A 53,406-nucleotide genomic window follows, 5' to 3' on the forward strand; every position below is an offset into this window, starting at 1 on the left:
TCTCCCTCCGGGAGAGGGGTTGGGGAGAGGGTCGCTTTGAGGCACTAGCGGGAAACTCCCTGTCGAGCATGGCTCGGCGCTACCGCTCCAGCCTCTCTCCCTCCGGGAGAGGGGTTGGGGAGAGGGTCGCTTTGAGGCACTGGCGGGAAAGCCCCTGCCGAGCATGGCTCGGCGCTACATGTGTCGCTCAGGCCAGCCTTGGGTTCAGCGTATAGGTGCCGTGGATCGCCGCTTCGCCCAGCACATGGCCGTGCATGGCACGGTGCACATCGGCCGCAGTGAACGCACCCTCCACCGGCAGACGCTCCACATCCAGCGCGAACAGCCGGAAGAAGTAACGATGCAGGCGCTCGTCGTTGAACGGCGGGTACGGGCCGTCATAGCCGTAGTAGGTTCCCGCCATCTGCGCATTGCCGGCAAACCAACCGGTGTAATCGTTGATGCCCTGGCGCGCGCCGGCCGGACCAGCCGGCTGCGCCTTGCCGTGCGCGGTGAAACCATCGCTGCAGCTGCCTGCAGCGATCTCCCGCAGTTCGGCGGGGATGTCCACCATCACCCAATGCACGAAGTCGCCGCGCGGCTGCTCCAGCGGGATGCTGACGTCGTCGCGACCGACCAGCTCCGGCACGGTCGGCACGTCCGGGTCCACGCACAACAGCGCGAACGAGCGCGTGCCGGCGGGCACATCGCGCCAGGCCAGCTGCGGGTTGCGGTTGTCGGCGAAGCCATCGGCCTTGCCGGCGGCAAACTCGGCAGGAATCGGCTGGGCGTTGCTGAAACTCTGGCTGTCCAGTTTCATCGTGTCTCCTGGGATCAGACTTCGGGATAGCCCAGTCGGACCGCGACCGGGGTGAGATACAGAAACTCGGCCGACAGCGCCTTGCTGTACTTGCGCCAATGACCGGCGTCGATGGTGCGTGGGCCCAGGCTGCGCACCGGCGGGAAACGCAAGCCGAATGCCTGCTCCAGCAACGCACCCATCGCCGCCGGGTCGTTGACCGCGTCATCGGTACGCAGGATCAGGTGCGGGTAAAGGTCGCCTTCGTGCAGCTCGGCCACCTGCTCCACCGCGCGCGCCAACCATTGGGCCGCGTCCATCGATGACGGCACTGCCAGCGGCGCCGGTGAACCCAACGCCAGCCATTCGATCAACATGTCGCGTGGATCGCGCAGCGCCACCACCAGGCGGCCTTCGGGCAGCTGCGGCCGCAGTGCCCACAGCAGCGCGTTGTCCCACCACAACAGCCAGTCGATGATGTTGCCATCCTCGATACCACGGGCCGGCAGCTGCTCGCGCCACTGTTCCACCAGCTGCTGCGGGGTCAGCACGTCGGTAGCCAGGCGCTGTAAGGTCAGGAAGTTCTGGAAGGCGTCAGCGGGCGGTGTCGGCCCGAACCGGTCGCCACGCAGTACGCGGCTACCCGCAGCCATCACCGTGGCCACACGTTCCACGCCCGAGCCCGGCGCGCCCCACAGGAATATCGGACGCACCCGCGTTTCGTCCGCAATCTCACCCATCGCCGGCCACTCCGCCGGTGCCTTGGCCTGTTGCGGCAGCGGCAGGCGGCTGGGGGCGAGTTCGTTGTGCACCTGCAGCCAGGTGCTTACCGCGGACACTGGATCGTTGGCGCGATCCTGGGTGGCTCCCAGCCAGCTGCGCAACTGCGCGCGCGCCGGCTCGGGTGCCTTGTCCAGCAAGGCCTGGATGTGGGCTACGGCGGCCGCCGGCTCGCGCACCAGCAAGGCCTCGACGATGCGCTGCTCACCGCTGAGCCTGCCCGGCTCCAGCGCCACGATGCGACGGGCCATGGCCTCGGCCTCGTCGTGCTGCTGGTTCATGTCATGCAGGCTCATGCGCGTTTCCAGCGCCGGAACGTGATCGGGCATCGCCTCGATCCAACGCTCAACCACCTGCACCGCCTCCTCGCTGCCCACCTGGGCAACGGCCAGGCGCGCCAGCCACAGATCGTGCAGCTGGGTGTGGATCTGCAGCGCGGCCTCCAGGTCATTGCGCGCCTCTTCATCACGTCCGAGCCGCTGCCAGGCCACCAGCAGCATCTGCAGCACGCCCCGGTCGCCGGGCACCTCGGCCAACAGCGGACGCAGGTACTCCAGCGCCTGCTGCGGTTGGCCCGAGGCCAATTCCAGTTCGGCCGCCAGGCGGTGCATGCCGGGGGACTCCCCCTGCGGCGAGGCGAGCACGTCGCGCATGACTTCGGCCGCACGATCCAGATGCCCCTGGCGCAGCGCCAGCTGCACCAGCAGCCCGCGCAGGCTGAAATTGTCAGGGCTCAGCTCCAGCACCCGCCGGAACGCCTGCTCGGCAAACGCCAGCATGTCCTTGCCCATGTAGGCAAAGCCCAGCGCATATAGCACCCGCGGATCGTTGGGCTGCTGGGCGGCTGCCGCTGACAGTACCGCCAAGGCGCGATCCAGGTCACCACGGCGCAGAGCGACCATGCCCTGCAACGTGCCCAGTTCAGGGCTGTCAGGTTCGACGCGTTCGGCCAGGCGAACCAGGCGCTCTGCCTCGTCGGTATCGTTGCGGCCCAAAGCCAGATGCGCCTGCATCACATAGGCCGAGAACTCGTTGGGGTTGAGCGTCGTGCTGCGCTCCAGCGCCTGTCCGGCTTCGCCCAGTTGGCGCTGGGCCAGCAGCAGGCCTGCGTGCTGCAGGTGCAGCGCGGCATCCTCGGGCGCCAGCGACAGCGCCTGCGCCAAACTGGCCTGGGCGTCGTCCAGCTGGCCCTGCTGCTGCAGGGCCAACGCCAACCAACGGTGGGCCTGGGCCTGTTTCGGCTCGGCGGCGACCCAATCACGGGCCAGGGTCACAGCCTCGTCGGCCGCGTTGCGGCGCAGGGCTTCGATGATGGTGTCTTGCATGGCGGTCCAGCGTCGGTGCAAAAAACGCATTGTAGCGGGCATGGCCGCCCGGCCACGGTTCAGCGGGCGACGGCCTGGGCCAGTTGCTGCGCTACCCAGCGTTCGGAGAAGCCATCGCCGCGCAGGTTTTCGATGAATCCGCAGTGCCCACCCCAGCGCGCGATCTGCAGGCTGGCCTGCGCGGGCAACTGCCAGTCGTCGAAGGTAGTGAACGGGATCACCGGATCGTCGGCGGCCATCAGAATGTCCGCCGGCACCTGCAGGGTGGCCAGTTTTGTTCCAGCGATGGAATAGCCGTCGAAGTAGTCCTGCAAGGTGGGGAAGTCGGTATGCCGTTGCACCAGCCAATCGGTCAGCGCCCGGATATCCAGCTTCAGCACCCGGTCGTCGCAGTCCGCAAGCTCGGGAAACAAGGCGCGCTTGCGTCGCAGCGAGCCGGTCCATTTGCGACGGAAATACCAGTCGTACATCGCCGGACCACGCTCGATGCTGTCCATGGTGATGGCCGGGTCCAGCACCGGACAGACCGATGCCACATGCTGCAGCGGCACCCCTGCCGCCGGCGCGTGCAGCGCCAGGCGCAGCACGAAATTGCCGCCGAGCGAGTAGCCAGCAGCGACCATCGGCAGATCCGGGAAACGCCGCGCCACGTCGGCAGCGGCATGGACCACTTCGTCGATGCGGCAGGAATGGAAGATGCCAGGGTTGAGATGATGCGTGTTGCCGTGGTCACGGAAGTTCAGGCGGACCACCGCAAACCCCCGCTCCAGCATGCGTGCCGCGGTCATGCGCATGTAGCTGGACTCGGCGCTGCCCTCCCAGCCATGCAGCAGCAAGGCCAGTCCGACCGGGGCGATGCCCGGGATCTGGCTATGCCAGGCCTGCAGACGAACCCCATCGCCACCGTCGAGGATCAGCTCACGGGTGAGCGCGCCGCTGCTGGCCAGCAACTGCTCGCCGCGGCGCAGACGCACCCGGCTGGAGGCCAACATGGATTGCAGGTGGGGGCTACGCAGCCAGCGTGGCGGCTGGTAGTTGGCCGCGATCAACATGGCACGACTGCCAGGACTGCCAGACCAGCGGTGGCGGGCAGCATGGGCATCGGCTCACGGGCCTTCCATCACCGCCACGATGCGCGCGCGCGAGGTCTCGGCGATGCGCCGGCGGCCTTCCAGGTCGTGGCTGCCGATCGGCTCCAGGAAGTGCACTTCGGCACGACGCGCTGGCTCGCCCAGCAAGCGCAGGAAGTTACCAAAGAAACTTTCGTGGGGGCCAAACGCCACCATGGTCTGCGCGTCGCCGCGCACGCCATAGCGCAGCGCCACCGGCTGCACCGGCACGTTGGCTTCGACCGCCGCCTGGAAGATGCGGGCATGGAACGGACCCACTTCGTGGCCGCCACGGGTGCGGCCTTCCGGGAACACAGCCACCGGCCGCTGCTCCTGCAGGCGCTTGACCATTTCGTCCATCACCCCGCCCAGCGATTCGGTATTGCCGCGCTGGTGATAAATGGTGTGGCCCCGGGTCGCCAGCCAGCCCACCACCGGCCAGCCGGCAATCTCGCGCTTGGCGACAAAACCGACCATCTTCTGGCTGTGGATCATGCAGATATCCACCCACCCGACGTGGTTCGCGACAAACAACACCGGGCCAGGCAAAGGCTGGCCATAGCGCTGCAGGCGGAAACCGAAAATCCACATCAGCCACCCCGACCACCAGCGCACCACACGGTGCTCCAATGGGTCGGCGGCACTGCCCAGCCGTCCCAACGGCGGCGTCATCAGCAGCAGGATCAGCGGCAGAAACAGGACGATGTGAACCAGCAGCAGCGGGGCGCGGTACAGGTAGCGGAACACGCGAGCCACACCGCCCTGGTGGGCGGGTCGGGGGGAAGTCATCCGCGCACGATACCGGATGCGGCAAGGCTTCCGCCAGCGCGCCCTACTGGCTCACCATTACGCGCATACTCGGCAAAAGAGTGAGCTGGGCCACAATATCGTGTGGGAGCGGGGGTTTCCTACATGTATGTCTGGTTTCTTACGCATTTGGTGTCCACTAAATGTGTAAAACAGGTGTCCAACGTTCAGGGGAGCGGAGAAATGGATCGGCAGCTGCTGTTGCCAGCCGAGGAGGTCCTGCAGTTTTTCCCGGCTGCGCTTGAGCAGGTAAGCAGCGGGGTAATCCTGTTCGACGAGCAGAACACCATCCTGTACGTGAACCGTGCCATGGAACGCATTTCCGGCTGGCCGCGGGACCAGATCGTGGGCCGTAACCTGGGCATCCTGGCACCGGAGGCGATGCGCGAGCGCTATGACACCCGCCGCTACCCGGGCGCCAGCAACCGCGTGCAGGAGCTGGCCGCTGCACCGCATGACGTCCAGCTGATACGCCGCGATGGCAGCTGCTGCTGGATAAGCACCACCTTGTCGCAGGTCACCAGCGACGTCCGCGACCTGCGCATGGCGCTGATCACCGACGTCACCACCCGGCGCGAGGCGCAGGCCCGCGAGCGGCTGTTGTCATTGGGCTTCGACGAGACCCAGAGTGCGGTACTGATCACCGATGGCGACGGCAACATCGTCCACGTCAACAAGGGTTTCCGCCGCCTGTTCGGCTTCCTGGACAGCGAGGCCATGGGCCAGTTCGTGCCCGAGCTGCTGGCCCCGGGGCGCTTCTCGCACGAGCAGATCGAGGCCTACCGCGCACGCCTGCTTGCAGGCCAACCGGTCCGCGCCGATGAGCGCCTGTTCCGCAAGAACGCCCAGCCGCTATGGTGCTCGGTAAGCACCAACCCGATCTTCGACGACTACGGCGCGCTGGTGAACCTGGTCATCGTGCTGATGGACATCACCCGCACCAAGGTGCATGAGGTGCTGCAGCACAAGATGCTGGACGCGATGGTGCGCGAGGTGCCCACCGTCGAGGTGATGCAGATGATGTGCCTGGAGGTGGAGAAGATCGCGCCACAGGTGCTGTGCTCGGTGTTGCGTGTGGATGACGGCAAGCTGCGCACGCTGGCCGCGCCCAGCGTGCCCGATGCGTACAACCGCCTGGTCGACGGCGTACCGGTGGGGCCGCGTACCGGCAGTTGCGGCACCGCCGCCTATTCCGGAGAGATGGTGGTCGCACGCGATATCGCCACCGACCCCAACTGGGAAGGCATCAGCGAGCTTGCCCTGCAACATGGCCTGGCCGCCTGCTGGTCGACCCCGATCAAGGCCAATGATGGCCGGGTGCTCGGCACGTTCGCCTTCTATTACCGGGAGCCGCACGAGCCGGACAGCTTCCAGCGGCGACTGGTCGAAGTCATCGTCCACCTGTGTTCGCTGGCGCTGGAACGCGAGGAAGCGCGCAACCGCATCCGTCGCCTGGCGTTCTACGACGACCTGACCGGGCTGCCCAACCGAAGCCTGCTGCATGCACAGGCCGACCAGGCAATCAGTGCCGCCGGCCACAACGGGCAGCTGCTGGCCGTGCTGTTCATCGATCTTGATCGCTTCAAGCAGGTCAACGACTCGTTTGGCCACCCTGGTGGCGATGAACTGCTGCGCACGGTGGCACGCCGCCTGCAGGAGGAAACCGGGCCGATGGACATCGTCGGCAGGCTGTCCGGTGACGAGTTCGTGGTGCTGCTCAACCCCTGCGACGTGGCTGCCGCCGCCGAACGCAGCGAGCGGATCCTGCGCCTGCTGGGCCAATCCCTGCAGCTGGGCGAGGTGGAGATCCGGCCGTCGGCCAGCATCGGCATCAGCGTCTTCCCGCACGATGGCACGACCATGGACGCGCTGCTGCACCACGCCGACGTGGCGATGTACCAGGCCAAGCACAACGGCCGTAACCGGGTGCGCTTCTACAGCAGCGAGATGGACGAAAGCGCACAGGAGCGCATGGCGCTGGAAGCAGCCCTGCGCGAGGCCCTCGAACAGGGCCAGCTGCAGCTGCACTACCAGCCGCAGATCGATATCCAGAACGGTCGCCTGCACAGTGTCGAAGCGCTCGCGCGCTGGCACCACCCCCGCCTGGGCAGCGTGCCGCCGATCCGTTTCATTCCCTTGGCCGAGGAAGCCGGCCTGATTGGCGAACTGGGCCGCTGGGCGCTGAAGGAAGCCTGCCAGCAGCTACGTCGCTGGCGTGATGACGGGCTGGAAGTGCCTTCCGTGTCGGTGAACCTGTCGCCGACCAATTTCCACAATCCCAGCCTGCCGGGAACCATCGGGCAGATCCTGCGCCAGGAGACCCTGCAGGCCTCGGACCTGACCCTGGAGATCACCGAGGACGTGCTGCTGGACGGTGACCCCACCACCTTGCAGGTGCTGCGTCAGGTACATGCGCTGGGCGTGCGTCTGTCGATGGACGACTTCGGCACCGGCTATTCCAGCCTCAGCTACCTGCGCCAGCTACCGGTGAGCGAACTGAAGCTCGATCGCAGCTTCGTGCATGGCATCGAAGCGGACAAGGTTGCCAGCGCCCTGACCCAGGCCATTGCCCACATCGGCCAAAGCCTGCAACTGAAAGTAGTGGCCGAAGGCGTGGAGAGCGCCGAGCAGCTGCGCCTGTTGGGCGCACAGGGCTACCAGATCGCACAGGGCTTTCATTTCACCCCGGCCTTGCCGGCGCCGGCATTGGCGCAGTGGGTGCGCGAACATCTGCCGGCAGCAGTGCCGGTCTAGTTTGCTGCCGGAGGGCAAGTGCGGAAGCAAGCGCCAACCCCTCCCCAACCCTCCCCTTGCCTACGGCAAAGGGAGGGAGAGCAGGAGCAACGGCAAGGAGCGAAGCACACGCAAAGGCGGCGAGCCGCACCGTCGCCCCCTCCCTTTGCCGAAGCCAAGGCGAAGGCTGGGGAGGGATGCTTTCAGCTCCCAGCTCCACCCCCTGGTTGCTGGTTCCTGACCCCTGGTTCCTAGCCTTTGGCCACAACCGCCAAGGTCAGCCGCGAGATACACACCGGCTTGGCAGCCTCGTCCTCGATGCGGATTTCCCAGACCTGGGTGGTACGGCCCACGTGCAGCGCGCGTGCGGTGCCCGTCACCACGCCACTGCGTGCGGCACGCAGATGGTTGGCATTGATCTCCAGCCCGACGCAGACCTGTTGCGACGGATCCACGCACAGGTTGCCGGCACTGCTACCCAGGGTCTCGGCCAACACCACCGAGGCGCCGCCATGCAGCAAGCCATAGGGCTGCTTGGTGCGCTGGTCCACCGGCATGGTTGCCTGCAGCCAGTCCTCACCGGCCGCGGTGAACACGATGCCCAGATGATCGATCAGGGTGTCGCGGCTGAGTGCGTTGACCTGTTGCAGGTCGACCGGTTGGCGGAATACTCGGGACATGACATGTACCTGGAAGTGACAAGGGTTACAGGATCGGGACCAGCCCGGCGCCGAAAGCGGTAAGCATGCGCACCAGCAGCCACTTCGGGCCGACGTCCACTTCCGGGAAATCTCCGACCGAGCCGTAGCAGGCGTGGAAACGCGGGTCCTGGCGGCGCAGCGGCTGCGGACACTCGGGGCCGGGCTTGAATTCGTAGTTGGTGGCATAGCGCCAGGGCCAGAAGTCCAGCACCGGCAGCGCCTCGGAGGCCTTGCCGATGCTGTAGTTCAGCCCGGACAGTACCGGTGCCTTCTCGCGCGGCGCCACCACCCAGGAATTGTCGGGGTCGACGTCGCGCAGGATGCTCTGCGCAAGCGCCTCGGCAAACCGGGGGTCCTCGATGATCACCGCGCCTTCGGTGTTGTAGTTTTCGCTGCGCGGGTCGAAGTTGTGGGTACCGATCACGGCGATGCGGCGGTCCACCACCATCGACTTGGCATGCAGGCCCATGCGCGCGCCGGTACGCGTCACCGGCAAGGGCCGGTTGACCGCACGCGTACCGAGGAACGATGGCCGCGTCTCGGTACGCAGTACATCGCGCTCGACTTCACTGCCGTTGACCGATGCCCTGCGCCCGGAACCACTGCCGCGCACATTGCTGCCGGCCGCGCTGCCACCGATCACGCGATTGCGCTCGGAGCGCGCCGGAAGCCCCTCCAATGCCGGCGGCAGCAACTGGCGGTAGTCCACCGGTGCATCCAACGGGAACGGCTTGTACTCGTAGATGTTGAAGCCCAACTCGCGCAGGTTGCGGCGCTTGTACTTGTAGGACAGCGCATACACGATCGGGTTGTCGGTGGCGGCCAGGCTGTTGGTCGACACCACCACGCGCGGCGGCAGCTCGCGCTTGCGCAGGTCCTTGAACAATTTCTGCGCTGGCTTGGACAGCACCAGGTAGGGCGTCTGCAGCAGCACCTCGCTCTGCGCCGAGGCAATCAACGCATCCAGCCGGGGTTCGGTCAGGTGCTGCCCGTCCAGCGGGTCGTCGTCGCGCTCACGACGATGCTTGCGCGGCAGGTCGGCAACATAACTGACCGACTGCACCGGCAACGCCGGGGTGACGAAGGCCTGGGTGATGAATTCCGGATCGGACGCTTCCTCGTCCACCCGCTCGATCCGCTCGGGATGCAGGAAGGCCGCCTGCGGCATGGCCGGCACGCCGCCACGCAGCAGCGCCTTGCCCACGTCGTTCAGGCGCTCGGCCGGCACGCTGCGCCGCGCATCCCAGAACGACTGGAAGTTGCTGGCCATCTCACGCACTTCGGGACCGGCGACGATCACGTCACGATCGCGGAAGTTGTACTCGCGGTCCCAGTCGTAGTAGTCGTCCTGGTAGTTGCGGCCACCCACCACGCCCAGCACGTCGTCGATCACCAGCAGCTTGTTGTGCATGCGCTGGTTGAAGCGCCGGAAGCAGCACAACACGCTGCCGGCATAGTCCAGGTAATTGAGCTTGGCCTTGCCGAAGGCCGGGTTGTAGACACGCAGCTCGAAGTTGGCGTGCGCCCCGGACAGCGCGCTGAGCATGTGCACGTCGGAGATCGCCGAGAGCTGGTCGATCAGTACCCGCACCTTCACCCCACGCCCGGCAGCGGCCAGCAGTTCATCGATGACCATGCGCGCACTGTCGTCGGTATCGAAGATGTAGGTCTGCAGATCGATGCTGCGGGTGGCGCTGCGGATCAGGTTCAGCCGTGCCACCAACGACAGCTCACCCTCATCCAGGATGGTGGCGTAGTGCCGCGGAGCCTGCGCGGTGGACTCGGCCATGGCCTGGCCACCCAACGCGCGCAGCGGTGAGTCCAGCGCGCAGCGATCGGCGCGGTCACAGTCGACCACGGTCGAACGTGCCGCCACGGCAATGCCCTGGGCCTGGTCGCGCTGCTGCTGCGACAGGGAGGCACAACCACTGGCCAGCAATACCGCCAGCATCAGCAGGAAACGGACGAAGGAAGTCACGGTTTGGGGGCGCTTTTCAGGCGCGTACGCAGTACGAATATCACACGATCACTCAGGGCCATCTGCCAGGCGTCCATGCCGTACAGGCTCCGGGAAACGGTGCCGCGGCTGACGAGGTCGCAATCATAGCCGGGTCGCTCGCATTCAGGCTTGCCCAGGAACATGGTCTCGCGGCGGCTGATGCCGCGGATGGAAAGCCGGCCGGGTACCGGCCCGCCGGTCTCGGTGACGCCCGGCAGATAGGGGTCGGAGTCGAACTCCACCACCGGATAGCGCGCGGCATCGAAAAATTCATCGCCGCGCATCCAACTGGTGTAACGCGGCTTGCCAGGGATTTCGACGTACTGGGTGAACATGCGCAGGCGCACCTGGTGGCGACCGTCCGGCAGCTCGGTGATCCAGCCCTCGAACCGCGGAAACACCCCTTCCACCCGCTGCCCAAGCCGGGTGCGTATCTCAAAACCAAAGCGCGACTGCGCCGTGTCAAAAGGCAAGGGCTCGGCCGCAACGGCCGAGCCCGCACAGATGCCTAGCGCCAGCAGCAGGGCATACCGCACCAACTGCATCGGCTTACGGCCACCAGAACGCCGCAAGGCGGGCAATGCCCGGTTCTATGCTGGCCTCCATCGGCAGCGACAGCACCGCCACCGATGCCGGCGGCATGCCGCGGTAGTCGCCGGACTGGCCGCTGTGCATCAAGGCCACCAACTGCTCCAGGCCCGGGTTGTGCCCTACCACCAGCAGCCGCTCGACCTCGCGGTGCTCGTCCAGCAATGCCGCCAGGGTGCCGGGGGCGGCCTCGTAGATGCGTTCTTCCAGACGCTGCTCGACGTAGCCGGTGCGCTCCAGCACCGCCTCGAGCGTCTCGCGGGTGCGCCGCGCGGGTGAACACAGCACCCGGTCCGGCACCAGTTTCTGTTCCTGTAACCAACGGCCGGCAGCCTCGGCCTCGGCCAGGCCATGCGGTGAGAGGGGCCGGTCGATATCGGCTTGGCCATTGGCCGCCGGTTCGGCATGGGCATGTCGCAGCAGGATCAATTCACGCATGGTCGGGTAGTACTCCTGTCAGACCTTGTTCAACCACTTGAGCAGCGGCTCCCAGTCCTGCTGGTGCTCGCGTACCTGTGCAGAGTGATAGTCGAACAGGCTGCGCCCGAGCCCGACCATCACCACATAACTCTGGCTGTCGCGCAGCTGCGCGACAACGTCATACGGCCATTGCGCCAGCATCTGCCGGGCCTGTTGCGAGGTCTGCGTCCACGGCTTGGTGCGGTTGAGCACCAGCCCTACCGGCACCGCCCGCGAGTGGATGCGCTTGATCTTGGCCAGGCTGTTGAGGAAGCCGACGATGGCTTCGATATCCAGCGCCGAAGGCAGCACCGGCACCACCACGGCATCGGCGATATCGATGAAGCGTTCCAGATCCTCGCCATAGGCGCCGGCCGGGGCATCGACGATGACCTGCTCGGCCCCGTCGGGGATGAGCTTTTCCCAGTTCTTCTTGCGGTGCACGTCCACTGGTAATACCGCGCTCTCCAGGCCGGAGCGGCGCTCGGCCCAGCGCGTGCTGGACCCCTGCGGGTCGGCATCGGCAATCACCGTTGCCTTGCCGGACAAGGCCGAATGCGCGGCCAGATGGGTGGCGATGGTGGTTTTGCCGACACCACCTTTGGAGCCGGCTACCAGGATCGTCTTCATGCACGCCTCGTTTACGCGGGTCTTGCCCGCAGCGTACACCGCGCCGTGTTGCCAAAGGTAGTCATCAGGTGATGGGCGTGACCGGCAGCCCAGCTTTGCTATCGTGTGCGGCCAGGCGATGGAACCACCATGAGCGAACTGCAGGACCTCACCGCACTGATCCGCGCCAATACCCCGCTGATCGTCATCGAAACGCAGGACGAGGGCCGCATCGTCGAGTTGTTCCGGCAGGCGCTGATGAACGTCTGGCGGGCCTTGTACCGCTGGACGATCACCGAAGGCCTGCGCCGGATCGACATGGACCGCGAGGACGAGGCCTCTGGCCCGCCCGATGCCAGCTCGGCCCTGCGCATGATCCAGGAGGCCGAGCAGCGCGGCATCTACCTGCTGTTGGACTTCCACCCCTACCTGGGCTACGCCAGCCACCAGCGGCTGCTGCGCGACATCATCCAGCGCCGCCACAGCCAGCCGCACGTACTGGTGCTGGTTGGCACCAAGGTCGAGCTGCCGGCCGAGCTGGAAGCCCTGGCCACCCGCTTCAACCCGCGCCTGCCCGACGCCAACGCCCTGCTGAAGATGCTGCGCGAGGAAGCCAGCGCCTATGCCAACGAGAACGGCGGCCGCCGGGTGGAGGTAGACCAGCAGGCCGTGCAGCAGATCCTGCGCAACCTGCGCGGCCTCAGCCTGACCGACGCGCGCCGCATTGCCCGCCAGCTGATCTATGCAGACGGCGCCCTGCAGGCCGATGACCTGCCGCAGCTGGCCAAGCTCAAGTTCGAGCTGCTCAACCGCAGCGGCAACCTGCATTACGAATACGACTCGGCGCGCTTTGACGATGTCGCCGGCGCGCGCCGGCTCAAGCGCTGGATCGAGCAGCGCCGGGCGGTGTTCGTCTCCGGCAATGCCCCACCGGGCCTGGACCCGCCCAAGGGCATGTTGCTGCTGGGCGTGCAGGGCTGCGGCAAGTCGATGCTGGCCAAGGCCACTGCCGCCGGCTTTGGCGTGCCACTGCTGCGCTTGGACTTCGGCACCTTGTACAACAAGTACCACGGCGAGACCGAGAAGAACCTGCGCGACGCGCTGACCTCGGCCGAGCAGTTGGCACCCTGCGTGCTGTGGATCGACGAAATCGAGAAGGGCCTGGCCAGCAGCGGCGAGGACGGCGGCGTATCGCGGCGAGTGCTGGGCTACCTGCTGACCTGGATGGCCGAGCGCAAGTCGCCGGTATTCATCGTCGCTACCGCCAACCAGGTGCATGAATTGCCAGCCGAACTGCTGCGCAAGGGCCGCTTCGATGAAATTTTCTTCGTCGACCTGCCCTCGCCCGACGCCCGCGTCGAGCTGCTGCAGCTGCACCTGACGCGCCGGCATCTGCAGCCGGAGCTGTTTGCCTTGCCAGCGTTGGCCGCTGCCAGCGACGGTTTCTCCGGCGCCGAAATCGAACAGGCGGTGGTGGCAGGCTTGTACTCGGCGCATGCCGAGAACAAGCCGCTGGACACCGAACTGCTGATGGCCGAGATCCGCAACACCCGGCCCTTGTCGGTATTGATGGCCGAGCAGGTGCAGTCGCTGCGCGAATGGGCGCGCGAGCGCACCGTACCGGCGGATTGAGCACCCGCCAAAGATCGATAACCCACGTACCTTCGTAGCCCGGGTAAGCGCAGCGCACCCGGGAGCCTGATACGTGTGCAGATGCCCAACCGCTCAAAGCCGCCGGTATTCCCACGCTTGCAGCGCTGCTTGCTGACCGAGTTCCCGGGTGCGCTGCGCTTACCCGGGCTACGGGGACTTCGCTTTTTTCATCAGGCTGCGGCAAGCAAGTCTCTTCATCCGCTACGCAGAAGAGCGCGAACAACACGGTAGTGCCGAGCCATGCTCGGCAGGGGCCTCACCAATAATCGGTAAGCCGCCGAGAGATTGGAAATCCCGGCACCTTCGTAGCCCGGGTAAGCGCAGCGCACCCGGGAGCCTTATACGCGTGCAGATGGCCAACAGCTCAAAGCCGCCGGTATTCCCACGCTTGCAGCGCTGCTTGCTCCCCAATCTCCCGGGTGCGCCGCGCTTACCCGGGCTACGGGGACTTCGTTTTCTCATCAAGCCGCAGCAAGCAAGTCTCTTCACCCGCTACGCAGAAGAGCGCGAACAACGCGGTAGTGCCGAGCCATGCTCGGCAGGGGCCTCACCAATAATCTGTAAGCCGCCGAGAGATTGGAAATCCCGGCACCTTCGTAGCCCGGGCAAGCGCAGCGCACCCGGGAGCCTTATACGCGTGCAGATGGCCAACCGCTCAAAGCCGCCGGTATCCCCACACTCGCAGCGCTGCTTGCTGACCGATTTCCCGGGTGCGCTGCGCTTACCCGGGCTACACCGTAAACACTTCGCAGAACCTCTCCGTGCGTACGGCCGGTCGGCAGGACGCGTGATTCCTTGTCCCTATTTTGGTGCCAACAAGGACGGCTGCCAGTCCGTCGGCGGTTGGGTCGCCACACCATGCACGGCCAACAGCTGACGCATCGCAGGCAGCTCGCCGTTTTCGCTGATCCAGCGCAGATAGTGCTGCGCCTCCGTGGGCGTTGCGTTCGATCCCGTCCCTTGCAGTGCTGCGGCACTGTGGATAAGCCAATCCAGTTGGCGTTTACGCTCCTGCCAGCGCTTCTGTTCTGTCTCGTCCAGCGCGTAGCCTTTCATCTTGCTGATGCCGAAGCTGCTGACCAGTGCAGAAGTACTGTCCGCCATCAGTGCTGCCAGCCGCAGGCATCCCTGCTTGGGAACAACGCCCTTCGTTGCCGGGCACTCGCGATGCACAGGTGCCAACCAGGTCACCGTCAGTGCCGCGGCCAGGGCATACAGCATCGTCTGGCGGGGTTCGTCAGGATCCATGCCCGGATCCGCGCCTTCTATCGGCAATCGCATGCCAATGGTCATGCGGTCCAGTAACCCCAGATACTGCGCGTATTCGTCCTCAACACGACTTGCCTGCGCGACACGCGCCCAGGCACTGGCGGCAGCACTTGCGTCCCCTTCCCTCACAGCCATCTGCCAAAGCAATAGCTGGGCGACCGCATCGTCGGCCTCCTGAGTACGAAGGGTATTGATTGCGACAGGGATGTCGCACTGCCCGCTGCTGATGCATCGGCTAACCGCGGCACGCGCGATCACCGGCTGATCACTACCCAGAGCGATTGCCTGGGCCAGCCAAGCATCGCTTTGGCTGGGCGTGGAAGAGGGGCTGGCCATTGCCGACGCCTCTGCCGGCTTGGCCAACAGCGAGGCAATCAACAACTCCAGTGGCTTTCGCGTCGCTGCCAGTTCATTGGCCCGCTGCACCAGCGGCGCAGTGAAGTCGAGCGCACCCGGTTCGACCATTGGCGGAGTGATGGCCGATGCCTTGAGAATGCCGGGGGCCCACAACAATGCGCCAAGCAAAAGAACAGCTGCCTTGTTGCCCTTCATCAACCAACTCCTTCCTGGAAATGGATGGGGCTAATGCCCCGCGCGATCTTAAATCCGGCGCATCTATATCAGGCCAACCGATCCAGCACCCACACCCATGCCGGCAAGGTCAGCAGCGACAGCACAATGCCATAACCCACCATCGCTGCCGCAAGCCGCGGTGCCAGCCGGTGCGAGATGGCCAGCGCGGCTGCGGTGATCATCGTCGGCATCGCTGTTTCCAGCACGTTGACGCGCAGCATTTCCCCTTGCAGGCCGAATGCCCAGGACAGCGGCAGTGCCGCTGCCGGAAGCAATACCAGCTTGAGCAACAGCCCCACCCCCAACGGCGCCAATTCAGCACGCGACAAACGCAGCTGGATGGTAAGCCCCACCGCCAACATCACCAGCGGCAGCATGGCATCGGCCAGGTTCTTCAATGCCGATGCAATCCAGCTTGGCGGCTCGGCAGGCATCACCAACAGGGCGAACAGCAAGGCCCACAACGGCGGAAACATCGCGATACGGCGCAGTATCTGCACACCGCTGGGCGGCGCGTCACCGCTATAACGGGCCAACACGTACAGGCCGAAGGTGGACAGCAACACAAACGTACCGAACTGGTCGTAGACCACCGCGTAGGGCAAGGCGTGGTCGCCCAGCAAGGCGCGCACCATCGGGTAGCCGATGAAACTGGAGTTGCACAGCGCCACGCACAGCAACAGCACCGCGTGCACCTGCCGATCGAAATGGAACAGGCGCGTGGCCAGACTGACCAGGCCCAGGGTCAGCAGCATCAGCAGCCATGGCGTGAGCATGATGCCCAGCAGCGATGTGTCCAGCTGCAGGCGCGGCACATAGGTCAGCACCGCCGCTGGCAGGCAGACGTACAGCACCACCTTGTTGAGCACGTCGGCGGCATTGTCCGGGAACACCCGTAGCCGTGCGAACACCATGCCCAGGGCGAGCATGGCCAGTATCAGTGCGAAAGCATCAAACGCCATGCCGCAAGCATGCCCTGCTGGAAGGCAACTGCAAACCGCACATCATCGACACGGCCTGCCGCACTCGCCGGCAGGCCTCATGACGATTGTTTATCAGGGCCAGGCCGGCGGGTTGGCTGCCCAAGCCTGTTGCACTTCGGTCAGCAAGGCGCGCTCGCCATCGTTCCACAACGGCAACAACTGCGGAAAGTTTGCCGCATCGTTCCATTGCTGTGGCTCGGTACGCACAGCGGCCGCATACCAGGCCAAGGCTTCGTCCTTGCGCCCCAACTTCCACAGCGCCAGTGCCAGGGTTTGCGGCAGCCACGATGGATTGCCCCGGGTCCCTTCGGAAGCCTTCAACCACAGCCCCAGCGCTGCCTCCGTGTCACCTTGGCGGTACAAGTCCCAGCCCTGGTTCCAGCGCAGGCTGCGCGCTTGCACCGAGGCATCGGACACACTGGCCAAGGCTTCCTGGTAAAGCTTGGCACCCAGTTCGGCGCGGCCATCGCCATAGGCGATGCTGGCCAACTGCGCGGTAGCTTCCGTGCCTTTGCGGCCGCGTTCGCGCAGCTTCATCAGCTGATCGACAGCATCGGCTTGCTGCGGCGGCACGGCGTGGATCGGCTTGGCCGCCGCGTCTTCGTCGAAATAGAACTCGTTGATGTTCGGCAGGCTTTGCGCCTGCGCATTGGAAAACACAAGGCCCGCCAGCGTGATCACGCCGGCCAGTACGCGCCCTTTAACCCCCATGACTGCAATCCCCTAAAACAGTTAGCCCCCACCTTGAGGTTGATCCTAACTGCTCCGGGCCCGGCGCGCGACTGCATCTGCACAGGTTGGTGAAACCCCCACTGCTACAATCGCCGGCTGCCATCGGCCTGCCGATGGCTCTATCTGCCAGCCGATCCTGCAATGGGCCAGCCATGACCAGTACTGCCGAACTTACCTCGCCTGCTTCCGCCAACGACCCGCTGATCGGTGTGCGTGATACCGATTACACGCTGGAGCACAAGTACACGCGTACCGATGGCCGCATCTACCTGAGCGGCGTACAGGCGCTGGTACGCCTGCCGCTGATGCAGCAGCAGCGCGATGTCGCCGCCGGCCTGAATACCGGCGGCTTCATCAGTGGCTACCGCGGCTCGCCGTTGGGCGGCTTCGACCTGGAGCTGTGGCGTGCGCGCAAGCACCTGGAAGCGGCCAAGGTGAAATTCGTGCCCGGCCTCAACGAAGACCTGGGCGCCACCATGGTCTGGGGCACGCAGCAGACCAACCTGTTCCCCGGTGCCAACGTCGATGGCGTGTACGGCATGTGGTACGGCAAGGGCCCGGGCGTGGACCGCTGCGGCGACGTGTTCAAGCACGCCAACGCCGCCGGCACCTCGAAGCACGGCGGCGTGCTGGCGCTGGCCGCCGACGACCATGCCTGCCGCAGCTCCACCCTGCCCCACGGCAGCGAAGAAGAGTTTGTCAGCGCGATGATGCCGGTGCTGAACCCGGCCGGCGTGCAGGACATCCTCGACATGGGCCTGGTCGGCTGGGCGATGAGCCGTTACACCGGCCGCTGGATCGGCTTCAAGACCATTGCCGAGACGGTAGAATCCTCGGCCTCGGTGGACGTCAACCCGTTCGCCCGCCAGATCATCCTGCCGGAAGATTTCGAGATGCCGGCCGCCGGTCTCAACATCCGCTGGCCGGACCCGCCGCTGGAGCAGGAAATGCGCCTGCACCGCTATGCGGTGAAGGCCGCGCAGGCCTTTGCCCGCGCCAACGGCATCGACAAGGTGGTGATGGATTCGCCGCGCGCGCGGCTGGGTATCGTCACCACCGGCAAGAGCTACCTGGACGTGCTGCAGGCGCTGGAATACCTGGGCCTGGACGAAAAGGCCTGCGCCGAGATCGGCATCCGCGTCTACAAGGTGGGCATGACCTGGCCACTGGAACCGCAGGGCATCGGTGAATTTTCCCGCGGCCTGGAAGACATCGTGGTGGTGGAGGAGAAGAAGGCCTTCATCGAGCGGCAGATGAAGGAATACTTCTACAACTGGCCGGCCAACTGGGGCGCGCGCCCGTCCATCGTCGGCAAGTACGACGAGCAGGGCGAGTGGATCCTGCCGTCCACCGGCGAGCTCACCCCGGCCACGATTGCCGGCGTGATCGGCCGCCGCATCCAGCGTTTCTTCAACACCGAGTCCATTGAAGAACGCCTGCGCTGGATGGACGTCAAGGAAGCCGAGATGGCCTTGCCGCGCGCGCAGTTCCCGCGCGTGCCGCATTACTGCTCCGGCTGCCCGCACAACACCTCCACCAAGGTGCCGGAAGGCTCGCGTGCGCTGGCCGGCATCGGCTGCCACTACATGGTGACGTGGATGGACCGCGACACCGACACCTTCACCCACATGGGTGGCGAAGGCGTCACCTGGGCCGGCCAAGCCGCGTTCACCGACACTGAACACGTCTTCCAGAACCTCGGCGACGGCACCTATTTCCACAGCGGCTCGCTGGCGATCCGCCAGGCCATCGCCGCTGGCGTCAACATCACCTACAAGATCCTCTACAACGATGCGGTGGCGATGACCGGCGGCCAGCCGGTGGACGGCACCCTGACCGTGCCGCAGATCGCCCACCAGATGCGTTCGGAAGGCGTGTACACCATCGTGTTGCTGTCCGACGACATCCAGAAGTGGAAGTCGCGCCGCCACGAGTTCCCGTCCGACGTGGAGTTCCACGACCGCGCCGAACTCGACAGCGTGCAGCAGCACCTGCGCACGGTGAAGGGCACCAGCATCCTGATCTACGAGCAGACCTGCGCCACCGAGAAGCGCCGCCGCCGCAAGCGCGGCAAGATCGTCGACCCGGCCAAGCGCACCATGATCAACTCGCTGGTCTGCGAAGGCTGCGGCGATTGCGGTGAGAAGAGCTTCTGCGTCTCCGTGCTGCCGAAGGAAACCGAGTTCGGGCGCAAGCGCGACATCGACCAGTCCAACTGCAACAAGGATTTCTCCTGCACCACCGGCTTCTGCCCGAGCTTCGTCACCGTGCACGGCGGCCAGCTGCGCAAGGGCAGCAAGAGCAGTGCCGCCAGCCTGCTCGACAACCTGCCGGCGCCCACTTTCCGCACCGATTTCTCGCAGCCCTGGAACATCCTGATCACCGGCGTTGGAGGCACCGGCGTGGTCACCATCGGCGCGTTGCTCGGCATGGCCGGCCACCTTGAAGGCAAGGGTGCCAGCGTGCTCGACCAGACCGGTCTGGCGCAGAAGGGCGGCGCGGTCACCACCCATATCCGCCTGGCCAACAGCCCGGCCGACATCCACGCTGTGCGCATCGCCGCCGGCGAAGCCGACCTGGTGCTGGGCTGCGACATGGTGGTGGTCAACGACTACTGGGCGCTGTCCAAGGTGCGCGGCGAGCGCTCGCAGGTGGTGTTGAACACCTACGAAGCGATGCCCGGCACCTTCACCACCCACCCGGACATGCAGTTCCCGGCCGCCGACATCATTGCCGGGGTGAAGCTGGCACTGGGCGGGCGCGACCCGATCCTGCTCGACGCCACCCAGCTGGCCACCGCCTTGCTCGGCGACGCCATCGCCTCCAACCTGTTCATCCTCGGCTTCGCCTGGCAGCAGGGCCTGGTGCCGCTGTCGCTGGAATCGCTGATGCGCGCGGTGGAGCTCAACGGCGCCGCCGTGAGCATGAACCAGACCGCGTTCGCCTGGGGCCGCCTGGCCGCGATTGATCCGCAGGCCGTGCAGCAGGCCGCCGGCCTGGTCCACAACGCACCGACCGATGCCGAGCGCAAGCCGCACGCACTGCGCGAACTGCCGCCGGGCGAGTGGGAAGGCAGCGAAGCCGGCGCACCGTCGGCACCGCGCAACCCCGGCAACGAGCCAGACGTGCGTGGCCTGCCGGCCGCCAGCCGCACCACCGGTGAAGCCGCATTCGCCTCGCTGGACGACGCTCACCTGTCGCGTTCGCTGGACGAACTGATCGCCCGCCGCAGCAGCTTCCTCACCGATTACCAGGACGCCGCCTACGCCAACCGCTACCGCGCCTTGGTGGACACCGTGCGCAAGGCCGAGCAGCAGGCCATCCCGGGCAGCACCGCATTGAGCGAAGCCACCGCGCGCTACTTCTTCAAGCTGATGGCCTACAAGGACGAGTACGAAGTGGCCCGCCTCTACACCAGCGGCGACTTCATCAAGCGCGTGAGCGAGCAGTTCGAAGGCGACTACCAGGTGCGTTTCCACCTGGCCCCGCCGCTGTTCGCCAAGCGCGACGAACAGGGCCAGCTGCAGAAGAAGGAATACGGCCCGTGGATGTTCAAGGCCTTCGGCCTGCTGGCCAGGTTCAAGGGCCTGCGCGGCGGCCGGTTCGACGTATTCGGTTACACCGAGGAACGCCGCGGCGAACGCCAGCTGATCGCTGACTACGAAAAGACCCTGCAGGAACTGATCAGCGGCCTGGATGCGCACCGTCTGGCGCTGGCGGTGGATATCGCCAGCATCCCCGAGCACATCCGCGGCTACGGCCACGTCAAGGAAGCGCACCTGCACGAAGCCAAGGCGCGCGAAGCGACCTTGCTGGCGACGTGGCGTAATCCGAAGGCGCTGCATATCGTGCAGATGGCCTGAGCAGGCAACCGATACGTTGCCTATGCGCAATGCAACCTATGGGTTGCATTGCGCGGCTTGAGTTTCAGCGTCAACGTTGAAGCTCAAGGCTGTTACCGACTGAACCTGCGTCAGCGGGTCTCGAAATCCATGGACACCAGGGAAGGCCGCGCTTGCCCGCCAAGCTGTGCCGGCGTCCATTGAACGGAAAGAATCACCTGCTTCTCCTGTTCGGTCAGCCCCATTCGGGACGGATAGGAGACGATGGCATCCTGCGCCTTGCCGGTTTCGTCCAGGACAACCACGACGCAGGTCAGGCTGCTGCTGGAGCGCATCCAGATGCCGCGTGGAAACTGTGGAAGCTTCTCTACTGGCTTCGGTTCCACATCGGCGATTTCGCCGATCACATGATCGGGAAGCAGCTTCTGGATTTCTGCCAGAAGGGGAGCTTTTTCGCAGGAGCGGATGGGGCGGTCGCGCGCTAGAGCGCTGTTTGCAGCTAGCAGCGTCACTGCGAAGACCATGATCTTGTGCATATTTTCCAACCTTCCGATGGTTTGGGATCCGCTGGACTCGTTAGGAACTGAGTTTGGAAACGCGCGGATTCTATTCGATGTCAGCTAACGGCCACAAGCGGACGCCCGTTATCTGCGGATGACTGATCTATCCACTTTGCTGCGTCAGCCTGGTCGTGATTGGCCAACCAAGTGGCGCAGTCACTAATGAAGCAACAACGCCTGTCCGGTGGGTACTATTTACGGCATCTCTCTCATCACTTGACCCATGGCGATGGCTGACCAAGAACTGGATCGCACTTTTTTTGATCTGCCCACCGATGAAAATACCCAAATTGAGACCACCGAGCTGCTCGCTGATCTCGCCATTGGGGGAAGGACTGGCTGGTCTACCCTGTTAGGTTCCGAGCGCATCCTGATCGTCTCTGAAGCGGGTATGGGCAAGACGTACGAGTGCCAGCGCCAGCAGCAAAGGCTTTGGGAGGAAGGACGATCGGCGTTCTTTGTGGAACTGGCCACGCTGGCGACGGCCCCGCTGGAAGGGCAGTTCTCCGCCGAGGAGAAGCAGCGCTTCGACAACTGGAAAGCAGCCCAGACCGAACGTGCATTCTTCTTCCTGGACTCGGTCGACGAGTTGAAGCTCACCCAGCGCTCTTTTGAAACGACCCTCAAGCAGTTCGCCGCAGTCCTAGGCGACAATCTTGAGCGAGCGTGCATCGTGCTGACGACGCGCCCGACCGCATTCGACTTGAACGTTGTTCGAAAGCGGCTTCCGTTTCAACCAGCTCCGGATGTGTTCGTACCGGAGGATTACTTCGCCAACGTGGCGATGAGCGTGAACAAAGAAAAGTCGGCCAAGCGATCAACGCCGGAATGGCGTTTTGTCGCCCTGTCGGCGCTGGACGAGAAGCACATGCGTGCACTCGCAGTTGCCCAAGGCGTGGGGGATCCGGATGCGCTTCTGGACGCCATCAATGCCCACCATGCTCACGACTTCGCTAAGCGGCCGTTGGATTTTTTGGAGCTTTGTGGTGACTGGAAGATGCACGGACGCATTCGTGCTCACCGCGAACAAGTGGATAGCAGCATCGACATCAAGCTTCGGGCTCGCGGCGACCGGCCGGAGCGGACACAGTTGCCGCCACAGCGGGTACGCGGCGGGGCAGCCCGATTGGCCTTGGCTGCCCTCCTCTCGCGAAAATTGACACTCTGGCACAGCAGCGACAATGACCGCGGCCGTGGGGACGCGACCCTGGATCCGGCCAAGATCCTGGGCGACTGGTCAGACGATGAGGTGAAAACGCTGCTCGAACGTCCCCTCTTTGGTTTTGCCACCTATGGGCGCGTTCGATTCCACAATCGATCCATCGTCGAGTTCCTGGCAGCGGAACGGCTCAAACTGCTCGCGGATCGCGGACTTCCGATCCGGACGTTGATGCGCCTACTATTCGCGACAACACCGGAGGGCCAGCGGATCGTCAAGCCTTCGCTGCAGCCCGTTGCGGCTTGGCTGGCACCCCACATGTCGCCCATTTGCTCCGAACTACTCAAGCATGAGCCGAGCGTTTTGATGCGATATGGCGACCCCGGTTCATTGAACCTGGTGCTGCGGACGCAGGCGCTGGAGCGATACGTTCACATGTACGGCGCCGGCGGATGGAGGGGGCAGGGAATTCCGAATCTGCAGGTCCAACGCCTTGCGACGAACGATCTCAACGACGTCATCGCCCGCCTATGGGCTGGCGGCATCAAGAATCCCGAGGTTCGAGAGACGCTGCTTGAACTAATCGGGGCTGGGCAGATGACTGGGCTCGCAGGCATCGCCTATGGCGTTGCCACCAATCCAGACAACGATCCGCGCGATCGTTTGAATGGGCTTCTCGCGCTTGCGGAACTTCGGGATTCGCGCCTGCCGGCGTTACTGGAACTGATCGCAGCACCATCGCAGGATTGCCCCGAGGATCTGGCGCGGTCTGTCGTCCACTACCTGTTTCCCCAGCACTTATCGGTTCCACAACTCGTCAAGACGCTTGCACGCCTATCTCCAAAATCGCGTGAGATCGGGGGCATATCAACAATGCTGCCGTTGTCAGTAGCCAAGGCGAAGTTGGAACCTATTGTATTGGCGGAGCTGCAACACGGACTAGCAGAACTGGTGTCCAACAGTTGCCGCTGGCACGACCAATACTATCGGGTCACATCCGATCGTCAGGATCTAGTGCCGGCGCTCCTAGTCGCCAGTCGGCGCCGACTGGAGATGCGAGAAATCGGCTCCGATCTCTTCGATGCCGTCGCTTTAGCCGGATTACTTGCAAGACTGGATCATGACGCGACTGAAGACACCAGGACCCTGAGCGCCGTCCTTACCGACGCGCCGAGCGAGGTTCGGGAGGGCATTTTCTGGGCCAATGACCGCTTGGTCAGGGAGCACTACCCGAAGAACGACTGCGAACCGTTCCTTCGCCTCTATCAGTTTCAGTCGCATGGCGCATACCAGATCGAGCTCCAAAAGGATGCCGACTGGCTGCTGGCAGCGCTCTCCGATACATCCAGGCCACTTGCAGATCGCGAACTCGCCTTGGAGACCACCTTGCGCTACTCGGGTGACCACCAGGATCGTCTAGCTTGGGTGAAGCAGCTCGTTGCGATGTCCAGTGACAACGAAGTACTAGAGCTCCGCTCCAAAGAGTACCTGAACGCGGTAGAGAACCCGGGCCCTCCCCCTGCATGGCAGATAGAGAGTGAGAAGCGCAAGGAAAAATCCCAACGGAAGCATGCCAAGAATCTGGCCAGTTGGAAGCTGTTCTGGCGCGAGCTGAACAATGATCCGGAGATCGCCTTCTCGGAGAGCCGCATCGACAACACCAGTTGGAATCTTTGGCGTGCCATGGAGAAGGATGCTCAAGATCGCTCATTCTCCGGATGGAATCCCGGGTTCATCGAGCGCGTCTTCGACAAGGACATGGCGGATCGCTTCAAGGTCGCGCTCGCGGCAGCGTGGCGTAAGGACCGACCCACCCTGAAGTCAGAGCGGCCGGCAGGCCAGAGAAACAGCTATCTGATGCGATGGCGCATGGGTCTTGCCGGTCTCTATGCGGAGTCGGAAGGCGCCTCGTGGGCGTCCATACTCACGTTGGAAGAAGCGAACCTTGCTTGTCGTTACGCATTGCTAGATCTGAATCGACTCCCAGCTTGGCTCGAGGCGGTTGCTCACGTGCATCCGACCGTTGTGGATACAACGATCGGAAATGAGCTCATGGATGAATTGAAGGACGCGGATGCGAAGCATTCGATGCTCTTGCAAGATATCTCCTATGCGTCTCCCGCGGTCATATCGCTGTTCCTAGGACGCATTCGATCTTGGCTGAAAGACTCGCTCCCCACGAAGGACGCTTCCATTCTGGAAGCCGACAAGATAGGTCGGGCAACAAAGCTTCTTCTCGACCACGGAGATAACCAAGACGTTGCGTACATACGAACAACCGGAATACCAAAGTTACAAGGCTCCCCGAAACCATCAGAAATCCTGTTCTGGCTTCCGATCCTCGCGCGGTTGGATCCTGCAGTATGCGTCGAAGAAATGGAGCGGCTAGCCGAGGGGATCTTGCCTGCACAGCAATCGCAGGTGGTTGGCTGGTTCTCGTCGCTGTTCGGCCAAGAATCCGATCTGGATCTGGCCAAGTTCGAAGTGTCGCCTGAACTGCTGTTGCGGCTCGTCAGACTGGCCAATCGTCACGTCAGGCTCGAGGACGACCTGGATCATGTGGGCACCTACTCGCCCGGGCCCCGAGATAAGGCGCAACGCGCCCGGAGCATGCTGGGAAACGCTCTATTGGGCATCAAGGGGCCCGGCGCATGGGGCATCAAGATACAGTTCGCCGATGACCCAGAAGTCGCGCACTACCGCGACCGCGTCCGGGCGGTTGCTCTTGAGAAGCTGGCGGAAGACTGGGATGCCGTTGTCCTGAGCGAGGTCGACGTCGTACAGCTAGAGCGGGAGCATGATTTCTCGCCAACCAGCCGCGTGGAGATCGCCGCCCTGCTCGACACGAGGCTTGCCGACATCGAGGATCTTCTGCTCCAGGACGCGTCACCACGGGAGTTATGGGCGACGATCGATATCGAGCGGTTGCTACGCCGTGCGTTGGCGGCAGAATTGCAGAAGATGGCGCGGGGCGCGTACATGGTCAATCAGGAAGCCGCGACGGGCGATGAGAAAGAAACCGATATCCGTTTAGCCTCTACCGCCGCACAACTTGAAGCGGTGATCGAGCTCAAGATCGGCGAAAACGGCTACACCTTCCCCGATCTTCAGAATGCGCTCCATATGCAGCTGGTTGGAAAGTACATGGCGCCGGAGCACCGGCGGGTGGGTTGCCTGCTGATATCGGTGGCGACCGATCGATTCTGGAAGGATCCGGATACCGGATGCCGGATGGAATTCGAAGAGGTAATAGCCAGTTTGGATGCCGAAGCAAAGGCATTGACGTCCAGCTTGGGGTATGGGGCGTTCGTTGCCGTCAGGGGTCTCGACCTACGCCCCAGAGGAAGGACGTAGTACCGCTGGAACAACAGCGTCCGATGACCGCTTTGGGTCGAAAGTCGCCCTTCCCTACCCCCGACAAATCAATCTAATCCCCTGCTCCACCGATGCCCGCTTTCGGCTAGAAGCAGGCGTTCGAATTCTCAAAACCAACCGCGCTGCGCCGCGGTTTTAAGTTATTTGTTCGGACCCTGCTCTAAGATGGTCAGCAAGTCCATATCCTCGTGCTGGTGTTCCCAAGTGGAGAGCCAGCAGAAGCTCACCCCGCTACGCATAGCAACCGTTTGGAATTCAGCGAGCTCTTCCTTTGTGACTGGGTACTCGACTGGATCAAAATGCAAAAGCGCCCATGGCTTGACGAGCGAGAAGCCGGATTTGAGTTCTGAGAACATTTCTTTGAGCTGAGACCGGATGGTCGAGAAGTTCCTGATTGGACCCGCTCGATTGCCAAGAGCGTGGCACTGGCGGCGAATTGTTCTTTCTCCACCGACGGCGCGAGCAATGAAGTGGTCCTGGCGCACTTGAACGTAGATCAATTGCCGACGAAATATTTTCATCCCCTGCCGAACCCCTGAGTTTCCGGCCCGCGACGCGAGCTAACATTCAATGAATTGCTAAGTAGCGCCTTCGCCGTGGTACACAGTGATTGACCAATGATAATCCCGACCCCTCGCCGCACACCATTCGGGAAAGCTGCCGACCGGTCGAGCCTTGTACGCCTGCCAATCAAAAAGCATCTGACCATACTGCCTCGCCTCACGGTCAAGGTCGGAGACCGATTCACGATCCGCAGCGTCCTCAATCAGATCGGACGCTCGCCGCAACTCTTCCAAGGCTTCATCCAAGCTTCCTATGAGGAAACCTTCGTTCAAGTGATGGGTCGAGTAGTCAACCGAATCCAGCCGTTTGACAATCAGCATGCGCCGAATCGCCATGTCACCAGGTTCCAAGGACAGCACCCTGCCAAGTAGTTGCGGGTCTTGGCGGAGGATCGCCAGCCACCGCAGCGGGACTATGGAATCAGGACCGTCCTTCAGCCATCGTTGGAGAACAGGGTCCACGAAGCGTTTCATCAGCGGCTGTGCAAGGAACTGATGGCAACCCGGGGTGCGGAAGTGAAGCGTCAGGACAGCATTCACGGCGTCCTGGGACTTCTCGCGCTCCCACGTCTCAGCATATGAAAGGAAGGTATCGAGTGAGGCAAATGCTTCTCGCCGCAGGCCTGCCTCGCGACAACGGCAATACTCAGCGAGGTGAGCAAAGTCCTCGCATGCAGCCAATCCAGCCGCAAGCGATGCAAGACCCTCAAGGCTGTCTTTGTTCCAGTAGTGCATGAGTATTCCAGTGCAACCCAAGCTACCCCTTTGGGTCCAGTTGCAAGGCCGATTCCCCGTGCACCATATGGCAGCCCCCCCCCCCGATGCAGCTCAATCTTAAGGCGGCTACGGCGAGCCAACAAGCCAACATCTGGGCGGAACAGACGGCAGACTTCGTTATTACTCTGTACCAACGCCAACAGACATGCGAACGTCCGCCTAGGTCGATGACGGTCTACGACCAGTAGCGCTTTGATGCGCGCCCTCGCGTAGCCTTAGATGTAGCAATGGATTTACCATGCACCCATCCCGGCAGCTCCCGGGCGCCATACTCTTTTTCTCGTGAAAGCTCTTATCACCGGTAGTTCAGGCCGGATTGGCCGCGCAATCTACAACGCGGTCGCAGCCAATCATGAGGTCATTGGCCTCGACCGCTCCCCTTTCTCCTGCTCGTCGCTTATTGGTGATTTCACCGATAGCCGATTGCTGCACTCGGCATTGCAGGGCGTCGATGTAGTTTTCCACACCGCCTCGTACCACGCGCCACATGTCGGCCTGGTATCCGATCGCGAGTTCGAGCGGGTTAATGTGGCGGGTGTGCAGCAATTGCTGGAGGCTGCGCAGCAGGCGGGCGTGAAACAGGTGGTCTATACCAGTACCACCGCGCTGTATGGCGATGCTGTCGCCGAGCAGGGTTGCACGTGGATCGACGAATCCGTGACGCCGCAGCCCAAGACGGTGTACCACCGCACCAAGCTGGAAGCCGAGCAGATCCTGGCGGACTGGTCCGGTGCAGGGCTGACATGCAGCGTCATCCGCATGTCGCGCTGCTTCCCGCAGCCTGCGGATCAGATGTCGGTGCTACGCCTGCATCGCGGTATTGATGTCCGCGATGTTGCTGATGCGCATGTGGCGGCGTTGGCTTTGCCGGCCGGCTCTTTCTGTCGATTCGTCGTCAGCGGCTCGACGCCGTTCCAGCCCGAGGATCTTGGGCAGTTGGGGCGCGATGCGGGGGAAGTCCTGCGGCTACGCTGCCCGGCGCTGGTTGCCGAGCATGAGCGACGTGGTTGGCCGCTGCCTGCGGTCATTGACCGGGTTTATGACAACGCCGCTATCCGGCAGGCATTGGGCTGGGAGCCTGCGTTTGGCTTCGGCGAGGTATTGGCGCAGGTGGATCGGCGCAGTCTGGAAGTGCTGCCGTATACGCGGGACTTTGTTGACCGGACAGTCGATTGATCCGGCGCGATGTCGTTTCGATTGAGTTCGCTTGCTTCGCGGCTTACGCCGCTCCTACAAGCAGCGGCGTTATTTCAGCTGCGAGGGTGATACGCCGAACTGCCGTTTGAACGCGGCACTGAAACTACTGGTGTGTGCGTAGCCCGCGATATCAGCGGCTACTTCCACCGGCACGCGCTGCCTCAGCAGTGCTTGTCTCGCACGCTCCAGCCGCAGCGTGCGCAGATAGGCGGCGATGCTGCTGCCGTGTTGCTGCTGGAAGCCGCGTTGCAGGTCCACCGCATTGGTGCCCAGCTGCCGCGCCATCTGGTTGATGCTGAGACTGTCGGCCGCGCCGCTGTGCAGCCATTGCTGCAGGCGTTCCACGCAGCGCTGCAGGTGCGCGCCAAGCGCGCGCTCGCCCTGCTCTGCTGCCAGTGCTTGCACCACGCCCGCCGCAAGTTCCAGGGCAAAGCTTTCCTGCTGCAGACGGCGCAGCAGCGGCGGGCTGCAGGGATCGGTTTCAAACAAGCCTGCCGCTCGCCGCAGCAGGGCTGCGCTCGGCTGCCAGCGCTGGTTGCGGGCATGGCTGCGGCGCAGGCGGGTGATGCCCGGCGTGGCAACGCCATCGAGCTGCTGGGCCAGCCAGCCGTCGCTGAAGTGCAGGCTGACCTTGGTTTCCTGGCGGCCGGCCTGCCAATGGCGCAGGAACTGGTCGTCCTCGCGCAGGTGGATCAGCATGGCCGGGTTGCGGTTGTGGCGGCTGTCCAGGCGCAGGCGTTCGTCGCCGATGACCACGTCGGCCTCGCCCTGCAGCAGGAAGCTGGCGGTCAAACCCGCCGGCAGGCGGTTGTGGCTGCAGCCGCCCACCATGTCGCGGCTGCAGCTCAGGTACAGCACCAGGCCGGCGTCCAGTGCCTGCACCCGCTGCCAGCCGGCCAACACTGGCATGGCGTCGGGCAGGCCGGACGCGAAGTCCACCTGGCCGCCCAAGGCGTGGGCTGCGTCCATCAGTTCGGCGCAGGTATAGACCTGCATGCAAGGCACCCACGATTGTCGTTGTGCCTAAATTTTCCTTCGCCGCGCCTAAACTTTCAATGGTATTGATAACTATTCTTATTTGAAGGGTCGCGTGTGGGCGGCCCTTCCCCCGTATTCAGTGAAGGTCAGCGGCAATGGGTTTGACGATCAAGCAGGCGGCCGTGGTCCGCGCCGTCTTCCACGATGCGGTCAGTGCGGACGAGATCCGCTATTGGTTGCAGCGCGTGGAAGCACTGATCGTGACGGCCACGCCGTTCTACTTCATCGCCAGCACCGCGCCCGGCGCCAGCTTCAGTGACGATTACCGGGCCATACAGGCGGTCTGGTACAAGCAGCACAAGCCGGCCTTCCGCCAGTACTGCAAGGGGCTGGTGCGCATTGCCAGCAGCGCGGCCGAACAGCAGCGGCTGGATACCCCGGCCCTGCATGCGGCCTGGGGCGTGCCCTATCTGGTCACCACCGATGCCGCCGACGGCATGCGCTGGATCGGCCAACAGTTGGAGCAGGCCGATGCGCACTGAGCGCGCTGCCGCCTCCCACTTCGGCCTGGGCGTGATCGTGGTGCTGTACATGGCCCATGCGCTGCCGCTGTATTTCTACAACGTGGCGGTGCCGGCCATCCTGCGCAGCCAGGGCGTGGACCTGCGCTGGATCGGCATGTTGTCGCTGCTTTATCTGCCGTGGGCGTTCAAGTTCCTGTGGGCGCCGCTGGTGGACCGCTGGCACCTGCCGGCATTGGGCCGGCGCCGCAGTTGGTTGTGGCTGACCCAGCTGCTGTTGCTGGTCGGCATCCTGGTATTGGCCTTCACCGGGCTGGACCACGGCCTGACCGTATTCGTGCTGGTCGGCATGTGGATCTCCACCATTGCCGCCACCCAGGACATTGCCATCGATGGCTATACGGTGGAAGCGTTGGCACCGGCCGAGCACCGCCTGGGCAGCATGGCGCAGAGCGTAGGCGTGGCGCTGGGCAGCATGGTCGGCGGTGCCGGCGTGCTGTGGCTGTATGAAACGCGCGGCTGGAATGTGGCCCTGCTCAGCCTGGCCGCAATGAGTGCGCTCACCCTGTTCGCCGTGCAGCAGATCAACGAAGTGCCACGCCCGGCGGCAGGTCAGCGGCCCAGCGTGCTGCGTGCGCTGCGCCGGCCCGAGCTGCGTTGGGCGCTGTTATTGATCGTCCTGTACCGCATGGTGGAAGCCCCGGCGATGGCGATGGTCAATCCGCTGCTGGTGGATCAGAAGTGGAGCCTGACCGAGATCGGCCTGCTGATCTCGGTGGGTGGCGCCGGTGTTGGCATGTTGGCCGCCGTGGGCGCGGCCTGGTTGCTCAAACAGCGCAGCGCCGAGCAGCTGCTGATGCATGCCGGTTGGTGGCGCACGCTGCTGTATGTACTGCTGGCCGCGCTGCTGTACAGCGGTGTGCTTGCCACCTCGCAGTTTTGGCTGGGCGCACTGGTGATTGCCCTGCTGGCGCTGCGCTATGTGGCGATGACCAGCCTGTATGCCTTGTTCATGCGGATCAGCTCGCGCGAGCAGGCCGGCACCGACTTCACCTTGCTGGTCTGCTTCGAACTGCTGATCTATTTCATCGGCGGCGCGCTGTCCGGCTTCCTCGCCAAGGGCCTTGGCTACACCGCGTATTACGTGGCGCTGGCGATTGCCTCTGCACTTGGCTTGCTGTTGTGCCGTCCGCTGCTGCGCCGTTTCGCGCCTTCCCCTTCTTCTCCCTGATACGTTCCGAGGACACCATGCGGCATACCGCAGCAACGCTTCCGCTCGCCCTGCTGAGCCTGGCCATCAGCGGCCAGCTGGCAGCACAGACCAGCACCACTGCCGGCACCCGCCAGCTTGATGCAGTCAGCGTCACCGCCGTGCGTGGCGCGCGCAGCGTGGCCGAGATCGCCGGCACCGTGTACGCCATCGAGCGTGAGCAGATCGCCCAGCAGACCGCGGCCGGCCGCAGCACCGCCGACATCCTCGGCCAATTGGTGCCGTCGCTGGCGCCGGCCAGTGGCACTACCAGCAACTACGGCATGACCATGCGCGGGCGCAGCGTGCAGGTGATGATCGATGGCGTGCCGCTGACCGGCGCACGCGATGGCTCGCGTCAGCTCAACAGCATCTCGCCGACGATGATCGAGCGCATCGAGGTGATCTCCGGTGCCACCGCGCTGTATGGTGCCGGTGCCAGCGGCGGCATCATCAACATCATCACCTTGCAGCCGGGTGATGCGCCGGTGCAGCTGGCGAGCCAGCTCGGCCTTCGCGCGCCGTCAGATGTATCCAGCGACAACCTGGCCTGGAATGCCGCGCAGACCATGACCGTGCGCGGTGACAGCTTCAGCGGTGCCTTTGGTATTGCCTACGGCCGTCAGGGTGCATCGCTGGATGCACACGGCCGCCGCATCGGCCCGGAGATCGCCCAGACCGACCGCCAGGACACCGAGACCAAGGAACTCAACGCCCGCCTGGATTGGGCGCTGAGCCCTACGCAGCAACTGAGCGTGGGCATGCGCTGGTATGACGACCAGCAGGACAGCGACTACGGCCCGGATTACGGCCCGCGCCTGGCGGCGCTGTTCAACCCCGCCTACCAGCCCAGCCACAATGCGGTCGATGGCCTGCAGTTGAATGCACAGCCGCGCACCCGCCACCAGGGCGTCAACGCGCAGTACCGCAACCGCGATGTGTTCAGCGGCCAGGAACTGAGCGTGGAAGCCTATTACCGAAACGAACAGGGCCGTTGGTTCCCGTCGGTATCCACCCTGGTGCATCCGGCGCTGCCCGGTGGCTATGCCTATGTGGCGATGCAGTCCAATACCGACATCGACGTCTGGGGCCTGCGCACCGCGTTGCACAAGGGCTTTGATATCGGCGGTCGCAGCCTGCAGCTGTCCTATGGCGTGGACCATGAGCGCGAGCAAGACAGCCAGCGCGGGCAGATGTACGACATCAACACCTTCATCGCCAGCAATGGCTTGAAGTACACGCCGACTGCCCAATACGCGATGGGCCCGGATGTACGGGTGGATACCACCGGCCTGTTCCTGCAGGCCGACCATGCGCTGAGTGAGCGCTTCAGTGTGCAGGCCGGCGTGCGTCATCAGATCCTGCGCAACAACGTGGATCATTCGCTGCCCTACACCGAGGCCATCACCGCCGACGCAGTGCCCGGCTATCAGCCGCAGCTGCTGGCCGGTGGCCGCGTGCGGCATTCGCAGACCTTGTTCAATGCCGGTGTGGTCTACAAGTTCAGTGATGCGCAACAGCTGTTCGCGAACTTCTCGCAGGGCTTCAGCCTGCCGGATACACAGCGCATGCTGCGCGACGTACCGGCCAACTTCGTCATCGACAGCCGCAACATCGGCCCCATCAAGGTGGACAACTACGAGCTGGGCTGGCGCTTGAGCAACTCGCAGCTGCAGAGCGCGGTGACCGCGTTCTACAACCGCTCGGACAAAACCGTGCAATTCAACCGCAACTACAGTGTGTCGGTGGCTGACACCGATGAGCGCGTATATGGCGTGGAAGCCAACCTGCGCTATACGCCTACCGCGCAGCTGGAGTTGGGTGCCAGCGTGGCGAGCACGCGCGGCCAGTACCGCGATGCCGCCGGGCAGTGGCGCGAGCTCAATGCCTTCCGCGTGTCGCCATTGAAGGCTGGCGTGCATGGGCAGTGGCGTTTTGCCAACGACAGCCTGTTGCGTCTGCAGGGCCAAGCGGTGGGCGGCACGGATGCTGCCTGGCGTGATGCGCAGGTAGCGGCGGTCAGCCCGGCCATCCGCGCGACGCCGGCGGCGAAGATCCGCGGCTACGCGGTGTTTGACCTGATTGGTGAGCTGCCGCTTGCGGGTGGGCGCTTCAGTGTTGGCGTCTACAACCTGGCCGACCGTGACTACAAGACGGTGTATGGGCAGCAGGCGGAAGCGACCTACGGCAAATTGTCGAGCGTGCCGGCGCAGGGAAGGACGTTTGGGGTGGGGTATCGGGTGGAGTACTGAGGGCTCGGAGGGCCGGGGACACTAGTAGCCCCTCTCCCGCTTGCGGGAGAGGGGTTGGGGTGAGGGGAAGCTTCTAGCGAGCAGACCCAACGCTTTTAAAGCTTCCCTCATCCGCCCCTTCGGGCCACCTTCTCCCGCAAGCGGGAGAAGGGACTGCTCGCGGCCCCTGCCGCTCTTTACCGCCGCGCCGCCAAAATCCGCGTCAACAAATCCGCCGTCCCCTCAATCCGCCGCAGATGCGGATAGCGCAATCCCTCGCGGTAATCGATGCGCACCGTGCGGAAACTATCCGCCTGTCGCACGATCAACTCGATCGGCGTGCCGTTCTGCTTGCCATCCGTCACGGCCTGCTTCAACCGGCCACCGCTGTACGCCAAACCGTTCACCGCAATAATGGTCACGTCCTTGGCCAGGCCCGCCTTGAATGCCGGGCTGTCCCAGCCAACGGCTTGCAACACGCCATCACTGCCTGCCTTCAAGCCCAAGGAATACTGCAGGTCGGTTGCGCCATCGGCCTCGCCGTCGGCAATCACCAGGTTCGGTTGCTCGTCGTAGTACAGCTCCCAACCGGCGGCAGCCAAACCGTCCGGTGCCTTGCCATCGCGTGCGTCCAGGCGGCTGCCGATGAAGCTGTCCCAATCACCGGGTTGCACCGCTTCCAGCCCCTGCATCACGTCGGCGCGCTCATACAGGCGGATGTCGCCCTGCTTGCCGCCTTGATGGAAGCGCTTGGCGAAATCATCCAGCGTGACCTTGCCTTTGGACAGTCTGCGCAGCCGCGCATCCACGCCCAACCACAACAGGGTGCTTTCGTTGTAGAACTCGAATGCTCGCTGCCAATCGGCCCAGGCCTGCGGCTTCGAATTGAAGTCGAGGATGCCCTGATGCACGGTGTCCTGCAGATCGCGCCAGTGGCGGCCGGGCTGGGTGGCGTAGTTGGCCTGCAGCTGGGCCAGCATGGCCATCGCGTAGTCCGGCTTCCACAGGCCCGAACGTGCGGCCAGTACGACTGCCCAGTACTGGGTCTGGCCTTCGTACATCCACAGGTCATCGTTGAACATCGGCGCGTTGTAATGCGGCACCCAGGTTGGGCGCGGGCGCCAGGCCTTGCCTATCCATGCATGGGCGTATTCGTGCGGCAGCAGATCGTTGTCGGTGTACGGGCGCTCACCGCGCAGGTAACCGTCGTGCATGCCGTTCTCACTGCTCTGCGCGTGTTCCAGGCCAATGCCGCTGAATACATCCGACACCGCCAACAGGAAGTTGTAGCGTGTATACGGGCGCGAGCCGAACACTGCATCGGCCTCGCGCACCAGCGCACGATGCGCGTCCAGCACCTTGGCATCGGCTTGCAGGCCTTGCGGGTTCTCGCCAAATACATCCAGCCACACCGGTTGCTTGGAAGCTTCATCCAATGCGAAGCGCTTGAAGTACTGGCCCGCGAAAACCGGCGAATCAATCAGGGTCATCAGCGACACCGGCGTGTACTGCTCCGTGCCACCACTGTGTTGGGCGACGTCCAGGGCAGTGCCGCTCTGCCAGCCTTCCGGCAGGCGCAGGCTGGGTTTGACTTGGATGCCGCGCGCGTCGTAACCGGCCGGGTACAACAGCACGCGGTGCCATTGCAGGTCGAGCATGTTCGGCGTCATTGCCACGCGGCCCTGGTCGGACGCGGTAGGTGACAGGTACTGGAACTCGATATCCAGCATGCTGACGCCTTCCGGCACCTGCAGCTTGAAGGCGTACATGTCGCCGGAATCACGCGTCCATTGCAGTGCCTGGCCGTTGCCACGGATGACCAGGCCGGCCATCTGGTTGATCGGGCCGGTAGGCGCGTGGTTGCCGGGGATCCACTGCGGATACCACAGGGTCAACGCGCCAGCCGACACCGGAATGCGTTGGTGCACGCGCTGGATGCGGCGCTGCAGGTCACTGGCATCCACCTCCAGCTCGATAACGCCCGGGTAGCTGGCCTGCACCTGCATTGCCGCCGCGCGTGCGTCCAGCGGCTGCGCCTGCGCGCATGCCAGCGGCGCTGCGGCACCCAGCATCATTGCCAACAACCAGTTACGTCCCCGCATCACGCACCGCCCTTTGCCTGAAGTGATTGCATCCTAGCCCGGCCCGCTCCAGCCGCGCACCCGCTGCCATACCAGGCAACGGTTGTTGGCGGGCATGGCCACGTCCTCCCGCAGCACCAGCTGCTGTGCGCGGGCCAAGGCGTCGACGGCCTCGAAATCGCGGATGCCCGAACGCGGGTCACGCGCCTTCAACCAGCCGTCGAAGTTGCGGTTGCTGTCGCTGGTGAATGCACCGTTGTAGTTGAACGGCCCATAGGCGATGAACAGCGCGTCGGGCGCCATCAACAACGGCAAGCCGGCGAACACGGCCTGCACTTCCTCCCAGCCCATGATGTGCAGGGTATTGGCGGTGAACACCGCATCGAAGCCGGCCAGGTCGTCATGCACGGGCAGCGGCGGCAACGGTTGCAGCCCGCCGCCGACCACCGCCTGCAGTTCCAGCGCTGACGGGGTATTGGGCAAACCGGCCTCGTCCAGCCACAGGCCGATGCCGGGCAGATGGTCGCGGTGATCGCTGGCCTGCCAGCGCAGCCAGGGCAGTGCGGTGGCGAAGTGCACGGCGTGCTGGCCGGTGCCGCTGCCAATCTCCAATACGCTGCGGGCCTGGCCCAGGTAGCGCTGCAGCACCTGCAGGATGGGCGCGCTGTTGCGCTCGCAGGATTCGGCGTAGGGCTTGGTCATGATCGGGGCCTGTTGATAACACTGAAGATTGTGCCGCAGTGCCGGTTTGCGGCCATGCATGACCATGGTCACTTGTGCTCAAACCCTTGGCCCGCCGAGATTCAAGGGTCTTGTGCGGTGCAGTGCATCGCTGGCTCTGGAGTTCCGTCCCTCATGCAACGCCGCCAGTTTCTTTCGCTTTCCGGCCTCGGCCTCGCCGGTTTCATGCTACCCAATGCCCAGCTGATCGCAGCCGAGGAGTTGTTGGCTCCGGCCGATGTGGCCAAGAAGAAGCTGCTGGCCGACACCGTGCTTGCGCTGGCCAAGCAGGGCGGCGCCAGCTACTGCGATGTGCGTATTGGCCGCTACCTCAACCAGGCCATCGTCACCCGCGAGGACCGGGTGCAGAACGTCACCAACAGCGAGTCGGCCGGCGTTGGCATTCGTGTGATCGTCAATGGCGCCTGGGGCTTTGCCGCCAGCAACCAGTCCAGCGCGCAGGGTGTGGCCGCTGCGGTGACGCAGGCGCTGGCCATTGCCCGCGCCAACGCGAAGATCCAGACCAAGCCGGTGCAGCTGGCACCCACGCCGGGCGTGGGCGAGGTGCAGTGGAAGACGCCGATCCGCCAGAACGCGATGGCCGTGCCGGTCAAGGACAAGGTGGAGCTGCTGCTGTCGATCAATGCCGCTGCGATCAATGCCGGTGCCAACTTCATCAACTCGCAGCTATTCCTGGTCAACGAGCAGAAGTATTTCGCCTCCAGCGATGGCTCGTGGATCGACCAGGACGTGCACCGCATCTGGCTGCCCTTCACCGCCACCGCCATCGACAAGGCCAGCGGCAAGTTCCGCACCCGCGCCGGGCTGTCGGCGCCGGCGGGCATGGGCTGGGAATTCCTGGACGGCAATGCCGCCGACAAACACCAGCTGCCCGGCGGCGTGGTCGGCTATGGCCATTCCTATGACCCGGTGGAAGACGCCATCGCTGCCGCCAGGCAGGCACGGGCCAAGCTCAGCGCGCCGTCGGTGAAGCCGGGCAAGTACGACCTGGTGCTGGACCCCTCCAACCTGTTCCTGACCATCCACGAGAACGTCGGCCATCCGCTGGAACTGGACCGCGTGCTTGGCTACGAGGCCAATTACGCAGGCACCAGCTTTGCCACCTTGGACAAGCGCGATGCCGGCTTCCGCTGGGGCAGCGACATCGTCAATTTCACCGCCGACAAGACCGCCCCTTACAGCCTGGGTGCGGTGGGTTACGACGATGAAGGCGTGAAGGCCCGCAAGTGGGATCTGGTCAAGGACGGCGTGCTGGTCAATTACCAGGCCACTCGCGACGAGGTGCACATCCTCGGCGAGAACGCCTCGCACGGTTGCAGCTACGCCGATTCGTGGAAGAGCGTGCAGTTCCAGCGCATGGCCAATGTATCGCTGGCGCCGGGCAAGACGCCGCTGACGCCGGCGCAGATGGTCAAGGACGTGGAGAACGGCATCTACATCCATGGCCGTGGTTCGTATTCGATCGACCAGCAGCGCTACAACGCACAGTTTGGTGGTCAGCTCTGTTACCAGATCAAAAACGGCGAGATTGCCGGCATGGTCGAGGATGCGGCATACCAGATCCGCACGCCGGAGTTCTGGAACGCCTGTGCGGCGATCTGCGATGAGCGCGATTTCCGCATGGGCGGTTCGTTCTTTGACGGCAAGGGCCAGCCGGGGCAGGTATCGGCGGTGTCGCATGGTTCGTCGACTACGCGCTTCAATGGGGTGAACATCATCAATACGGCGCGGTCGTTGGGGTAAGGCATAGAGCTGCCCTCACCCCAACCCCTCTCCCGCAAGCGGGAGAGGGGCTATCAGATCGCAGGCTTAGCCGCAGACTCGCAGATCGCAGGCTTGGCCGTGGACTCGCAGGTCGCAGGCTTAGCCGTGGACTCGCAGATCGCAGGCTTGGCCATAGACTCCCTTCTCCCGTCTACGGGAGAAGAGCCTGTCCCCGCGAAGGCGGGGATGCCCCGAAGGGGCGGATGAGGGGAAGCTTTCAGCGCGTTGTATAACCACCATTGACCAAAATCGTCTGCCCGGTCATCCACCAGCCGTCCGATACCAGGAAACGTACCCACGGCACGATGTCCTCGATGTCGGTCAGGCCGGTCTTGGAGAACGGTGACAGCGCTGCCGCCGTCTTGTGGTACGCCACCGCATCGGCGCCCTCGGCCGGGTAGAAGAACGGCGTATCCATCGGCCCGGGACCAATCGCGGTCACCGATATGCCGCGCTCGCCGAATTCCTTGGCCGCCGCACGCGTGTAGTGCTCCACCGGCGCCTTGGTGCCTGCATAGCTGGAATAGAACGGCGTGAACGCGCCCAGCAACGAGGTCACCAGCGTGCATACCTTGCCGTTGTCGGCGAGATGAATGCCGGCTTCCTTCAGGAAGAAGAAGGCGGTCTTGTTGTTCACCGCGTCCATCGCATCGAACTCAGCCTCGCTGATCTGCGTCATCGGCTTCTTCAAGACCTTGCCAACCGTGTTGACCGCGATATCGATGGCGCCCAGCGCCTGCTTCGCATCTTTGAACAGCTGCTCCATCGCCGCGGCCGAGGTCAGGTCGGACTGGAACAGGTGTGCATCGGCGCCGGCGGCGCGCACCGCCTCGGCGGTGGCTTCGGCCTCGCCGCGGGCAGCGTCGCTGTTGTAGTGGATGGCGACGCCGCGAGCGCCCTGGCGGGCGAAGTCCCGGGCCAGCAGGCCGCCCAGGTTCTTGGCGCCACCGGCGATGAGGACGGTCTTGCCTTGAATGCGGTGGTCGGTCACGGCGAACTCCTGTGGCTGGGGAATGCCTCAGAGCCTATCGGCTTGGTTTTCCGGATAAAGCCGGTCATCCTGACTTCACTTGTCGGCCAATCCGGACAATCGCCGTGGACCGTATCGAGCTGTACCGCGTTTTCGTCCGTGTGGTGGACTGCGCCGGCTTCACCCGCGCCGCCGACCAGCTCAACCTGCCCCGCTCCACGGTCTCCGAAGCCGTACGCACGCTTGAGCAACGCCTGGGCACCCGCCTGCTCCATCGCACCACCCGCCAGGTCACCCCTACCCAGGATGGCCTGCTGTTCCATGCCCGCTGCCAGCAGCTGATCGCCGATGCGGACGAGGCCGAGCAGCTGTTCCGGCAATCGCGACAGACCCTGAGTGGGCGGATCAAGGTGGACCTGCCCGGGCGCATCGGCCGCCTGATCATCGCCCCGGCATTGCCCGGCTTCCTGCAGGCGCATCCACAGATCGACGTCGAGCTGGGCATGACCGATCGCAGCATCGACCTGGTCGAGGACGGCGTGGATTGCGCGCTGCGGGTCGGCCCGCTGCAGGACTCACGCCTGGTGGCGCGGAGCATGGGCCAGCTGCCACTGATCAACGTGGCCAGTCCCGCCTATGTGGCCGCGCATGGCATGCCTGAACACCCATCCCAGCTGGGCACGCATTGGGGTGTGCTCTATGCCTCACCCGGCAGCGGCAGGGTGGAAGCCTGGGAATGGCGCGAGAACGGCATCCTGCGCAGCCACACCCTGTCGGGCCGGGTCACCGTCAACAGTGCCGAGGCCTATATCGCCTGCTGCATTGCCGGCCTGGGGATGATCCAGATTCCCGCGTATGACGTGCGTGCCGAGTTGGCGGCCGGCAGCCTGCTGGAAGTGATGCCCGCGCATCGCGCCGATCCCATGCCGATGCATCTGCTGTTTCCGCATCGTCGCCATCCTTCGCAGCGGTTGCGGGTATTCGTGGAGTGGTTGCAGCAGGTGTTGGGGGACGCGGTTGGCTGAGTGGATGCTTCTTTGCCTGCCAACAGGCAAAGCGAAAGCTCACCCCTCCCCAACCCTCCCCTTCGCTGCGCGAAAGGGAGGGAGCAAGCGCCCTCTCTTCGAGGATTGGGGAGGGGTGAGCCGTTCGCAGAAAATCCAAATAACCTCGGCTTCCATGCCTAAAGTCACTACCGCTGCAAACCCGGTCCCGCAAAAATCGAACAGTTCGCAGACCACCGCGAAGCCATCGTCGTTTGTTGCCGCAGCGCCCGCCTGACGGGCCTTGCCCCCCTTTGGAGAGCAGCCTTGCATAGACGTGACTTCCTGGCCCTTACCGGGCTTACCGCTGGCGGCCTGATGGTGCCGTCCTTCTTCGGCAAGGCCATCGCCGCCGAACAACTGCTCACCACCCTGGACCCGGCCATCAAGAAGCGCCTGGCCGATGACGCCTTGAACGCGGCCAAGGCCGCAGGTGCCAGCTACTGCGATGTGCGCATCGGCCGTTACCTGCGCCAGTTCGTGATCACCCGCGAGGACAAGGTCCAGAACGTGGTGAACACCGAGTCCACCGGCACCGGCATCCGCGTCATCGTCAACGGCGCCTGGGGCTTTGCCGCCACCAATGACCTGAGCCCGGCCGGTGTGGTCAAGGCCGCACAGCAGGCCGCCGCCATCGCCAAGGCCAATGCCAAGGTGCAGACCGCGCCGGTGCAGTTCGCCAAGGCGCCGGGCTACGGCGAGGTCAGCTGGCGCACGCCGATCAGGAAGAACGCGATGGAAGTGCCGATCAAGGACAAGGCCGACCTGTTGCTGGGCGTGAATGCCGCAGCGATCGGTGCCGGTGCCAGCTTCGTCAACTCGATGCTGTTCCTGGTCAACGAGCAGAAGTACTTCGCCTCGACCGATGGCTCCTACATCGACCAGGACGTGCACCGCATCTGGGCACCGATGACGGTCACCGCCATCGACAAGGCCAGCGGCAAGTTCCGCACCCGCGATGGGCTGTCCTCGCCGATGGGCCTGGGCTTCGAATACCTGGATGGCGAGGCCTCCGGCAAGACCGTGCTGCCCAACGGCGTCACTGTCTATGGTCAGTCCTACGACATGCGCGAAGACGCCATCGCCGCTGCCAAGCAGGCGCAGGAAAAGCTCAAGGCGCCGTCGGTCAAGCCGGGCAAGTACGACCTTGTGCTGGATCCGTCGCACACCTGGCTGACCATCCACGAATCGGTTGGCCACCCGCTGGAACTGGACCGCGTGCTTGGCTACGAAGCCAATTACGCCGGCACCAGTTTCGCCACCATGGACAAGCGCGACGCGCATTTCCAGTACGGCAGCGACAAGGTCAACATCTTCGCCGACAAGACCCAGCCCGGCTCGCTGGGTGCAGTGGCTTACGACGATGAAGGCGTCAAGACCAAGCGCTGGCCGCTGATCAGCGGCGGCAAGCTGGTCGACTACCAGACCATCCGTGACCAGGCGCATATCCTGGGCAAGACCGAATCCGACGGCTGCTGCTATGCCGATTCGTGGTCCAGCGTGCAGTTCCAGCGCATGGCCAACGTCTCGATGGCGCCGGGCAAAACCCCGCTGTCGGTGGCCGACCTGATCAAGAACGTCGAGAACGGCATCTACATCATCGGCGACGGCTCGTTCTCCATCGACCAGCAGCGTTACAACGCGCAGTTCGGTGGCCAGCTGTTCTATGAAATCAAGAACGGCCAGATCACCCGCATGCTCGAGGACGTGGCCTACCAGATCCGCACGCCGGAGTTCTGGAACGCCTGCAGTGCCGTGGCCGACGAACGCGACTACCGCCTGGGCGGTTCGTTCTTCGACGGCAAGGGCCAGCCGGGCCAGGTCTCGGCCGTGTCGCACGGCTCGTCCACCGCCCGTTTCGACGGCATCAACGTCATCAATACCGCGCGCAGCCTCGGCTGATCGTCAAGGAGCTTTTGAACCATGAGCATCTTCACCGAACAGGAAGCCAAAGCCATCCTGGACAAGGTCATCGCGCTGTCCAAGGCCGATGAATGCACCGCCACGCTGGCCGGCTCGGTCAACGGCAATATCCGTTTCGCGCTGAACAACGTGTCCACCAGCGGTATCGTCAACAACGCACAGCTGGCCGTGCAGGTTGCCTTCGGCAAGCGCGTCGGCACCGCCTCTATCAATGAGTTCGACGATGCCGCGTTGGAACGGGTGGTACGCCGCGCCGAAGACCTTGCCAAACTGGCACCGGAAAATCCGGAGTTCATGCCGGCCATCGGCAAGCAGGATTACAAGCCCAGCCCGACCTTCAGCGAATCCACCGCGGCGATCGATCCGGATTTCCGTGCCAAGGTGGCCGCGGACTCCATCACCCCGTGCCGCGGCCATGGCCTGATCGCCGCAGGCTTCCTGGAAGACGGTAACGGCTTCTACGCTATCGCCAACAGCAACGGCAACTTCGGCTACCAGAAGTCGACCAGCTTCGACTACACCTGCACCGTGCGCACCGAAGACGGCCGCGGCTCGGGCTGGGTGGGCCGCAACCTGAAGGACGCATCCGACTTCAAGGCCGACCAGGACATCGAGATCGCCAAGCGCAAGGCCAGCGAATCGGCCGATGCCAAGGCGCTGGAGCCGGGCAAGTACACGGTGATCCTGGAGCCGGCCGCAGCGGCGGGCCTGATCAGCTTCATGATGAATTTCTTCGATGCACGCTCGGCCGATGAAGGCCGCAGCTTCCTGTCCAAGAAGGGCGGTGGCAACAAGCTGGGCGAGCAGGTCTACGACCCGAAGGTGAACCTGTTCGCCGACCCGTGGCACCCGGAAGCACCGGTACTGCCGTGGGATGGCGAGGGCATGGCGCGCGAGCGCATGGCCATCATCGAGAACGGCAAGGTGGCCAACCTGGATTACTCGCGCTACTGGGCGCAGAAGCAGGGCAAGACTGCCAGCGCCAGTGCCGGCAACCTGCTGATGAGCGGCGGCACCAAGTCGATCGCCGAACTGGTGCGTGGCACCGAGAAGGGCATCCTTGTCACCCGCACCTGGTACATCCGCATGGTCGACCCGCAGACCGTGCTGCTGACCGGCCTGACCCGCGACGGCACCTTCTACATCGAGAACGGCCAGATCAAGCACCCGGTGAAGAATTTCCGCTTCAACGAATCGCCGGTGATCATGCTCAACAACATCGATGAGCTGGGCAAGCCGGTGCGTGTGGCCGGTGACGAGTCGAGCTTCGTGATGATGATCCCGCCGATGAAGCTGCGTGACTTTACGTTTACCTCGTTGTCGGATGCGGTGTAACTGATTTCCCCTTCTCCCTCCGGGAGAAGGTGCCCGAAGGGCGGATGAGGGTTGGGCGTGAAGCGCCTACCCTCACCCCAACCCCTCTCCCGAAGGGAGAGGGGCTCCAATCGAGTCCTCTGCTTTTGTCCTCACCCCGTCTAACGCGAGCGCAATTCCTTCACCTGCTGCTGGGCGGCGCGGTGACGGCCGCCTTGCCGGGCATCGCACGCGCACAGGCCAGCCGCTACGACTTCTGGTTCACCCGCCTGCGCTACGACTCCGGTGACTGGGACGTGGATGCGCGCATGCCATCCAACCTGATCACCTCGCTGGTCGACTACACCACGCTGCGCGTGGACCCCAACGAGCACGTGATCGCCCTGTCCGACCCGAAGATGCTGCGCGCACCGTTCTGCTACCTGGCCGGCCACAAGCTGGTCGAGTTCAACCCGGACGAGCGCCGCAACTTCGAACGCTATGTGCGCAACGGCGGTTTCGTCTTCGTCGATGACTGCAACCATGATATCGACGGCCTGTTCGCCACCTCCTTCGAAGCACAGATGCGCAGCATCTTCGGCACCACTGCATTGAAGAAGCTGCCCAACAACCACGCCGTCTACAACAGCTTCTTCAAGTTCCCCGAAGGCCCGCCCGCCACCGGCTTCGAGCTCAATGGCTGGGGCGACGACCTGGTCCACGACTACCTCAAGGGCATCGAAATCGATGGCCGGCTGGGCGTGCTCTACAGCAACAAGGACTACGGTTGCGAATGGGACTACGACTGGCGCAACAAACGCTTCCTGGCCGAAGACAACACCAAGTTCGGCGTGAACATCGTGATGTACGCACTGACGCATTGACCCCACAGGTGACCGCATGACCGCCCCCAATTTGGACTCATTGCTGCCGCGCCTGACCGAGCTGCGCAGCGCGCTCGCGCAGGCCGTGGTTGGCCAGCATGACGTCGTCGAACAACTGCTGATCGGCCTGCTGGCCGGCGGCCACTGCCTGCTCGAAGGCGCGCCCGGACTGGGCAAGACGTTGCTGGTACGCTCGCTTGGGCAGGCCTTGGAACTGCAGTTCCGCCGCGTGCAGTTCACGCCTGACCTGATGCCCAGCGACATCCTCGGCACCGAGCTGCTGGAAGAAGACCATGGCACCGGCAAGCGCGCGTTCCGCTTCCAGCAGGGTCCGATCTTCACCAACCTGCTGCTGGCCGACGAACTCAACCGCACGCCGCCCAAGACCCAGGCCGCACTGCTGGAGGCCATGCAGGAACGCACGGTCAGCTACGCCGGCACCACCTACGCCCTGCCCTCGCCGTTCTTCGTGCTGGCCACGCAGAACCCGATCGAGCAGGCCGGCACCTACCCGCTGCCCGAAGCGCAGCTGGACCGCTTCCTGCTGCATGTCCGCGTCGACTACCCCAGCGAAGCCGAAGAGCGCGACATCCTGGCGCAGACCACCGGCAGCCACAGCGGCGTGGTGCCCAAAGTGATGGACGCCGAAGCGGTGAAGGCATTGCAGGCGGCGGTGCGCGATGTGCATATCAGCCCCGACCTGCTGAGCTGGATCACCCGCCTGGTCCGCGCCAGCCGCCCCGGCGACGGCGCACCGGCTGAAGTGAACAACTGGATCAAATGGGGCGCCGGCCCGCGCGCCGGTCAATCACTGGTGCTGGCCGCCAAGGCCCGCGCCCTGCTGCAAGGCCGCTTTGCCGCCACCCGCGAGGATGTACAGGCCTTGGCCGCACCGGTAATGCGCCATCGCCTGCTGCTGTCCTTCGCCGCCGAGGCCGAGCACAAGAGCGCCGACGACGTGATCGCCGCACTGCTGCGTGCGGTACCGTTCCCGGCCTGATACGACCCCTGAAGCATGGCCGCCCCCACGCCACCGCTGATCCCTGCCGATCTGCGCAGCCGCCTGCGTAGCCTGCGGCTGTGGCCGCAGCGGGCCAGCGGCAGCCGTGGCATCGGCGCGCACGCCAGCCGCAGCCGCGGTGCCGGGCTGGAGTTCGCGCAGTACCGCGCCTACGAACCCGGCGACGAGCTGCGCCAGATCGACTGGAAGCTCTACGCACGCTCGGACCGCTTCTTCGTGCGCGAATCCGAACGCGAAAGCCCAATCACCGTCTGGCTGCTGCTCGATTGCAGCGCCTCGATGGGCCAGGCCGACCAGGCACGCCCGGACTGGCAGCGCTTGGACGCCGCCAAGGCACTGGCGGCCTGCGTTGCCGAGCTGGCCATGCAGCAGGGCGACGGTTTCGGCCTGATCGCACTGGGCGCTGATGGCGTGCAGCTGCTGCCCGCCGGCAACGGCTTGCGCCAACGCGACCGCCTGCATCTGCAGCTGCACGCCCTGCGTGCGCACGGGCAATGGCCGCCGCAACAACGTCTGTCACCGCTGTGGGAACGCATTGCCAGCAATGATCTGGTGGTGATGATCGGCGACGGCTTCGACGAGGCCGGTATCGAACTTGCCGAGCGCCTGGCCAAGGCCGGCCGCGATGTGGTGCACCTGCAGTTGTTGACGGTGGAAGAACGCGATTTCCCGTTCCGCGATGGCCATCGCTTCCGCGATCCGGAAACCGGCGACGAACTGCTCAGTGACGGCGCCAGTGTGCGCAGCACCTATCTGGCCCGGTTTAGCGAAGCGCTGCGCGTTCTGGATGCACGCCTGCAAACGGCCGGCATCCGCCACGACACCGCCTATCTGGACGAAGCCATCGACGCGCCCTTGCAGCGCTTGTTCGGGCGCCGCGCCGGGAGTGGTGCATGAGCCTGCTGTGGTTGTTCCCGGCCGGCTTCATTGCCTTGGCTGCACTGTTGCTGCCGCTACTGATCCATCTCGCCCGCCGCAGCGAACAACGCATCATCGACTTCGCCGCGCTGCGCTGGCTGTCGGCCAAGCCACGGCCGCGTCGGCGTATCCGTTTCGACGAATGGCCGCTGCTGCTGTTGCGGCTGCTGTTGCTCACCCTGCTTGCGCTGCTGCTGGCGCGCCCGGCATTGACCGGCGTGGCGGATAGCCAAGCCCGCGTCGCAGTGCTGCCCGGCCTTGATCTGGCTGCCGCACGTGCAGCGGTGGGCAATGCTGATGCGCAATGGCTGTGGCTGGCACCGGGCTTTCCGCGCACCGACAAGGCGGCAGCGCCCCCGGCAGCGCAGCCGTTAGCCAGCCTGCTGCGTGAGCTCGACGCCAGCCTGCCGGCCGATGCGTCCCTTACCGTGGTGATGCCGTCGGTACTGGATGGGCTGGACGCGCAGCGCGCCCAGCTCTCGCGCGAGGTCCGCTGGCAGGTGCTGGAACATGCACCCGTCGCTGCAGCGCCAACCGCGCCCGCACCACCGCGCCTGCAGATCCGCCATGACGCCGAAGGCAAGCAGGGCCTGCGCTACCTGCAGGCGCTTGTAGCTGCCTGGAACAGCCCCACGGCCGACGCCGGCAACGACGATGTCGCGTTCACCGATAACGCGGCATTCCACATCTGGTTGTCAGCCAAACCACTGCCCGCCGGCCTCCTGAACGGCCCCAACGCTGGCGGACGCCTGCTGGTGGATGCACGCACGCCCGTGCCAGCAGACGCACAGCGCATGCCGCTATGGCGCGACGCAGACGGCAGGCTGGTGCTGGAGCAGATCAACACCGCACAAGGCCAGTGGCTACGCTGGGCCGCACCGCTGCAAGCCGCCAACCTGCCCGTGCTGCTGGACGCAGGTTTCCCGGCACAGTTGCGCGCCATCCTGCAGCCGCCAGCCGCTGCAGGCCGTGCCCAGGCAACGACGATGCAGCCGCTGACCGGCGCTGCTGCCTATCCGCAGCCAGCGAAGGAAGTGAGTCACTGGCTGATCCTCGCCATCGCCTTGCTGTTCCTGCTTGAGCGTTGGCTTGCCAGCGCACCGCGGCGTCGGGGTAGCGCATGAAGGCGCGTGAGCTGCTGCAAACGGCGCGACGCCGTCGCCTGCTGGTCAGCATGGTCACCGGCCTGCCGCTGGCCATTGCACTGGGTCTGGTCGCTGCACGCGTTCTTGGCCTGGATGCGGCGTACATCGCCGGCACCTTCGCCTTGCTGCTGGTCGCTGCGGTTGCGGTCTGGCGCGCCCGTCGCCTGGATGCGCGCTGGCTGATCAAACGATTGAACGAACATCCACGTTTTGAGGACAGCGCCGATCTATTGTTTGCCGTTCCCGACACGCTCAATCCGCTGCAGCAACGCCAACGTCGTCATGTCGAACAGCAACTGCAGCGTGACCCACCGGACCTGCGCCCACGCTGGCCGTGGCGCGCGGCCTTGCTGTGCTGGCTCGGCGCCCTGCTGCTGTCCGCCGCTGCGGTGATGTGGCCACGCGCTGCCGGCACACCCACTCCATTTGCAGGCGCAGGCCCCCGCGACAACACCACCCGCAACAGCGCGCCGGTGTTGCGTGGCACCTGGCTGCAGGTCAGCCCACCGGCCTATAGCGGTCAGGCCTCAAGCTCGGGCGACAAACTGGATGCGCGTGCGCTGCAGGGCAGTCGCCTGCAATGGCGCCTGCAATTTTCGCCGCAGCCGCAACAGGCGTGGCTGCAGTTCCACGATGGCCGCCGCATTGCCTTGCAAGCCGATGGCGACTACTGGCGTGGCAGCGAGGTATTGCAGCGCGCTGGCCTGTATCGCATCCACACCACTCCTGCCCTGACCGATGCCGGTCGTGCCTATCGTCTCGACGTGGTCGTTGACCGCCCACCGCAGGTGAAGGTGATCGAGCCGGCACAGACCCTCAACCAGGCCGCACCGCGCCAACGCAGCTGGCAACTGCGCTTTGAAGCGACCGACGATTTCGGCGTGAACAGCACAGCGACGCTGGATATCACCACGGCAAAAGGCAGCGGCGAGAACATCAGCTTCCAGCAGCGCCAGCTCAGCCTGAGCGGCAGCGGCCCGGCCACCGCGCGGCGCTTCGCCTACAGTGCCGACCTGGCCGCATTGGGGTTGGAACCGGGCGATGAAGTGGTCGCGCGGCTGAGCGTGCGCGACAACCGCAGCCCGCAGCCACAGGAAGCGCGCAGCGCCAGCCTGATCCTGCGCCTGCCCAGTGAACAGCAGGTGCAGGCCAGCGATCTGGAAGGCGCGATCAAGAAGGTGATGCCGGCCTACTTCCGCAGCCAGCGGCAGATCATCATCGACGCCGAAGCCCTGCTCAAGCAGCGCGGCAGCCTGGACGCGGATACCTTCACCAAGCGCGCGGATGCCATCGGCGTGGACCAGCGCATCCTGCGCCTGCGCTACGGCCAGTTTCTGGGCGAGGAAGCCGAAGGCGGTGCCAAAGCCCCGCCCACCGGTGACCTGCCGACCAGCGATGCGCCCACTGCTGACAGCCACGCCGATCACGCCGACGATGACGGCCACGATCACGGCGGCAGCAGCGGCGCCGCGCCGGTATTCGGCAGTGCCACCGATGTGCTGTCCGAGTACGGCCATACCCATGACCACGCCGAGGCCGCCACCCTGCTGGACCCGCAGACCCGCGCCATCCTCAAATCCGCACTGGACCAGATGTGGCAGTCCGAGGGGCATCTGCGGCAAGGCCATCCCGATCAGGCGCTACCCTATGCCTATAAGGCGTTGGGCTTCATCAAGCAGGTGCAGCAGGCCGAACGCATCTACCTGGCACGCGTGGGCAGCGATCTGCCGCCCATCGACATGGCCCGGCGCATGACCGGCAAGCGCGACGGCCTGGGCAATCGCGGCGTACAGCTCGGTGCACGTCCGGCCGCTGATGCCGTTGTGGCCAACGCATGGCAGGCGCTGGCAACCCATTCGCAGGATGTGGATCTGGATGCACTCACGCGCTGGCTGGACAGCCATCCCGATGCCGTGCCCGATCCCTTGGATGTGGTCGCGGCCATCGATGCACTGCGCCAGCAGCCGGCCTGCCAGCGTTGCAGGCAGCAGCTGCGCGACCAGCTCTGGCCCGCCCTGCGGCGCGCCCAGGGCCCACCCGCGCGCCGCGAGGCGGCCGATACGGTGGGTCGCCGTTATCTGGAAGCACTTGGCGCACCGACGGAGCCCGCACGATGATGTCCTGGCTGCCGTTGCTGTTGATCCTGCTTGCGGTCGTACTGGCCAGCCTGCGCTTCGCGCTTGCACCGCGCCCGCGTGCGCCGCGTCTGGCAGCGCTGCTGCTGTTGCAGGTGGTCGCCGCAGTGCTGCTTTACTTCACCCTGCAGCCGCCCGCGCGACCTGGCCATGCCGGCATCCTGGTGGTTGCCACTGCAGGTGCGGATGCAACGGCGCTGGCGTCGGTGCCCGCGGCGACGGTTGTACGTCTGCCCGAAGCACCGCGCTTGGCTGCTGCAACGCCGGTGCCGGATCTGGCAACCGCATTGCGCCAGCACCCGGGCACGCGCGAGGTGGTCATCATCGGCCAGGGCTTGCCCGCCCGTGATCGCGACGTCGCGCTGCCTGCGCTGCGCTTCCTGCCCAACGCGGCACCGCGTGGCCTGGTGGAAGTGCAGGCACCGCCATTGCTCGCACCTGGCGCCAGCTTCAACGTGCATGCACGCGTGCAAGGCCTGCCCAATGCGCGCGTTGAGCTGCTGGATCCCGCCGGCCATCGTGTGGCCATCATCAATCCCGATGGCGCTGGTCGCCTCACGCTTGCCGCCAGCGCACGCGAACCGGGGGACGTGCTGTTCACCCTGCGCGCGCTCGATGACAAGGGCAAGGTGCTGGATCAGCTGCCGGTCCCAGTGCGCGTGCGCGCCGTGCCCGCTCCGACCCTGCGCCTGTTGGCCGGCGCGCCAGGTCCGGAACTGAAGTACCTGCAACGCTGGGGCAACGATATCGGTGCCACCGTGCAGACCAGCATGCTGGTCGGTGGCGGCCTGCAACTGGGTGACGCACCCGCAGCGCTGGATGCGGCCAGTCTGGCGCGGCTGGATCTGCTGCTGCTCGACGAACGTCGCCTTGCCGCCTTGTCGTCAGCGCAACGGAGTGCGATCACTGAGGCAGTGCGTGGCGGACTGGGCGTATTGGTGCGCACCAGCGGCGCATTGGACGGCAGTGCGCGCCGCGCCCTGCGTGACTGGGGTCTGCAAACACGTGGCGGAGAGCAGACCAAACCGGTCACCCTACGGAACACGAACGATGTCGGCCAGGACGCCGTCGCTCTGGTCGTCGAACGATTCAACATCGATGTCAGCGGCACCGACGTAGTGCCCTTGCTGGTGGCCGCAGATGGCAGTGCGATAGGTGGCTGGCGCGCACTCGGCCTTGGTCGTGTTGGCATCCTGCCGATCACCGACAGCTATACGCTGGTACTGGCCGGACACGCAGCCGCGCACGCCGAGATATGGAATGCAGCCTTGGCCGCGTTGGCAAGACCGCTATCGACTACCGCCCCGCCATCGCTGCCAGCATGGGCATGGAGCGGCGAGCGCATCAGTTTGTGCGGCTTGAAAGCGCCTTTGCAGCTGCTTGGCGAAGATGGCTCGGGCACGCCGTTGTTGCCTGATCCTGCCGCCGGCGGCTGCGTCGCCGCGTGGCCGCAACACGCGGGCTGGTACCACATCGATGCGGCCGGGCAACAGGAAAGCCTGCTGCTGTTGGATCCAACCAAGGCAGCTGCCATGCACGCTCAACAGATGCGCGATGCAACACTCGCCTTGAGTGGTGGTAGTGCACGTTCAGTGCCGCTGCCGATTCCCGGCCCGCGCTGGCCATGGCTGTTGGGCTTCGTCGTTGTTGCCGCCTTGCTATGGTGGATGGAGCGCAGGCGCGCACCGCAGGCCACAGTGGCCTGAGTTGCATGACCGTTCTGTCTCGGGCTGCGACCCAAGCCCGGGCATCGCATGACCCGCATCACTTATTCATGTTGTTCTTCACCCATTGGCAACCTTGCTGAGGTAGAAACACACACGCAGGGGGTTCCAAGCTAGGGGTCCTACCGATGATGCACCGTCATACCGCAGTGCTGCTGTCTGCCGTCATCACCAGTGCCGTAGTCGTTCCCGCACTCGCTCAAACCGCCATCAAGGCACCTGTTGCCGACACTGAACAGGTGTTGGACATGCAGTTGAAAATGGAAGAAGCACGCATGCTGCCCTTGCGTGCGATGTATTCGCGTTACATGCGCCAAGCGTATCGCCGCTATCCCAGCATCCCACGCGGCACCTTGGAGTCGCTGGCCTACGTGCAGAGCCGTTGGTCGCCGTTGCAACCCGACGCACAGGACCAGGACGCCGCACACCTGCGCATGCCACCCTCCTGGGGTGTGATGGGCCTGTATGCCGGTGGTGGCTTTGAAGACCAGGTGGGTGAAGCGGCAAAGCTGCTCGGCGTGTCCGCTGCTGCCGTCCGCACCGATGCCGCCACCAACATCCTGGGCGCCGCCGCATTGCTGGACGCACAGATCCGCCAGGATCATCCCGACGCAGGCAAAGCGGGCCCACCCGAACCCGAAGCCATCCGTGCTGCACTGATGCGCTATGCCGGCTATGCACCCGCGGCAACGGGTGTCGCGCAGAAGAGTGCGGTGGACGATTACGCACGCACCAGCTTTGCCTACGATGTGCTGCTGGCGCAGGACCGCGGCGTCAATGACCGCGGCATCGTGGTACCCGAACGCGCGATCGCCTGGGAACAGGCCTTCGATGCACCGCAGCTGGTGACACTGAGGGCGCCAATGGTGCGCCTGGACATCAGCAAGGATCGCGTGGAGACCGATACCTTCCAGGTGGACCCCATCAGCGAGACCCTGCAACGCCGTGCCACAACCACCACAGCCAACGCAGTGGCTCCAGCGTTGGACGCTGGCATCCAGAGCACAGACTACGGCCCGGCGATATGGAGCGCGGCGTCCTCATCCAACTACACCGCCTCGCGCTCTGCAGCAGTGAGCGCAGTCGCCATCCATACCGCGCAGGGCAGCTACGCCGGCACCATCTCCTGGTTCAAGAACGCCTCGGCCCAGGTGAGTGCGCACTACGTGATCCGCTCCTCCGATGGTCAGGTCACGCAGATGGTGCGCAACGCCGACACAGCCTGGCACATCCGCAGCCAGAACAGTTTTACCCTGGGCATTGAGCACGAGGGGTATATCGACAACAGCTCGTGGTACACCAATGCCATGTACGAGTCGTCCGCTGCGCTGGTGCGCAGTTTCTGCGCCAAGTACAGCGCGATCAGCTGTGCCAGTGCCTACAAGGGTGCGGCCAGCAGCGGCATCAACGTGCTGGCTACCAGCGTCAAGATCAAGGGCCACCAGCATTACAGCGGCCAGACCCACACAGACCCGGGCATCAACTGGAACTGGGCCAAGTACTACACGCTGCTGAACCCGGGCAGCGGTGGCGGCACCGGCGCGGTTACCTATCTGGATCGCTTCGAGAGCAGCGTTGGCCATTTCAACACCAGCCCCAGCTACTCGGGCAGCACCACCGGCATCAGTACCGCATCCACGGCTACACGGGATTGCACGACGCAGAAGAACGGCAGCTGCTCGCTGCGTGTGTTGCTGAAAGACAACACCGCAAGCACCGCCGCGTGGGCAGTGCGCCTGTTGTCAGGCAGTGGCACGCCGGCCAGCAATACCGCATTGACCCGCAGCAATGGCGTGGTTGGCTTCTGGGTGTGGAGTGGCGGGGCGGGAACCACGGTGGGGCTTGGCATCGATGACAGTGATGGCACCGAGCGTTCGACCAGCAAGGCGATTGCGGCCAATACCTGGACCTATGTGTCGTGGTCGTTGAGTGATGCGGCGCAGTGGAATGCGTGGGTGGATGGCAACGGCACGATCACTGGCAGCAGCGTGAAGCTGGATGCGATCTGGCTGTATCACGCCAATACCGCGTATGACGTCAATGTGTATATCGATGATGTGCAGATAAAGAACTAAGCGGTTGGTCTGGGGTGGTGCGGTGTACCCGGGGTTCCGTGTGGGAGCCCCGGGTGCGCTGCGCTTACCCGGGCTACGGGTGGGTGGCTTTGGCTTTGGCTTTGGCTTTGGCTTTGGCTTTGGCTTTGGCTTTGGCTTT

38 protein-coding genes are annotated in these 53,406 nt (G+C 64.5%); 19 read left to right on the forward strand and 19 right to left on the reverse strand.

All coding sequences use genetic code 11. The features are described 5' to 3' along the window. Positions 1-187: 187 nt before the first annotated feature. Genes RT460_RS11900 through RT460_RS11915 form a run of 4 tightly spaced genes read right to left on the reverse strand, consistent with a single transcriptional unit; the run spans position 188 to position 4,781 of the window. On the reverse strand, positions 188-799 hold the full coding sequence (locus tag RT460_RS11900; RefSeq protein ID WP_313319171.1) for a YbhB/YbcL family Raf kinase inhibitor-like protein: 612 nt from the start codon (positions 797-799) through the stop codon (positions 188-190). 14 nt (positions 800-813) lie between these two features. Continuing rightward, positions 814-2,883: a tetratricopeptide repeat protein gene (locus tag RT460_RS11905; protein WP_313319172.1), complete on the reverse strand. Its 2,070-nt coding sequence runs from the start codon at positions 2,881-2,883 to the stop codon at positions 814-816. A gap of 59 nt (positions 2,884-2,942) precedes the next feature. Further along, positions 2,943-3,935 (reverse strand): alpha/beta fold hydrolase, encoded by a 993-nt coding sequence (locus RT460_RS11910; protein ID WP_313319173.1) that lies wholly within the window; start codon positions 3,933-3,935, stop codon positions 2,943-2,945. A gap of 54 nt (positions 3,936-3,989) precedes the next feature. After that, positions 3,990-4,781 (reverse strand): lysophospholipid acyltransferase family protein, encoded by a 792-nt coding sequence (locus RT460_RS11915; protein WP_313319174.1) that lies wholly within the window; start codon positions 4,779-4,781, stop codon positions 3,990-3,992. Between the two features lie 201 nt (positions 4,782-4,982). Between RT460_RS11915 and RT460_RS11920 the strand changes: the two genes are divergently transcribed. Next, a complete protein-coding gene (locus RT460_RS11920; RefSeq protein WP_313319175.1) occupies positions 4,983-7,553 on the forward strand; it encodes an EAL domain-containing protein in 2,571 nt (856 codons plus the stop codon). Positions 7,554-7,783: 230 nt separating this feature from the next. On the opposite strand, the gene RT460_RS11925 is transcribed toward RT460_RS11920, so the two are convergent. The 5 genes from RT460_RS11925 to RT460_RS11945 are packed head-to-tail and all read right to left on the reverse strand — an operon-like array spanning position 7,784 to position 11,909. After that, on the reverse strand, positions 7,784-8,212 hold the full coding sequence (locus tag RT460_RS11925; protein ID WP_313319176.1) for a hotdog fold thioesterase: 429 nt from the start codon (positions 8,210-8,212) through the stop codon (positions 7,784-7,786). A gap of 25 nt (positions 8,213-8,237) precedes the next feature. After that, positions 8,238-10,211 (reverse strand): phospholipase D family protein, encoded by a 1,974-nt coding sequence (locus tag RT460_RS11930; protein WP_313319177.1) that lies wholly within the window; start codon positions 10,209-10,211, stop codon positions 8,238-8,240. Then, positions 10,208-10,777: a YceI family protein gene (locus RT460_RS11935; protein ID WP_313319178.1), complete on the reverse strand. Its 570-nt coding sequence runs from the start codon at positions 10,775-10,777 to the stop codon at positions 10,208-10,210. The genes RT460_RS11930 and RT460_RS11935 overlap by 4 nt, the downstream gene beginning before the upstream one ends. A 4-nt stretch (positions 10,778-10,781) precedes the next feature. After that, positions 10,782-11,258, reverse strand: a complete 477-nt coding sequence (locus tag RT460_RS11940; protein WP_313319179.1) for a histidine phosphatase family protein — start codon at positions 11,256-11,258, stop codon at positions 10,782-10,784. A gap of 18 nt (positions 11,259-11,276) precedes the next feature. Further along, the gene (locus RT460_RS11945) at positions 11,277-11,909 is read right to left on the reverse strand and encodes a ParA family protein (RefSeq protein ID WP_313319180.1); all 633 of its coding nucleotides are present in this window, start codon (positions 11,907-11,909) and stop codon (positions 11,277-11,279) included. Positions 11,910-12,038: 129 nt separating this feature from the next. Between RT460_RS11945 and RT460_RS11950 the strand changes: the two genes are divergently transcribed. After that, positions 12,039-13,520: an AAA family ATPase gene (locus RT460_RS11950; protein WP_313319181.1), complete on the forward strand. Its 1,482-nt coding sequence runs from the start codon at positions 12,039-12,041 to the stop codon at positions 13,518-13,520. Between the two features lie 822 nt (positions 13,521-14,342). On the opposite strand, the gene RT460_RS11955 is transcribed toward RT460_RS11950, so the two are convergent. The 3 genes from RT460_RS11955 to RT460_RS11965 all read right to left on the reverse strand — a co-directional run bounded on the left by RT460_RS11955 (position 14,343) and on the right by RT460_RS11965 (position 17,077). Next, the gene (locus RT460_RS11955) at positions 14,343-15,362 is read right to left on the reverse strand and encodes a hypothetical protein (RefSeq protein WP_313319182.1); all 1,020 of its coding nucleotides are present in this window, start codon (positions 15,360-15,362) and stop codon (positions 14,343-14,345) included. Positions 15,363-15,430: 68 nt separating this feature from the next. Next, positions 15,431-16,345: an AEC family transporter gene (locus RT460_RS11960; RefSeq protein ID WP_313319183.1), complete on the reverse strand. Its 915-nt coding sequence runs from the start codon at positions 16,343-16,345 to the stop codon at positions 15,431-15,433. Between the two features lie 93 nt (positions 16,346-16,438). Then, positions 16,439-17,077: a tetratricopeptide repeat protein gene (locus RT460_RS11965; protein ID WP_313319184.1), complete on the reverse strand. Its 639-nt coding sequence runs from the start codon at positions 17,075-17,077 to the stop codon at positions 16,439-16,441. Positions 17,078-17,250: 173 nt separating this feature from the next. Here RT460_RS11965 and RT460_RS11970 point away from each other — a divergent pair, with 173 nt between their 5' ends. Continuing rightward, positions 17,251-20,961, forward strand: coding sequence for an indolepyruvate ferredoxin oxidoreductase family protein (locus RT460_RS11970; protein WP_313319185.1), 3,711 nt, complete (start codon positions 17,251-17,253; stop codon positions 20,959-20,961). A 110-nt stretch (positions 20,962-21,071) separates the two neighbouring features. On the opposite strand, the gene RT460_RS11975 is transcribed toward RT460_RS11970, so the two are convergent. After that, positions 21,072-21,476: a hypothetical protein gene (locus RT460_RS11975; RefSeq protein ID WP_313319186.1), complete on the reverse strand. Its 405-nt coding sequence runs from the start codon at positions 21,474-21,476 to the stop codon at positions 21,072-21,074. Positions 21,477-21,723: 247 nt separating this feature from the next. On the opposite strand from RT460_RS11975, the gene RT460_RS11980 reads away from it, so the two are divergent. Next, positions 21,724-26,013, forward strand: a complete 4,290-nt coding sequence (locus tag RT460_RS11980) for a hypothetical protein (protein WP_313319187.1) — start codon at positions 21,724-21,726, stop codon at positions 26,011-26,013. 161 nt (positions 26,014-26,174) lie between these two features. On the opposite strand, the gene RT460_RS11985 is transcribed toward RT460_RS11980, so the two are convergent. Further along, the gene (locus RT460_RS11985) at positions 26,175-26,555 is read right to left on the reverse strand and encodes a hypothetical protein (RefSeq protein ID WP_313319188.1); all 381 of its coding nucleotides are present in this window, start codon (positions 26,553-26,555) and stop codon (positions 26,175-26,177) included. Between the two features lie 57 nt (positions 26,556-26,612). Then, on the reverse strand, positions 26,613-27,332 hold the full coding sequence (locus RT460_RS11990; protein WP_313319189.1) for a hypothetical protein: 720 nt from the start codon (positions 27,330-27,332) through the stop codon (positions 26,613-26,615). 324 nt (positions 27,333-27,656) lie between these two features. Between RT460_RS11990 and RT460_RS11995 the strand changes: the two genes are divergently transcribed. Then, a complete protein-coding gene (locus RT460_RS11995; protein WP_313319190.1) occupies positions 27,657-28,550 on the forward strand; it encodes an NAD(P)-dependent oxidoreductase in 894 nt (297 codons plus the stop codon). A 69-nt stretch (positions 28,551-28,619) separates the two neighbouring features. Here RT460_RS11995 and RT460_RS12000 read toward each other — a convergent pair whose 3' ends face one another. Further along, on the reverse strand, positions 28,620-29,567 hold the full coding sequence (locus tag RT460_RS12000) for an AraC family transcriptional regulator (RefSeq protein WP_313319191.1): 948 nt from the start codon (positions 29,565-29,567) through the stop codon (positions 28,620-28,622). 137 nt (positions 29,568-29,704) lie between these two features. Between RT460_RS12000 and RT460_RS12005 the strand changes: the two genes are divergently transcribed. Genes RT460_RS12005 through RT460_RS12015 form a run of 3 tightly spaced genes read left to right on the forward strand, consistent with a single transcriptional unit; the run spans position 29,705 to position 33,571 of the window. Continuing rightward, on the forward strand, positions 29,705-30,091 hold the full coding sequence (locus tag RT460_RS12005) for a hypothetical protein (RefSeq protein ID WP_313319192.1): 387 nt from the start codon (positions 29,705-29,707) through the stop codon (positions 30,089-30,091). Further along, positions 30,081-31,301, forward strand: a complete 1,221-nt coding sequence (locus RT460_RS12010; RefSeq protein ID WP_313319193.1) for an MFS transporter — start codon at positions 30,081-30,083, stop codon at positions 31,299-31,301. Before RT460_RS12005 ends, RT460_RS12010 begins: the two co-directional genes overlap by 11 nt. Before the next feature lie 17 nt (positions 31,302-31,318). After that, positions 31,319-33,571 carry a TonB-dependent receptor gene (locus tag RT460_RS12015; RefSeq protein WP_313319194.1) on the forward strand — a complete coding sequence of 751 codons (2,253 nt, stop codon included), beginning with the start codon at positions 31,319-31,321 and terminating at the stop codon, positions 33,569-33,571. A 176-nt stretch (positions 33,572-33,747) separates the two neighbouring features. Here RT460_RS12015 and RT460_RS12020 read toward each other — a convergent pair whose 3' ends face one another. Both RT460_RS12020 and RT460_RS12025 read right to left on the reverse strand, forming a co-directional pair. Beyond that, the gene (locus tag RT460_RS12020) at positions 33,748-35,652 is read right to left on the reverse strand and encodes a peptidase M61 (RefSeq protein WP_313319195.1); all 1,905 of its coding nucleotides are present in this window, start codon (positions 35,650-35,652) and stop codon (positions 33,748-33,750) included. 33 nt (positions 35,653-35,685) lie between these two features. Then, entirely contained in the window at positions 35,686-36,333 is a 648-nt protein-coding gene (locus tag RT460_RS12025; protein WP_313319196.1) for a DUF938 domain-containing protein, read from the reverse strand. Between the two features lie 153 nt (positions 36,334-36,486). Here RT460_RS12025 and RT460_RS12030 point away from each other — a divergent pair, with 153 nt between their 5' ends. Further along, complete coding sequence (locus RT460_RS12030; protein ID WP_313319197.1) at positions 36,487-38,115, forward strand: TldD/PmbA family protein; 1,629 nt, start codon at positions 36,487-36,489, stop codon at positions 38,113-38,115. A 238-nt stretch (positions 38,116-38,353) separates the two neighbouring features. Here RT460_RS12030 and RT460_RS12035 read toward each other — a convergent pair whose 3' ends face one another. After that, positions 38,354-39,127 carry an SDR family oxidoreductase gene (locus RT460_RS12035; protein WP_313319198.1) on the reverse strand — a complete coding sequence of 258 codons (774 nt, stop codon included), beginning with the start codon at positions 39,125-39,127 and terminating at the stop codon, positions 38,354-38,356. A 104-nt stretch (positions 39,128-39,231) separates the two neighbouring features. Between RT460_RS12035 and RT460_RS12040 the strand changes: the two genes are divergently transcribed. From RT460_RS12040 to RT460_RS12085, 10 genes are all read left to right on the forward strand, one after another. Further along, positions 39,232-40,131 carry a LysR family transcriptional regulator gene (locus RT460_RS12040; RefSeq protein WP_313319199.1) on the forward strand — a complete coding sequence of 300 codons (900 nt, stop codon included), beginning with the start codon at positions 39,232-39,234 and terminating at the stop codon, positions 40,129-40,131. Positions 40,132-40,416: 285 nt separating this feature from the next. Then, positions 40,417-42,051, forward strand: coding sequence for a TldD/PmbA family protein (locus RT460_RS12045; RefSeq protein WP_313319200.1), 1,635 nt, complete (start codon positions 40,417-40,419; stop codon positions 42,049-42,051). Between the two features lie 21 nt (positions 42,052-42,072). Then, positions 42,073-43,407 (forward strand): TldD/PmbA family protein, encoded by a 1,335-nt coding sequence (locus RT460_RS12050; protein ID WP_313319201.1) that lies wholly within the window; start codon positions 42,073-42,075, stop codon positions 43,405-43,407. Positions 43,408-43,532: 125 nt separating this feature from the next. After that, entirely contained in the window at positions 43,533-44,249 is a 717-nt protein-coding gene (locus tag RT460_RS12055) for a DUF4159 domain-containing protein (protein WP_313319202.1), read from the forward strand. Positions 44,250-44,265: 16 nt separating this feature from the next. Beyond that, on the forward strand, positions 44,266-45,249 hold the full coding sequence (locus RT460_RS12060; RefSeq protein ID WP_313319203.1) for a MoxR family ATPase: 984 nt from the start codon (positions 44,266-44,268) through the stop codon (positions 45,247-45,249). A 15-nt stretch (positions 45,250-45,264) separates the two neighbouring features. Then, on the forward strand, positions 45,265-46,167 hold the full coding sequence (locus tag RT460_RS12065) for a DUF58 domain-containing protein (RefSeq protein WP_313319204.1): 903 nt from the start codon (positions 45,265-45,267) through the stop codon (positions 46,165-46,167). After that, positions 46,164-47,312, forward strand: a complete 1,149-nt coding sequence (locus RT460_RS12070) for a BatA domain-containing protein (RefSeq protein ID WP_313319205.1) — start codon at positions 46,164-46,166, stop codon at positions 47,310-47,312. The genes RT460_RS12065 and RT460_RS12070 overlap by 4 nt, the downstream gene beginning before the upstream one ends. Further along, the gene (locus tag RT460_RS12075; RefSeq protein ID WP_313319206.1) at positions 47,309-49,450 is read left to right on the forward strand and encodes a hypothetical protein; all 2,142 of its coding nucleotides are present in this window, start codon (positions 47,309-47,311) and stop codon (positions 49,448-49,450) included. Before RT460_RS12070 ends, RT460_RS12075 begins: the two co-directional genes overlap by 4 nt. Next, positions 49,447-51,174: a carboxypeptidase regulatory-like domain-containing protein gene (locus RT460_RS12080; protein WP_313319207.1), complete on the forward strand. Its 1,728-nt coding sequence runs from the start codon at positions 49,447-49,449 to the stop codon at positions 51,172-51,174. The genes RT460_RS12075 and RT460_RS12080 overlap by 4 nt, the downstream gene beginning before the upstream one ends. Before the next feature lie 149 nt (positions 51,175-51,323). Further along, positions 51,324-53,267 carry a peptidoglycan recognition family protein gene (locus tag RT460_RS12085; RefSeq protein ID WP_313319208.1) on the forward strand — a complete coding sequence of 648 codons (1,944 nt, stop codon included), beginning with the start codon at positions 51,324-51,326 and terminating at the stop codon, positions 53,265-53,267. Positions 53,268-53,406 lie beyond the last annotated feature (139 nt).

It is taken from the genome of Stenotrophomonas sp. (genome assembly GCF_032061965.1).
Lineage (GTDB): Bacteria > Pseudomonadota > Gammaproteobacteria > Xanthomonadales > Xanthomonadaceae > Stenotrophomonas.

Excerpts from the sequence above, each read along its gene's own strand:
- RT460_RS11900 (WP_313319171.1), bottom strand. The coding sequence starts at position 799 with ATGAAACTGGACAGCCAGAGTTTCAGCAACGCCCAGCCGATTCCTGCC.
- RT460_RS11905 (WP_313319172.1), bottom strand. The coding sequence starts at position 2,883 with ATGCAAGACACCATCATCGAAGCCCTGCGCCGCAACGCGGCCGACGAG.
- RT460_RS11910 (WP_313319173.1), bottom strand. The coding sequence starts at position 3,935 with ATGTTGATCGCGGCCAACTACCAGCCGCCACGCTGGCTGCGTAGCCCC.
- RT460_RS11915 (WP_313319174.1), bottom strand. The coding sequence starts at position 4,781 with ATGACTTCCCCCCGACCCGCCCACCAGGGCGGTGTGGCTCGCGTGTTC.
- RT460_RS11920 (WP_313319175.1), top strand. The coding sequence starts at position 4,983 with ATGGATCGGCAGCTGCTGTTGCCAGCCGAGGAGGTCCTGCAGTTTTTC.
- RT460_RS11925 (WP_313319176.1), bottom strand. The coding sequence starts at position 8,212 with ATGTCCCGAGTATTCCGCCAACCGGTCGACCTGCAACAGGTCAACGCA.
- RT460_RS11935 (WP_313319178.1), bottom strand. The coding sequence starts at position 10,777 with ATGCAGTTGGTGCGGTATGCCCTGCTGCTGGCGCTAGGCATCTGTGCG.
- RT460_RS11940 (WP_313319179.1), bottom strand. The coding sequence starts at position 11,258 with ATGCGTGAATTGATCCTGCTGCGACATGCCCATGCCGAACCGGCGGCC.
- RT460_RS11945 (WP_313319180.1), bottom strand. The coding sequence starts at position 11,909 with ATGAAGACGATCCTGGTAGCCGGCTCCAAAGGTGGTGTCGGCAAAACC.
- RT460_RS11950 (WP_313319181.1), top strand. The coding sequence starts at position 12,039 with ATGAGCGAACTGCAGGACCTCACCGCACTGATCCGCGCCAATACCCCG.
- RT460_RS11955 (WP_313319182.1), bottom strand. The coding sequence starts at position 15,362 with ATGAAGGGCAACAAGGCAGCTGTTCTTTTGCTTGGCGCATTGTTGTGG.
- RT460_RS11960 (WP_313319183.1), bottom strand. The coding sequence starts at position 16,345 with ATGGCGTTTGATGCTTTCGCACTGATACTGGCCATGCTCGCCCTGGGC.
- RT460_RS11965 (WP_313319184.1), bottom strand. The coding sequence starts at position 17,077 with ATGGGGGTTAAAGGGCGCGTACTGGCCGGCGTGATCACGCTGGCGGGC.
- RT460_RS11970 (WP_313319185.1), top strand. The coding sequence starts at position 17,251 with ATGACCAGTACTGCCGAACTTACCTCGCCTGCTTCCGCCAACGACCCG.
- RT460_RS11975 (WP_313319186.1), bottom strand. The coding sequence starts at position 21,476 with ATGCACAAGATCATGGTCTTCGCAGTGACGCTGCTAGCTGCAAACAGC.
- RT460_RS11980 (WP_313319187.1), top strand. The coding sequence starts at position 21,724 with ATGGCGATGGCTGACCAAGAACTGGATCGCACTTTTTTTGATCTGCCC.
- RT460_RS11985 (WP_313319188.1), bottom strand. The coding sequence starts at position 26,555 with ATGAAAATATTTCGTCGGCAATTGATCTACGTTCAAGTGCGCCAGGAC.
- RT460_RS11990 (WP_313319189.1), bottom strand. The coding sequence starts at position 27,332 with ATGCACTACTGGAACAAAGACAGCCTTGAGGGTCTTGCATCGCTTGCG.
- RT460_RS12000 (WP_313319191.1), bottom strand. The coding sequence starts at position 29,567 with ATGCAGGTCTATACCTGCGCCGAACTGATGGACGCAGCCCACGCCTTG.
- RT460_RS12005 (WP_313319192.1), top strand. The coding sequence starts at position 29,705 with ATGGGTTTGACGATCAAGCAGGCGGCCGTGGTCCGCGCCGTCTTCCAC.
- RT460_RS12010 (WP_313319193.1), top strand. The coding sequence starts at position 30,081 with ATGCGCACTGAGCGCGCTGCCGCCTCCCACTTCGGCCTGGGCGTGATC.
- RT460_RS12015 (WP_313319194.1), top strand. The coding sequence starts at position 31,319 with ATGCGGCATACCGCAGCAACGCTTCCGCTCGCCCTGCTGAGCCTGGCC.
- RT460_RS12020 (WP_313319195.1), bottom strand. The coding sequence starts at position 35,652 with ATGCGGGGACGTAACTGGTTGTTGGCAATGATGCTGGGTGCCGCAGCG.
- RT460_RS12025 (WP_313319196.1), bottom strand. The coding sequence starts at position 36,333 with ATGACCAAGCCCTACGCCGAATCCTGCGAGCGCAACAGCGCGCCCATC.
- RT460_RS12030 (WP_313319197.1), top strand. The coding sequence starts at position 36,487 with ATGCAACGCCGCCAGTTTCTTTCGCTTTCCGGCCTCGGCCTCGCCGGT.
- RT460_RS12050 (WP_313319201.1), top strand. The coding sequence starts at position 42,073 with ATGAGCATCTTCACCGAACAGGAAGCCAAAGCCATCCTGGACAAGGTC.
- RT460_RS12060 (WP_313319203.1), top strand. The coding sequence starts at position 44,266 with ATGACCGCCCCCAATTTGGACTCATTGCTGCCGCGCCTGACCGAGCTG.
- RT460_RS12065 (WP_313319204.1), top strand. The coding sequence starts at position 45,265 with ATGGCCGCCCCCACGCCACCGCTGATCCCTGCCGATCTGCGCAGCCGC.
- RT460_RS12070 (WP_313319205.1), top strand. The coding sequence starts at position 46,164 with ATGAGCCTGCTGTGGTTGTTCCCGGCCGGCTTCATTGCCTTGGCTGCA.
- RT460_RS12075 (WP_313319206.1), top strand. The coding sequence starts at position 47,309 with ATGAAGGCGCGTGAGCTGCTGCAAACGGCGCGACGCCGTCGCCTGCTG.
- RT460_RS12080 (WP_313319207.1), top strand. The coding sequence starts at position 49,447 with ATGATGTCCTGGCTGCCGTTGCTGTTGATCCTGCTTGCGGTCGTACTG.
- RT460_RS12085 (WP_313319208.1), top strand. The coding sequence starts at position 51,324 with ATGCACCGTCATACCGCAGTGCTGCTGTCTGCCGTCATCACCAGTGCC.